Below are 57,671 nucleotides of genomic sequence, written 5' to 3' on the forward strand. Positions count from 1 at the left end.
TCAGAGGAACAAAAACATATACGAAGAGAAGAGATGACATTAGCGCATCATACCGTTGCAAAGAATAAGTATGCAGATTTTCAATTGGAATTTGCTGAAATTTACGCATCTAGAATACAGAAGGAAATCGAGAGTCTGGAAGTTACATCTTTAGCTAATTACAAGAATGAACGCTTAGATTATTTCTTAAATATTGACAATCCTGAGGTTCATAAGTTGTTCAGCCCGATTGAGGATTTACTTGAAGAAAAAGCTTTGGGTTGTCTTAAAGAGGAACTGCATAAGAAACTAACAAAGATTGGGCAAGAGTTAGTTGCCGCATCGAATATGGGAGGGCTAAACATGAAGGATAAAAAGAGGTACAAATCATCATTGGAAAGTATATCCAAGGATTTGTCTTCTAATTCAATAGATGATCCTTCTATAATTGAGTTGCTTGAAAGTAGCCTGAAGCTTTTAGATGTTGTACCTGAAAAGAAAATATTTCCGGACAAAGTCTCGACTAAAACTGCAAGACAGTCATTTGCTCCAAGAAAGCCACAAAATTCCACAATGGAAAATCTATACACTGAAAGTGCATCAATTTCAGAAATTAAAACAATGGTATCTGAAGCAATGGACGGAAGCCAACATGGAATCCGAATAACAATCGATTCTGTGACTAAAGCAAAAAAGATGTGTTCTCCAACTAATCTTAGTCTTGAAAACACTGATAAATTGTTTAAGGTTCTAGCTGGTACAAATGTCTTAGCTTCTGCAATAAAGCTCGGTATCGAAAAGAAAATGAGACTTGCTGATGTTCATAATTCACTTCGAAGAATCATAAAGAAATGTGAAGACTTCGATAGCCTCAGTATTATATATAATGAAGACCAAAAACGGATTATTTTCGATGTTGAGGGAATTCAGTTCCAATACGAGAAATTTGAGGCAAATGAAGAATTAATGATGTTCATCAATAGCCACAATAATCGAGTTACTCGATGGAATGGTAGTCGCACCTTCCTATTTTCTGTTGAGATAATTGATATTGCCACAAAATATATAATTGAGTAGTATGTCACGATTCGAATCTTCAAGATTTGTACGAAATCCTCAGGTGATGCACGTAGATATTCTTAAATCTGCGTGTGACACCTTGGGATGGTCGTATTCTGTTAGAGGAAATGAATTACTTGTAACAGATGCAAAACAAGGCACGAAACTGTATGGTGAATTTGCCCTTAAACTTAATCTCACAACAAATGAAGTAACATATAACACTTATTATATGCCCAATGCTGCACAAAAAGTAGAAGAATTGCAAAACCAATTCTATGCTTTGAATGCTGCATATGCAAAAAACTCATTGGTTCAAGAATTTAAGAAAAAAGGCTTTACCTATAAAGCAAATGATCGGTTCACTCCAACAACTGAAGAAGTTTATAGCTTTTTTATGGTAGGTCGTTCAAAAGACAAAAACGAGGACGAACCTGTTGCACAGATAAAGTTTGTTATTTTGAAAGATGGAACAATTGTTACAGACTCCGACTATCTACCGAACGATGTTAATGAAAGAGCTCATGAAGCTATGGATGTCCTTGAACAATTACTGGGTAACAAAAGGGTCATGACAAAGAAAACAAATATTCCCGCTAAATATTTAGCAAAGATGAAGCCTCGTAGAAAAAATACACAATCTATAGAACAGAAATAATATCAAAATGGAAGCCATATATTCGAAAATTAAAGATATGCTAAAGGCATATTATCCAGTCCTGTATCTGACTAGTTTTGAATATGATAGAACAAAACAGAAGATAGAAGGTATAATAAATATACTAAAGTCGGAAGGAAAGGATGTTCGTCTTTTCAACTGGAATTGTGTAAGTGGTTTACGAGACCTTAATAGCGACAAGTCCCTACCTGTCATTAATAAAGATGATGAAGAAATAGTTGAACCTGAAGAGGTGTTAAAATACATTCTAAATGATAAGGATACAAGTAAGGATGTATTTGTGTTGGAAGATTTCAACAATTATATAGAAGAGGAAAATGTTAAATACTATATTCGTTCTATCGCTGAAAGAGCTAGGCATACGAATACTCATGCCATTATTTTGTCTGCTGTATATAAGTTGCCTGTAGAATTGGAGAAATATGTAACTGTGTTGAATATTCCATTACCGAACAGATTAGATATGGAAAAGACACTTGGCGTTGTTGAAAGACAATGTAAGATTAATCTATCGGTGGAAATGCGTAATAGAATGGTAGATGCAGCTTTAGGTATGACCTCTATGGAAGCAGATTTGGCATTTTGTCTTGCTGCTGTTAAGGACGATTTAGGACAGAATGCACCATATACGGTTTCTTCAGAAAAAGAACAAATCATAAAGAAGTCTGGCATCCTTGATTATTTTCCTAAGAATGAAAGTCTTAAGGATGTTGGTGGCATGGAAGTTCTAAAGGATTGGTTGTTCAAAAGACAAAAAGCATATGAAAAGAAAGCACGTGATTTTGGATTACAAGAACCAAAAGGCTTATTGCTGTTGGGCGTTCCTGGTTGTGGAAAGAGTCTTACTGCAAAAAGTATTGCATCATTCTGGAATATGCCATTATTGAGGTTGGATATTGGCAAGGTTTATCAAGGGTTGGTTGGTAGCAGTGAGGACAACATACGAAAGGCAATTGCGACTGCAGAAGCTGTAGCGCCTTGTGTTCTATGGATTGATGAAATAGAAAAAGGACTTAGCGGTGTACAATCAAGCGGTTCAACTGATGGAGGTGTGACATCAAGAATTTTTTCCACAATATTGACGTGGATGCAAGAGAAAACATCTCCAGTATTTGTCGTAGCTACTGCAAATAACATCAATCTCTTACCGCCAGAATTGTTGCGAAAGGGACGTTTCGATGAGATATTCTTTGTAGATCTTCCAAGTCAACAAGAACGAGAAAATATTTTTTCCATACATTTAAAAAAGAAGGGACAAGATCCTTCTCAATATCCAATGGAAATGCTTGGCAAGAAAACGGAAGGTTTTAATGGCGCAGAAATAGAAGAATGCATAAAAGAGGCCATGTTTGCGGCCTACGTTGAAGCACAAGATGAACCGAAACTTCTAAGTAAGCATCTAATGGATGCCATAGCAAAGACTGTTCCTTTGTCAACAACTATGAAGGAGCAAATAGCTGTACTTAGAAATTGGGCTGCTACGAGAGCAAAAAATGCTTCAAGCGAATCGATTGCTGAAGAAAAGAAGGAAATGCCTATCCTTCTCACTCGTCCAGAGTTGGAACTTGAAAGGTCATTTGATTTAAATACTACAAAAGAGTAATGAATGAGTATCGAGATAGAATTAGGTGCTTATGATAACGTTGTTCCACCTCTTACCATTCCGAACAGAGAAGTGAAATGCGTTAATGCCGATGGTACTGCAAATGCGGGAGAGTAGGTCGGTGCCAACCCGGAAGCGAACAGGGGTGATAACATGTGATGCATAACATAATTCAAAAAGTCATTATGGATAATTTTAATGTTATTCTAGTAAATGGTGACTTGTAGTTGAATCAGTCCGAAAACAAAGGGGCTGATTTGAAAAAGTCATCTCCTTTTTGGGATTCGTTTTAGACTCAACTAGGAAAGCGCTTTGCTGACCTTGTGTGGCTACTTGCCTTAGTGGGGCTAATAATGTTTCTGTAATAAGGACCTCCTAAGCATGAGGGTAAAAGGCTCATTTTTAAAGGATGATAATATGATAGAAAACATTGACATAACAAAAGAGACTTCTGGTCAACTTCTGGCCAATGATCCCGAATATGTGAGACTTGTCTCACATATCTCAGACCTTTGGGATGGGGCAAAGAACAAGGCTGTATATGCAGTCAATGCTGAACTGATCGATGCGAATTGGCAGACTGGTCAGTATATTGTTGAGTTTGAACAAGGTGGCAATGCTAAGGCGAAGTATGGAGACAAACTATTAGTTAATCTGTCCAAAGACTTGACTCGATTGAAAGGGCGCGGATTCAGTCGCTCCAATCTCAACTACATGCGTAAGTTATACTTGGCTTTCCCAATTTGTGAAACATTGTCTCACAAATTAACATGGAGCCATTATTTTGAACTACTGAAATGTGATGATCCCTTAGAGATGAAGTTCTACATGAAAGAATGCATCAAAGAAGGATGGAAAGTCAGGGAGTTAAAACGACAAATCAATTCATCTCTTTTCCAAAGACTTGCACTCAGTACAGATAAAGAAGGAGTGCTTGCGCTTGCAAATGAAGGGCATCAGGTCATGTCTCCTGCTGATATCATCAGAGACCCATACGTTTTAGAATTTACAGGAATACCGCAGCAAAAGCGGTATAAGGAATCCGATTTGGAGAAAGCTCTGAAGACCAATATGGAACAGTTCTTATTGGAATTGGGCAGAGGCTTCGCATTCATGGGACGTCAGTATGTCATACCAATAGGGAGCAGACATTTCAAAGTGGATTTGGTATTCTATAATGCCATATTGAAATGTCATGTTTTGATTGACTTGAAGCGAGGAGAAATTAAGCATGGAGATATCGGTCAAATGAATCTCTATCTGAATTACTTCAAAAATGAAATTTGCCAACCAGACGATAATCCCCCAATTGGTATTGTATTGGGTGCAAAGAAAGATGAGCTATTGATGGAATACGCGCTCCAGGGCATCGACAACCAACTTTTTGCAGCGCGTTATCAGCTTTATCTGCCCAATCGCGAGGAACTTCAAACCCAATTGGATTTATTACTTGACAATTCAAAAGAAAATAGGTAAATATGTTATTCGGAAGTAAGATTAGAAAACTAAGAGATGAGAATGGCGTACTGCAACGCCAGTTGGCTGCACTATTGGAGATAGACACTCCGATGTTCAGCAAGATTGAACGCGGTGACAGGCGTGCTAAACGTGAGCAGGTTATCAAACTCGCTGAGTACTTCCATCAGGACGAGAACGAAATGCTGACCCTCTGGTTGGCTGACAAAGTGCTTGATGCGGTGGATGGCGAGCAAGAACTCAGTTCGCAAGCCATTGAAGTTGCCCAAGAACAAATCAAAGAACAGTAAAAGTATGGAAATTGACATTTTTCCTATACCACATCGGAAGGATGGGACGGCTCGTAACTTTGACAAGGTTTTCCTTGGTATTCTCATCATCACTTACATCATCGCTGCTTTTAAGACGGCTCAGTGTATCGTAGGCAATGATGCAGAAAAAGAGTTCGTATGCTTTCTGCTCACAATACCGATATTCATAGGCTATTACGCCATATTTGTGCTTGTCTGTCATGGCGTCAAGACGGGACTCTATGCTTACTTCAAGTCTCATCGCAAAGAATGGAACAGCATAGCAGACCGCGAGGAGATGGAGGAGCACATCGCTCAAAACCTTGGCCATATACAGAAGAAGGCACAAGAGAAGACAGCAACTATCACCAATACAAAGAATGCAGCACCAGCAGTGGTTAACGCTCGTAAGACTGACTGCGATGTCGAATCACAAAGTCCAGAAGAAGTGTCCGTTACTCCTGAGGCATTGGCAAAGTTACAGTTGAAGCGTGACATCCAGAAGGCGCATGATGAGTTGGAGGTATTCATCAATCAAGTGCAAATTGACCGCAAGCAGATGAATGAAGCAAAAGTCGCTCGCGAAGCAAGGAAACTTGAAGCCATCCTCAAATATACCCGCTATACGCTCATGCCTCATGGTTTCACGGATGAGGAACTGTATCAGATAGAGGAAGCTGTCAAACTTCTTGTTGAACTCAATGGTGTTACCCGAATGGAAGTCCTTTCCATCAGCAAGAAGAAGGGACTGAAGCAAGCCGACCTAAAGAACTTCTGCTGGAACGTTGCAAACCAATATGGAATTGATCCGAAGACAACGGCTCTGTTTGCACTCAATCTGTTTTATGCCTGGTTCAGCAACACCGAACCTTCAAGCATTCAAAAGACGCTGCGCAACACAGCAGGCACATATACAATTGAAATTGACGCGAACATCATAGACCATCTGCCAGTGCTGGAAGAAAAGGTGCTTGGCAAGAAACACAAATAACAGCAATCTGCAAATAACATTGACATTATGTTCAATTAGAGTAAAACTTGTACAGCTAATACTAGTCGGTATAGTAAAAACAGAACGAACATGAAACAAAATAGATACAATGAATTATATAAAGAGCTGAATCCTTCCCTTAAAATGAAGTTGAATGCTATACGTATGAACTTACATGAGGGAAAGGCTTCTTGTTTAGTAGGTGCAGGCTTTAGCAAGAATGCCGAAATGGATGATGCCACTCATATGAAAGATTGGTTCGAGCTTGCAGATGACTTCTATGAGACTCTATATGGAGAAAAGCCAGACGATAAGAATGTAAGATATAAGAATGTTCTTAGGTTGGCATCTCAAGTGGAGGCATCCAAAGGAAGAGGGGAGATAGAATCTTTGATTCAAAATTCTCTGCCTGATGAGCGTGTATATCCGGGACGCTTGCATATCGAACTAATGAAATTGCCATGGTCTGATGTTTTTACTACAAATTATGACACACTGTTAGAAAAGGCTTTCATAGAAGCTGATAGGTATTACTACAAGGTAACAAATAAGGAAACATTATTGTACACGCCTCATCCAAGGTTGATTAAGTTGCATGGCAGTTTTCCCGATATACGTCCATTTATTATAACCGAAGAAGACTATCGCACTTATCCACAACGATTTCCGGAATTCGTAAATACAGTGCGACAGTCTCTAATAGAAAATGTTCTTTGCCTTATTGGATTCTCTGGTGATGATCCAAATTTTCTCAGTTGGATAGGCTGGTTGCGTGATGTTATGGGAGAACAGGCCTCTCCTGTGTATCAGATCACGTATAATAACCAAATGCACGATTCTAATATTCATCTATCGCACGACCTTGGAATCGATGTCATCAACCTTGCAGACATAAAAAAAGTTAGTGGTTTCTCGGAAGCGTTGGATTTTTTCTTGATGTATATAGGCAAGGAATATAAAACGAATTGGTCGGGAGAGTTAAAAAATGCCCATACATCAATACACATCGGAGAAAACTACGACGTCGATGCTCTTATAAAGGATATGAGGATGATACGCGAATCGTATCCAGGATGGATTGTATTGCCAGCATCTCATATGCGTGAATTTTCCGACACGAAGGAATATATACCTTTCTGGACCAACATATATGCGAAGTGTGCTAATGATGTTATAAAGCAGGTGAATTTCTTGTTCGAAGTAAATTGGCGTATTGAAACTGCATTGGCATCTCCTGATATGGAATGGTATATACAAGCTTTAGAACAATTGCCTTCAGAAGATGCAAATGGCTTGGACAATGCTACATATCAGAAGCTATTAGGATTAAAGCTTTCTCTTCTCAACACATATCGTTTCAAAGGTGCAGATGATGATTATGTTCATCTGTTAGAAAACATTGAGACTCACATTTCTCAGCTCACGTACGAGCATAAACGGCAGTTGAATTATATAAAGTGTCTACATGCCATCTCGACATTGAATTATACCAACGTTCAACAAATTGTTGATGACTGGAACCTTCGCTCATTCGATTATCAAGGTCACCTGTGGAAAGCAGGGATGCTGATAGAGGTAGGTCAGTTGCGAGAGTCCCAAGTGATGCTTCGAGACTTATTGAAATCTGTGAAAAGAAATATTCTAACATCAAGGTACTCCGCGCAGTTGTCTTCTGTTCGCTCTGCCATAGAACTCTTCCTATGGAGGATGGATTATATGTATTCCATGGATAAATCTAACCCAGATTTAGACTTTGCTGGAATTGTGAGAACTTGTCGCGACATGATTGTTAAAGAAGAAAATCAACCATCTCGTCACCAAATAACCCATGGTTTCAATCTCTTAGAAACTGGTCAACAATGGAATTTTGGCGGAAGTGGATTTAAAGGAGATTATTATGGGGCGATTCGTTATTTCCGTCTATATGAAAAGTTAGGATTCCCATTTGGTATGCCCATGGGATTCTCTTCGGAAGTTGAGACTAAGACTTTCATGATAGAGCGATTATTGCGTTATTATCCTAAGTATGCATTACAATGGATTGTTAGATGTTGTGAGACAAAAACTATAAACGTATTAAACCGAGAAACATTGTTACATATTAGGAGGGAGGATGCTTGTGCGTTTTTTGACAAGTCGATTGCATCTTGCGAAACAGGTCTTGACCAGTACGCAGGAAGAATTCTACAAAAACGAGTTTTGACATGTCAGTTGCCTATACTAGTAAAACTTTCTGTATTGCTTACACAAGAAAGAGTGGAACGTGTATTTAATGCGCTTTGTGTTGTATATCGTCAACATTCACAAAAGTATGATGGAAAACAAGTCCAAACATTATACGATAATTTGTCAGGAGAATCGCTAAAACGTTGTCAGAAAAAAGCTTTGGAACAGCCAATTATGCAATCAGGCGTTAGAGAAGAAGATTTTAAAATGCCTTATTTGTTGAAAGATGAAATTGATTATTCTATAGAGGCTGGTGATATTGCTATGACAGGCTTATCATCTGATGTAATTAAAGAGCAACAAGCAGCTTACAAAAGACTTAGAATTTTGAAACGGACAAAGAAAGATGATTTGACTTCTTCTGCTTTGGATATGTGCATTAATGTATGGAGAACAATACCGCCTTTATCTGATGACAAATTAGAATCTTTTTATGAGTTTCCAGCAGAGGAAAATACGATGAGTTCCATAGCGGCTTCTGAGTTAAATTCGTTCTTGGATACAGACTTCACAAATGAGAACTCTTCTGCCTTCATAGATAGAATCTCGAATAAATTATTCCGTCTTCAGATTGGCTTTTCTCGTTTTACAGAGGAACAACACTCGCTATTCTTGAACAAAGTAATAAGAATTCTTACAGAAAATGAAGATGCCTTCAAAAAGGATGATTCTGACAGTTTCTTTGGTGGCTTTCGCTCTCATGTAGAGAGAATTTTCTCCTATCTGAACTATTATAGCCAAATAGAGGGTCTTCCGTCGAAAGAAAATGATGTGTGGCAGTCTTTTAAAAACGTAATTGAACGATACCGTAAACACGGTTATCCAGTATTAACAATTATGACTCACCTGGCTTATTGGGGCATATGGAATAAGACTACTATCAAAAGTTACGTGAATAAAGCCATATTCTCAGAATCTAGTTCATTAGTCCGTGATGCTGGCCAGGCTTTGGTCTATACGGCTAACAAGCAAGGTGCAAAAGTTAACCAAACCATAATTAAAGACATAATAAGTAAGGTGTCTTATGTCTTTGATGAGGATACTCATACATATCTCCATATTGTAAGGGATATCTTATTGAATAAGGGTGTAAGTAAAGAAGCGCGTGTCAAGTTAGAGGAGTGGATGAATAACCTGCCATATCGAATAGAACGTTGTTCGATATCAGAAGAAATCAAAGACGATATTCGATATTATGCAAATCAAATAGCAGGTATTATGACGATTATTTGGCCAGACTGGACAGGTTTGAATGCTTGGCAAACTTATATGGGAAAAGAGCACATAAAGAATGACGTCAGAAACGGATTTGAAATAGGAGTCCGTCTTGCTAATTCATAATGAAAATGGAATTTACGATACAAAAAATACTAGAATTCCACGATTTATTTCCAAAGGAAAAAGATCTGGATGTGCGAACAATACTGAAGAAATATAGCCGTGAGTATATTGTTCGTTGCTGTCATGTCCTATGCAATAATTACAGCAATTCTGCCTTTATTCCGGACAATAATAATACTTTTTTCTCAGAGGTAAGCAAGAAACATATTCCTGGTCTAAATGAAAAGATATCTAAATATCTTAATACGACAGGGCAGGATAGAGTCTGCTATTGTACAGTAAAAACAGCATTAGAGTTGATGCGAGTGGCCTTTTCTATTCCCGTACAAGAGTACAAGAATGAAGGACAAAAAGAAGATTTTGAATATGATTTGTTTCGTTCTGTGCTGATGCTTAATGAAAATTTGATGGCTTTTTCCCATGCTGGTCAATTGGATTTAGCAACACTTTTGTTCGCTAACTACTACGTGCAGAATGATATCATTAATCAAAATCAGAGTGATACTTTTGTTCGTCAGATTATACACTATAAGAAACTAGTGGATTTCTTAGAGAATCACCCTAAATGTGCTAATGCATATGAAGTATTCATGCAAAAGATGGGGATTAATTCAATGGATGAGTATTCCAAAACTTGGATGTCATTAGTGTCACTATCAATGGGATATTTGAAGAGTGGTGTAAAAGCATGTCCTATCTTTGACTATAATCAGTTGAAAGATGAAGATCATCTTATAAGTAAGTCAGTGCTGGATAATCTCTGTATAGACATAACGGCTACTATACCGTATGATGCAGAAGATGCGGAATCAAGAGATAATAATGTAGATTATAGAACTTTCCGTTCACACCCTCTGGTGAGAGTTGATAGTGGTAAATATCTGATTTATAGTCTTCACTTGTTACTAGAGAGACTATACAGCAGTCTATTCTTTGATATAAAGGATGGATTCAAGAATGCTTTTGCATTTTATAATAAAGAATTTGTTGAGCGACGATTGTTTCAACCTGCAGCTCTTGCAGCTCTTTCAAAGCATACGTCGTTCTTTTGGCCTACTAAACACGATGTAGAAGAATTGAATGCCCCTACAGAGATTGACGGGCAACCAGATTTCTATGTTAGAGAAGATTATAACATAATACTCTTTGAGTGTAAAGCAATCAGAATTAAAGGTGAGGTAAAAGATAAATCTGACATTACAGAACTGCTGGATTTGTTGAAACAAAAACTCTATCAGTCAACCAAGAACACTGATAAATCGCGTAAGGAGAAAAAGAAACCTGAAGATTTGGGAGTAAAGCAGCTTGGCAATCAAATGAAACTTATAGACGATGATGATTTTGAGCTTGATAAAAACATACCGGACGAAGTGGCGTATTACCCAGTGCTAGTATTGGAAGATACTCATCTTGTCATTCCTGGTATATCAGGTATCATCAACTCTTGGTATAAGGATTTAATTGATAAAGAGCTACCAAATCAAATGTGTCATCCGCTTGTTGTAATGTCCATAAACACACTAATATGGCATAGACAAGCCTTTGCTAGATTTGGTTTCCATACCATATTTGATAATTATTATAGTAAAGCGGCCAAATATGAGAAAGATGGCATCCATTGGTCTTTTAATCCTTTTTCAGATTTTGATACTTTTATGATGGAACACTATAAAATATCGAAATTAGAGAGACAGAAAATGTTTAATGAGTCATTAAACGCATTAGGACTAAAAAAGAAAATCACTAGTGTTAATTGATATAGACGAGAACAAACCATGGAATTTACCAAAGTTGGAAGAGAAAGAACTTAGCAAGAATCGCTAATAGCGTATTTGTGGATTTCTACTTTTGCTTGGCTTAACCACCTCTTTTACGTCCTCTTATCGTTTACGTATATTCGTAATCAACTGATACACAGTAGTGTTTAGATTTGAGGAAGGATTATTATCCGGGTTATCGAGACAAAGAGACAATGAAAGTTATCCGCCATGAGTCGCTTGGTATTTACGTCTATGCCAATCCGAGAAACAAGCGTGAACAGAACTTCAACGAGGTAATGACCGAAAAAGCCGAAGCCATCCGTTGCCGCAGGTTTGAATCTGTGGTGAATGAACGGTATGATTTCTTCGACAGGTACAAACTCAAAGCCGATTTCTTGGAGTATTATCGCAAACAACTCCGCAAGCATGACCAGAAATGGGAGTTCGTCTATCTCCATTTCAGAAACTTCGTACATGGCAAATGTACCTTTGAGGAAATTGACATCGACCTATGCAACAAATTTCGGGAATACTTGCTGAGTGCCAAGAAACTGAGGCGCAATGGACCCATTACACGGAACTCCGCATCGGGATATTGGTCTACTTTCAGGGGATTCCTGAAAATTCTCTACCGTAATGGAATGATAAAGACCAATGTCAATGATTTTTTGGATAAGATTGAAACGGAAGATGTGGTCAAAGAGTATCTGTCTGTAGAAGAACTATATAAACTGGCTGAAACACCGTGCAAGAAGCCCATTCTGAAAATAGCATCGTTGTTTTCGTGCATGACCAGTTTACGTATCAGTGATATTCTTGCCTTATGTTGGGAAGATATTGTAGACTACTCAGCCGGAGGAAAATGTGTACATATCATTACGCAAAAGAACAAAGCGGAAGACATCATTCCCATCAGTGAAGAAGCATTGGGATTGATTGGTTACAGTTCCGAGAAGAAAGGTTTGGTATTCAAGGGGCTTATGCGCAGTTGGACACAAGCACCCATGAAAGAGTGGATTCGTTCTGCCGGAATTACCAAGAATATCACATTCCACTCGTACCGGAGAACATTCGCCACGCTGCAAGCTGCGGCAGGAACGGACATCCGAACCATACAGAGCATAATGGCTCACAAGAGTATTACGACCACGCAAAGGTATATTAAGGTAGTGGATGCCAACAAACGGGAAGCCAGCAAGAAAATCACCCTGACAAGGAAAGATTGATAACGATTCTAGCCTCCTTTTGTACGGGTATAGTATGATTTTTAGCCCGAAATCATACTATACCCGTTATTTTTTATAAATATTGGGCGATTTGTCATCACCAATTATAAGTATCTGGAATACGGTACATAACTTTGCGGCATAATCATTCCAAACATTTACAGTATATGACAAATAGGACTCAAATTCGTACTCAAAGGGTAAGTTTTGTTCTTGCGCTGTCGGTAATCACCTACGCAACAATAAGTACTTATCTTTATACTTATCACGAGATCAACACAATGAAAGTAATGATACCCATAATACTTGGAATAGGGGTAACAGTTCCAACATGCGGTTTGCTGCAACGATTTTTCCATAGATGGCTGACGAAGAATCCAATCGATTTTTCTTTTGGTTGGCAATCTCCGCTTGTTTTTGACTCTGATTTCGAGATAAAAGACGATTGTGCAAATGAAGCTCAAACCATTGAACAGTCTAATAAATCAGTTATAGATAGTTATGATACACTGCTGGAGAACATCAAAAAGAAAGAAGCAGAAAGACAAGTAGAAGTCATGAATGCTATTCGTGAATATGTAACTATTAAAACCGTTCCCTATCTGTCTAAAGAAGCTATTGCAATCCTCATTTCCAATATAGAATATATGGCTTGTGGTAGATATGACTTATACAAACCTATTCGCTCCAATATAGATAATCCGTTGAAATCTCCAGGACTACGCCATTTGGCATGGAACATCGGTGAACGTTTGGGTATATCTCTACTTCAAAGAGCAACTTTTATAAAAGCTTCGTTTCCTCATGAACTCACAAATGCAACCATTGAATATCTAAAACTTAATTTGCGCGATAATGTTTCAAGCCAAATTCCTATTGACGTACCCGATAAAGGCGACTATCGCTTCCATTTAGAAACAGATAATAGTAACTCACAATAAAAAACGTATGCAGATGAAATAATTAATCCGGTCTGTATTGTTCTGCAAGGTTTCATTGAGTTGGTTCGCAGCATGTTAAACGATTAAAACACTTTTAATATGAAACAAGAAGAACTGACATTCAATGACCTGCCGGCAGTGGTAGGCGAACTGTGCAACCGGATTACAAGCATGGAAAATCTGCTGACGGAAAAACTTTCCAAGCAGCACGAGGTCAAAGAGAACACACACGTGCCTATGACCGTGCAGGAGGCTTGCGCCTATCTCAAAATGCCGTTATCTACTTTCTATTACAAAATCAAAAAGGACGATATTCCAGTTATCAAACAAGGAAAACATCTCTATATCTATCGAGACGAACTGGATAGATGGCTGGAATCCTCCCGAAAGAATCCGGCTCCGCAAAATTTCGAGGAAGAGAATGAGTCTATGTTAGCTTCCCATCGCCGTAAGCCGAACCCTAAAAACTGGTAACGATGGAGAAGGCAGATAATACGACTCCTTCAAGTGAGGAGTTGGCAATTTACATGGAGGAGTCAATAGTGAGCGTGACAAGTGCATACGAACAGTCGCCTGTGGTGCTAATGGTGGACGATGCAGTTATAGGCACATTAGGTAATTTCAGTGCTTCCATAGGTAAGGCTAAAAGCAAGAAAACGTTCAATGTCTCAGCCATTGTCGCATCGGCATTGAGGGGCAGCACCATTCTTCATTATCGGTCTACATTCCCAAAAGATAAACGGAAGGTGCTATACGTTGACACGGAACAAGGACGGTATCATTGTCAGAACGTATTAAAACGCATTTTACGTTTGGCGGACTTACCGGAAAACAAAGAGCCAGACAATCTGGTTATGCTGGCTTTGCGCAAATACTCTCCCGATATGCGATTAGCTATAGTTGAACAGGCTATCGGCACAATTCCTAATTTAGGATTGGTGGTCATAGATGGCATCCGTGATTTCCTGTATGATATCAATTCTCCCAGTGAATCTACCGATATAATCTCCAAATTCATGCAGTGGACGGATGACAGACAGATACACATCCATACTGTCCTGCATCAGAACAAGAATGATGAACATGCTCGTGGACACATCGGCACGGAACTCAATAATAAGGCGGAAACCATCATGCAAGTTGAAGTGGATAAAGAGGACAAGACCATAAGCGTAGTCGAAGCCATGCATATCCGCGACCGTGAGTTTGAACCGTTCGCTTTCCGCATAAATGAAGAGGGGCTACCCGAACTGGTAGAACCTTACCTGCCAAGAGAAAAGAGGATAGGACGTCCGACCAAAGAACCGTTTGATCCGTACAAAGAAATTCCGGAAAGTGTACATCGCGCAGCATTGGATGCCGCTTTTGCGAATGGTACTATCGGTAATTATGGTAATTATTTGGAACGGTTGAAAGAGGAGTACGGATTGCAAGGTGTAAAACTCGGTCACAACAAGGCGGTCAAGGCAGCCACCTTCCTCGGCAACAAGCGGATGGTGATAAAAGAGGGGAAAGAATATAAAATCAATCCCGAATGCCATTACTGAGTTCAACTTTACTTTATTGTCGGGGCGTATATATAGGAATAAAGCAAAGTAGGCAAGATAACATAATGTGAGATAGTCATACACTCCCCTCTTTTAGAGACATATCTTACTATCCGAATGCCTATTCCATATCCACATCCGACATGGCTTGCCGGGAAGTATCAACAGGTAACTGTTGCAAGATATGCCAAGGTATAACCTCACTGCGTTCCGGTTGTACATTGGCGCTCTTGCCTGCTCAGTAACTTCGCTGGTGCGGTACTCGCAAGCTCGCACCTATTTACCATTATAGAACAATTTATATGAAAGAAAATACTGAGAATTCATTTGGTTCCTCTAACGAAACAAGATGCGTCTTCATCGGAGCGAAAGTCACACCCCGTCAGAAAGAGCATATAAAATCATTGGCAGCACAATGCGGTATGACCGTAAGCGATTATATATTATCGTGTGCCTCTAACTTCAAGCCCAAAGCAAGGCTTACAAAAGAAGAAGTGGCACTGTTGCAGAATTTGGACGATTGTCGGTCAGACCTCGTAAAATATACCTCAGCACTGCACGGAATGTCCACAAAGCAGCGCATGACAATGTTCAATCAGATTCCGTTCATGGTCGGCTGGCTCAAGGAGCTTGGCAATGTGGCCGAAAGCGTTTGCCAGTTTCTGAGTGCCGTAAAAGAGCATAACAAAATTCCGTCTAACGCTAAATCCGAAGAAATATGATTGCAAAAGCCAAAGCCATATCGCACGGAATAAACGACCTCCGTTACATTACCGGCGAATCACAACACAAGAAACATCCGGAGAAAATCTATCGGGTATTGGACAATCTGTTGCCCTCTGAACCGGACGCTATGGGGATATGGAACTCCATGCAGTTGACCTTATCCCAACATCGGTCAATAAAGAATTCCGTAATTAGAATTGAGTTGAGTCCGTCGCCTGAACATACCCAATTCTATGACATCGAGGACTGGCAAAAACTCTGGCACGACTTCGTCGAGGAGTTCGACAAACAAGTGATTACCGGCAAGGACGGGAAAGTCCGTTCCTGTCCGACCAATTTGGCGGGTAGCAAATACTCGGTTTGGCTTCATACGGAATCTAAAGGCGAAGTTCCCCACCTTCATGCTGCGGTTTGCCGTTTGGATGAAGATGGCAATATCAATAATGACCACAACATTCATCTTCGTGCGCAACGTGCTGCAGAGCGAGTGGCAAAGAAACGAGGCTGGACGACTGCGGCACAAATCAGAAATCGAAACATTCCACAAGTGAACCGAGACTGCATGAATGTATTGAAAACAATGCCATCGTGGTCATGGGATGAGTACAAGAATGCTCTTATACGGAAAGGTTATACCGTCCATGAAAGAGAGGACAAGAAAGGTATTCTTCGTGGATATGCCATCATGAATGGAAGCACCAAATACAAGGCTTCCGAATTGGGAATCGGCAGGAACCTGATGGTCTCGAAACTTCCTGCAACATGGGAGAAACTGCATCATCAGCCAACTACCGTCATTAGAAATAATACTCCCCAAACCGCTCAACAGGCAGCAATACATAAGGTTGATCCTATTGACTATACCCAATATCGCCCAGACCATCAGAATATCATTCCTTATGTCTTTACTTATGAAAGCAAGGAACATCGATTCTATATTCCGGAAAAAGTACTTGACTGTTTCAATGACGAATTTGATTACAGGTTTATTGCCAACTGTCAGGAACTTACCAATATGGCTGTAGCTATATTTGTCGGACTGATAGATACCCCCAACGTAACAACCGGTGGAAGTGGTGGAGGCTCACAAAGCGAACTTCCGTGGAGAGACAAGGACGAAGACGATTTGCAATGGGCACGCAGGTGCGCTCGTGCTGCCAGCCGTTCGTTAGGAAAGAAACCGAAAATAGGATTAAAACGATAAGCCCATGAAACCGAACATGAAAAAGAAATTTGATTTTTCCGCGGAAATGAGTGAAGCGGAAGCCATAAAAGCCACTCCCAAGAATGAATATCTGGAGGAAGAAAAGCAGTTACTCGATATCAACGCAAAGGAACTTGCCAGCCTGAATGACAACGTATATAAGTTGAGAACAGAAGTTGAAAATCTATCCAACTCTATACGTGAGTGCAAACCTATTATTTCTGAAGAAATACAGAAGTTAGCAGTAGAATTCGGTGCGACCCTTCTATACAATTTTCTCAGCCAGATTGAGAGCAAATGCAAGGAAGCCGAGCGGAGAATGAAGAAAGCCGACAGTACCATCCCCATCCCAGATACGGCATTCTACATTTTGATTATCATTGTAGTCGCTCTATCTTCTTTTTTCGTGTGCATGATAGTGGCTAATGCAGAGATTTTGCATTCCGGATTGATTTGGAAGGCTGTTATTGGTTGTATTCTTATGGTTGTTTTGGGGATTGGTATTACTGTAATTATACAGAAGTTTTCGGACAGGGGTAAATAAACAAAAAGTCTCAATCGGATAGGATTACTATCGGTTGAGACTTTATTTTATTCGTTATCAAACAATCCCTTTTCTTTCCATAACTTTAGTTATAAATTCCTCTATTCTCTTGCATTTGATTTAGTGATTACGTTTATGACTTACACGAAATTTATCACCATCTTCTCTATATGATGAGATATATCCAATAGTTTTTAGCTTACCTAAAAGCATTTCATTCATGTGATTATTTTCTATAGTAGCCTTTTTTGATTTATCTGTAATACTTCGATAAGAATCGCCTAAAGACTCTATTAATTCTGTCACAATGTCAAAATCATCTCTATACTTTTCAATTAAGTTTATCAAAAAAGACAATCGCTCTGGCAAATTAGTAGAATCGGCCAAAATGTACTTCTCTGTATCATAATCAAATTTTTCAATATTGTTTTTCACCACAGGAAGAGTGATATTTGCCAATTCATTATCCCACACAATATGAGGAAGAAAATATTGAACTACACTTAGAGCTTTTTCACCGATTACTCTTGGATTTCTCATAAGATGCTTGTATAACCTCATATCTGTAGGTAACTCCTCTATTCCTATAATGCACTCATCCAAATACTTATCTACATAATAAGTAAGTACATCACTATGATTGTCTCTAATTGTAGTCGTATAATATGTACTATATGGAAGCATATCGGCACAAAGTAACGATTTAAAATGAGCATTATCTACACTGTTAATATCTGCATCCTTAAATGTAACTCCATTAAAGATTTTGACAAGTTTATCGTATACCAAAATTTCAAAATCTGATGTCAATAAAGCACTGTGTGCCAGTAGTTCTTTCTGAGTATCATCCAATTCAGATATATCTGTTAATTCATCAATATGTTTGGTAATGAATATTCGCAAACTGGAAATCATTACATTATTCTGACTCTCATAAAATGCATATATCTCAGGCCATGCTGGTATAACTATATCAACTTCAATAGCGAACTCCCACTGTATATTGTTAACATCGGAAAGAGAAACTTTATTCTGTTGCCCAGAAAGGTATTTGCGTTTTGTGTCCTCTGTTATATCTTCAGAATTAATAATTTCAAGAATAATTCCCACACTCTCTTGTTTTGCCGCATCTGTAATAAATACATTATTTAGTGCATTGTCAAAACATTCATCTATATAATCTGATATAGATTTAGCTGATTTACAGCTCCTCAGTATTGTAACATTTAAAGGATAATTATCCAATGTTTCCACCCTCTCATTTCGATAATGAACAAATGCGCATACAACATTTTCTGGTGTCAACATATATGCTTTGTTTTCTACAACATACTCAAGCAAACACCTAGACTCTGCATCTATATCTGTAAAAATCAGTTTTCCATTCGACACTATTTGTTTGATTGTATCAAAACCTATGAGATCTACTCTATGAGATATAAATGCGAAGTGTTTATTCAACCAATTACGACTTTCTTTGGTGGAATGGTTCAATTCGAGGAATCGTAACCAAGACTCGAATAATTCATCGGAATTCTGTTTCACGAAGATCTTCCATAATCCATCAACGATACTGCCCAAATGGTTGAAAAGCGAGCTTGAATCTTCAACTGATTTATAGAAGTCAATCAAAAAGTCCCACTTTTTATTATGCATAATAACTTGTGCTATCGAATGAAGTTTTGAGTTATTTGCTTCTTCAAGATGCTGACAAATACAATCGACCACCTGAATATTCAATATACTTACATCGTTGTAACATTTATCAGGAATGTTTTTTACGCACTGCCCTACTTTATCTATATGATAGTCATACGGCAAACTATGCCGAAGTTTTAATTCAAGGATAAAATCATGGTCGTGCTTATTAATTGACTTACCAAAAAAGAAAGATATATAATCAAAGTAATCTTCATTTATAAGTCCTTCTTTCAAGAAAACTTCAAGCATTTTAGAGACATTGAGTTCACTAAAAATTTTATGCGTCTGCATATCAACATCCAGCAACAGTTCTTGTATTGGAGTAGCATAATGATTATTACGAGATAATTCTAGTATCTTGATTTGTTCACGATATCTTTTTTCCCCTTCTCGCAAGGCTTCTAATCGCTCATGGTAGGTAAAGGTAGAATTAACTATTTTCTCTATTTGACTGAATTGAATATTGCAACTATCTTCAAATATATCATAATAATATCTAACACCATAATATGTGTTAGTTTGATGCCTCTTAAAACATTGATATCGAAATGAGGATTGCGATATAAAGGAATTAAATAACGTTTCATTTTCTGCGATATCTTCAAGAGGTATAAAATTGTTTTCGACAAAAAACAAAAAGGCATTATTTTCATTTTGTTTTGATAATTTTCTACGATACCCTTCAATATAAATCAGCCTTAATTCTTTTTCTTGTATGGCATGTGTCGCTTCTAAAGATTGAAGTTTTTTAGTTATTCCATTAATACGCTCGTCAATCTGTCTATTGCGCTCAACCAATAATTCACTTTTCTTATGCAAACAATCATACAAAACACCCTTTCCTTTATGCAGATCTGCAAAATCCTTTGGATGGTAGTTTTTATATACAATCATTGCAAGAAGTTTGTTTTGATCAAGTTTCTCATCAAGTTTTTCTCTATATTGGGCATATTCATTGACAATATTCTTCAGTAATCTCATATCGTCAATGAAAAAAGCCAAACTGTCTATTACCTCGACATTAAGATCTGAATAGCCTTTTATCTCTAGTTCCTCTTTCAGTTTGTCTGCCGAGTTTGAAGAATTGATTATTGGGATTACAGTTGTGATATAATCAAAGAATTTAGTACGTTCTTCATCAAAAAACATATCATCTTTAACCGCATAAATGAACGTAACTTTACGCCCCACAGAGTTTGACTGATTCAAGAGTTGATTTACCTCTCTTAACTTAAGAAAAATATCCGTATTATCAAATCTATCTAAATCTTCTATAATCACAACATTATAATCAGTAACCTCAAAGAAATAGACAATCTCATCCATGTGCTTATTGAAAACGGATGTATCTTCTTTGTTTTCTTTTAATTCAATCTCTCCATTCTTTAGATTTAACTTATTCAGTTTACTATTACTCAATGATTTGACAGTCTTTTGAACGAATATTATTGTTGCAACAAATATATATGATAGAGCAAAAATATCAGACCATTTATTTAATACCGGATTATTTAAGCGATTGCAAATCCAATCCACTTTCAAAAACGATGGTTCAAATACAATAATTAAGGCAATAGTATAAAGTATTATTGCAATAGATAAAGCATATTGAGCCCAGTGTGATTTATGATAAATCCTTTTTAATCTGGAATTATAAAGCGTCTCTTGTTTCTCTTTATAAATAAGCTGTTGAAGAATGCTGTATTCAATACGATTATTCATCGTATCAATATCTATTTCATTCTTTTTGTCATCTAATGGCGACTTTAGCGTTGCAAGAGATATTGAAAGATATTTGTATTTAGGATAGTCTTTCTTCAAAGAGCGAAGAATGGAACTCTTACCGGATCCATAGGGCCCAGTAAGAGCAATGTTCAATATGTCTTTCTCTTCTAGTTTTCGTGCAAGATTCAAAACACTCCTATACTGCTTCTTATCACTTTCACTATCACGATTAAGCAGAGCAGGAGTTAATGATACTTGTTTATCATCCTCCATCGAATTATTTGCACATATTTTCTTCCAAAATTTACAGTTCATTTATTTTCAGCTATTTATTAATCATATTTTTCTAGTTTGTTACAAATGCTATCTATATTAAAGCAACACCAAATTCACGGATTGTTTCTTCGCTATCTCTTCCTGAGACAGATTTGCCTGTCGCTTGCTCTATTCTGTCAAGCAATTGTTTTGCTCGATCTATGAAATAAGCATTGAAATCATCTAATACAAGATGAGCATAATTTACCTTATGTGACTCTATGGCTTCCTGTATCTCAACTTGTTTTAATCCCTTATTTGCCATAGTCCCAATATAGGTACTTGGTGCATGTCCTCCTATTGAACGATTGGAAGATGCATAAATTGGGGTCTTATTAATGACAGAATTCCATTTTATACGTGGAAGGTTATTTTTCTCGCAATAAGTTTGAGGGAATATATGATGAATATCAGCATCTTCATCAATGTAAGATGCTATATCCATACGATGACCTGTCATAAAATCAAGTGGTGAGTCTTGTAAGATAAGTGCCATAACACCTTTATACGCTGCACTATTCCTTGTCTGCATGGTCAACAAACGAGTTGGTTGTATATTGGAACGATATACAGTCTCTGGCATTTCACCACCTTCCATCCAACGGAATATGCCCATTATATCAGTTGCAAATCTAGCTTCATTGGCACCACCATATAGTTCACCCATTACGCCACACCAATACCAACGAGACAATAATTCCTGTTTGCTTCCAAGATGAACATTTTTTTATTTTCGTTGTCGTATGCAAAGATTGCAGCAAGTGGAATAAGTTGTGACGAATATGGAAGATCTCTGGAACGGAAAATCCCCTGATGTACTAAGAAATCAGCTGCATCACAGAAACCTTTAATCAAAGCGTCATGATACTTCAAATAATCTTTCAATTCAAACCTAAGAATGTCTTTTTTCTTACATGTTACAGCCACACGCTCATCATCACCTGAAACCACTCTTTTATAATATGATACCAACAGAGTCATTGCTGCCAAAAAATTAGCACCAGTGATTTCTTTCAATAGCTCGCCATTTACTTTTTGAGCAAAAATATGACGAATGGTCTCCCAATCTTTTCTCAATTCATGTCCTTCAGCAGCAAATGTAGCTGTGACGAGTTCGAAAACCGTAAGAGGTACACCACCAGTGTTTACATTCTCAAAAATCTGGCAGACAGCTTCTTTCGGGGTTTCTTTATCAAGCTGAATTATAGGTATGTTATACTCTAAAATTGGGCGAAGAATCTGCTGTGAGAAATCACGGAATAAATTTCTATACTCTCTATCACCTTTGTAATAGTCTTCCATATCATAATGCCAATCTTCCGTATCATTATGAGAAAACGTAATATTCAAGGGAAACATCAGGTTCTCAAATTCTTTCTCTCTTGTGGATAAGTCCAGCGTTACATCACGACCAATATTTGTTGTAAGCTGTTTCTTCTCTGATACAGATATGATTGCTTCCAATCTGTCCGCAGTAGAGTCTAGACATTTACGAATATCTAGATAATAATAGCGTTTGATAATTGTATCTCGATTGGTCTCTAATCGAGTATTAGTTGCTTTCTTACTTTTCAAGACCTGATATAAGGTTGTGAGTCGCTGTTGTCCATCGAGCACAAGCCACTCAGGTGTAACTTCTGATATAGAATCCACACCTTCAAATGTGCGATACTTAAAACGGATATGCTCACCACCATTAGCCAAAAACATCGCTGCACCCATTGGGAAGCCAGATGTGATACTTTCTATTAGTTTACATATCTTCGTGTCATCCCAAACCCAACTACGTTGAAAGTCGGGTAATTGAGCCTTACCTTCTTCAACCATTTTTAGAAGGTCATCAAGTTTCTTATCGTGTGATTCAACAGCCATAACAAATTTATTTTATCAACCAATTAATAATACATCTCAATATACTGATAAGCCTTATCAAAAACTTCTTGATCTTTAATCTGGTAGTTAACCCACAGAATAGAACGTAGTTTCTTTTTTATCTCTCGCTGAGCTGTAATGCTTTTAAAAGCATCTTTAAACTTACGTACAATAGCTACCACATTTTCATCTATATCAGCAACTACACGTTCTACAATGATAGGAGTATCCTCAGTTCTAATTGATTCAAACAACTCCGTAAGAGCAGCTTTAGCTTGTTCCCTCTTGTCAAGAGGTTGATTTGAGTTTTTTTCTTCCTCAAGCACTTCTTTAGCAAGGGTGAGCAATCCTCGGAGGAAATCAATACTAGTTATAAGATTTTCCTCCATATGACGGCGCAGTTCATCCAACTTCTCAGCAAATGCCTTGTAATTAGGGTCTCCATGATGCTCTCCTAACCTCAAACGAAGCATTTTTTCCACTTCCAATATCTTTTTAGGATTGTCTTTGGCTTGCTCCAACACCATATCAATTACATCTCCATCTACCACAAGATCCTCAAGTGGAGTCCCAATATCAATTGTATCAATGTTACGATGAATGATTTCAATGGTTTTAGCACCCAATAAAGTCCATATGAGTGAACCGCCGGTACTAACAGGACGTACACTTTGATATACCTGAGCCAGCCAAGTATAATCCGCCTGAAAAACAGCCAGCATTGCATCCGGGCTTACTGTTTCCCAAGCTTTAGCCAATCGTGAAAAATGTTTTGCAAAATTCGTTTTTGTAGACTCATCAAGTAAACATTGCTGAGCAGCCTGCAAACCTTCCCAACCACCGATTGTCCGGTCTACACCAGGGAAAAAGTCAATACATTCTTGCAAAAATTGAGGTATCAACACTTTTATCTCATCAATATTCTTTACAACCGTTTTTACCGTCTCTTCATCAAAAGCAAGACTTTTGGCTACATTATCAAATACACCAACGAAATCTACAATCAGACCACATTTCTTATCAACATTGTACTTTCTATTCGTGCGGCAAATAGCTTGTAACAACGTATGATCCTTCATTGGTTTATCAAGATACATACATTGCAAAATCGGAGCATCAAAACCTGTTAATAGTTTTGAAGTGACAATCACCATTTTAATCGGTGACAATGGATCACGGAATTGATCAAGAAGTTTTCTTTCTTGTTCTCTATCACGACGGTATGTCTTATACTCATCAGCTTTATCACCAGCCGTATGCATAACGATAGTGGTTGCATCTTCCGTACCCAAAAGAGCATCAATCGCTTTCTTATATTTTACACAGCAGTCTCGATTATATACCACAACTTGGGCTTTCATGCCACTGGGCTCTACATACTCTTTGAAGTGATTTACAATATAACGTGCGACATCGTTAATTCGCTTCTCTGCTGTAAAAAATGCTTCAACAGAAGTTCGTTTTACTAATTCGTTCTTTTCGTCCTCGGATATTTGATCGGTCAGTTCATCAAATTCTTCTTGTAATTGAGTTTCGTTAAGATGCATCTCTACCGGCACTGTTTGGAAATTCAATTCAAGCGTAGCTCCATCTTCAACAGAATTTTGGAAAGTGTATTTTGAAATATATCCACCTTTCTCTAAATCCTCATCAGCACCAAACGATTGAAAAGTATTCTTATCTCGTTTGTTGATAGGCGTTCCGGTAAGACCAAAGAAAAATGCATTAGGTAGTGCATTGCGCATTTTTTGTCCTAAATCCTTTTCCTGAGTTCGGTGTGCTTCATCTACCAATAAAATGATATTATCTCTTTCATTCAGTACACTATCAACATCTCCGAACTTGAAAATTGTCGTTATCAGAATCTTGCGCTGATCCTGCTTGAAAAATGCAACTAACTCATCTTTTGTCTTTGTAGATTCTATATTAGGAATATCAGCACGAGTAAAATCGCCCGTTATCTGATCTTCCAAATCAATACGGTCATCAACGATAACAACTGTGGGAGCATGTAATTCGTTTTGCAAACGTAATTTTTGGGCAGCAAATACCATCAACCATGATTTTCCCGAACCTTGGAAATGCCAAATAAGACCTTTCTTCGGACCTTGTTTCTCTCGATATGTATTTAAGACACGCTGAACAATAGCTTCACCTCCTAGATATTGTTGATAACGGCAAACTATTTTTATTTTTTTGCCTGATGATGTTCCTGTAAAAACACTATAGTAACGATATATGTCAAGTAATCGGTTTGGTTGAACTAACCCCATTACATTACTTTTAACCGACTCTATTGTGCCATGCTGACGACCTTCATCTTTAAACCAAGGCCCCCATTTGTCAACAGGAGCACAGATACCGGCATATTGAAGTTCTTTGCCTTCAGTAGCAAAGGTCAATATATTCGGAACAAACATTTCTGGAATGCTTTTTTCATAATGCAGCATATCGATGGCTCCGTCAGCCCATGTTATCTGAGGGCGAACAGGAGATTTTGCTTCACCAACACAAATCGGAATTCCATTTATCAGATAAACCAAATCCAAACGTTTACCTCCATCAACAGAGCTACGTGGAAATTCCCATTGATTGGTTACGACACAATAATCTTCGACCGCATCTTCGCTAAAGAATCTGATAGGTATATATTCACCATCCTTTCCAAAAGGCTCTGTGTTTTCATTAAATAGCAATGTACGAAAACGATCATTGGCAGTCACCAATTCATCATAATTACCTCCACAAGTAATAGCAGCACGGAGTTTATAAATAACTTGCTCCGCTTGTTGATGTGTTATCGGATTCAACCTAATAAGAGCTTCCAATAGCCATGATTCAACAAGGACAGAATCAGAACTACGAGGTATATCCTGTGACTTTACATACTGCCAACCACTTTGGGTTGCAGCTTCTATGAGCATTTGCTCCACTGTATTGTCTTCGTTAAACATATCTATGATTTTTATTGTTATCAATTTAATAATTAAGCGATTTTCCCTAATTCGTCACTTTGTATGTCATTCAAATATACTAAAGCTTTTTGAATGACAGATTTTGATTTGTCAGCTTGTTCTGCTATGGAAACAAACTTTAGTTGATCCCTCATTTGAGGGATAGCCATTTTTACTTTCTCCAAGTCCTTTCTTGTAAGACTTGGAAGAACCCCCTGTTTGTTAAGCTTCGTAAAATCGTATTGACAACACCAATAATAGAAGAACTTTGGATGAAGTTTAGCCTTGTCAACATCGATACTAAAGGCCGTATCAACTATCCAGTAACCTGATTCCATGAAGATTGGATTGTTGATATTTCCTTTTCTGCCAAGAATCGTAGTATTTCCATTACATAATTTCTTTTCACCATAACACATAATACCACCACTACCACAAATTGGATAAGCACCTTCTTCCTGATATTCTTCAGGATAAGCTTTTCCATTCGTAATAGTAACGACATCAGACCATGGTGTATCTTGACAGAGACCTCCAAACATCTCGATAAATTGCGATTTGAAGTCGCCAAATTTTGATTTATCGACCTGTTCTGCTATGAATACGAATTCAAGTTGTTTGTCCATTGGCGGTAAGATACAATCAAAGTTTCTTAACTCAGTGAGCGGCATTCGTGGCATTTTAGTACCTCCTGCTATATCATTTGCATAATTAACGAACTGATTACCCCGCAACAGATGACTCAAAAATACTTTATGCAATTTACTAGGCTCTGGACGTAATGGAACCAGTTCTGTCGTTGCCATTCCAGGCTCATCTGGTATCACAACCTTGTTTAAATAAGGCCTTAATTTTGAGAATAGTACATTCCCTTCATCAAAGGATTGAACAGATAAAGCATTCTCAACATCTTCATAGACCTTCTCTATTATCCTACCAGTATTTGATTCTATCATATCAAGATTCAATAGCCATATTTTGCCAGATAGTTGCTCTTTAGAAGGCATTTCCGGGGCGACATCTTTAATCTTAGCAGTCTTCCAACCTTTTGTATTCGTAACAGGATTACCAAACATCTCGATAAATTGCGACATACTAACCAATAAATTTGCGGTGAGACATTTTTACATTTGTCTGATTCACCATAGCATATTGCAATGTTGTATCAAGACTTTGATGTCCTAAGAGATGCTGGACCTGCTCTATGGGCATACCTTTATCTATAGCCATTGTTGCCAAAGTGCGTCGAAACTTATGAGGATGCACTTTAGGAATATTCAATTCACGTCCCAATCGACGCAATCGAATTTCCACGCCACTTATCTGTAGTCGATCATAAGGTGCTAATAACGAAACAAACAGCGCAGGATTGTCATCTATCCGTTCTGCCAAATAACGTTGTAAATGTATCTTTGTACGAGCATCGAAATAAACTCGACGTTGCTTATCTCCTTTACCGGTAACGATGCATTCCCGGTTTTCAAAGTCTATATCGTTCCGATTGAGTTTGACCAACTCCCCGACACGCATACCAGTAGAGGCCAACAAATCAATCAAGGCTAAATCGCGAATACCTTCGCAATGGTCACGCATTTGTTCTAACGCTTCATCGGAGTATGTTTCTTTGACTGTTTTTCCGACTTTTACTTTATGAATCCGACGTACCGGACTCTTCACAATATAATCCTCATCCTCAAGCCATGAAAAGAAACTTGACAAAATGCGACGTATATTGTCTACCGTAACCTTTGTAGCACCGCTTGTCTGCTGATAATCATTTAAGTAATTACGCAAGTCATCAGTAGTGATATGGCGAATATTTTTTTCTATTTTCCTGATAGCATTATTTAATGTACTTCGATAATAGTGTATCGACTTATCCGAACAACCTTCGACTCGTTTAGCCGACAAAAAACTATCTATTAATTCACTATTACCACTGCACTCTTCATTGTTCTTAGACGACACGTTGATATCACGAAAGGCATAATCTAGCACCTTTCGTAATTGACTCATTTGCTCGTTGTTTAAAACTCCCAGCATAGCCTGCTCTATGTCATTAATCAGATTCTCTATCATATTATTAATAAATTTGTTATCCAATTAAGCCGCAGCTATCAACGTATCTCTCTTATTCTATCCGTTTATTAAACTCTTTATGACTTTATCGATATTTTCAATACACTGCTTCAATTCAAATTTTGATTTGTCGGCTTGACGGTAGATCTGTTCAAATTTGTTTTGTTCGTTTCTTGAAGGTAGTACTATAAACTTAGCCATGAAATCCGACATACTTAAATTTTGAATGCCGGTAGTTTGACTTGCCATTGCTCTCATAGCAGCCTTATTGAGATTGTAGGAATTATATAAAGCGTAGAACAAGTACACTGGATTTACAGATTCCTTAGGACGCAGTACCTGCGTAAAGTTATTAGGCAGATAATCACCTATTTCATCAAAAAATACGACCCTACCAACCGGATTATCTTTAGTACCTCCAGACCTCTCCAAGATTGTATCACCTTGTTTGAGCTTTTTCCGTACAACTTTCTTAGGCTCAATATCTCTAGTTACAACATCTGTCAAATCAAGATATCCTTCATTAGTAAAGTTTGTTGTGCGAATCACTTTTATCGCATTCTCAGAAATCGGTTCGCTTCCCCATTCCCCAGGGAATGTATCTGATACCAAATCTTCTAATTTGCAATAAGATTCAACGTTCTCAAACATCTCGATAAATTGCGATTTCACCATTTCATCAGTTGCTACAAGAAGTTTCTTGTAACTTTCCTTCAAACGATAGGCAGACCATACTTTGTCTGCTATTTCTTTTTGTTCTTGAATAGAAGGAAGATAAAACTCATATTTTGCGAGTGTACTCCAATTCAAGAAATAGTTGACTCCTCCAGATTTATGCTCTTCACAATAATTCCAAAAATCATCACTTTGCATAACAAGAGCAAGGAACTCCTGAAGCAAGACCTTAGAATCTTTTGTCCCTAACACAAATGTTTTCTCAGAACAAATACCATCAAATTCAACCATCGAAGCCTTTCTTAAATGTGGATTTCTTGAGACTAATAATATATCGCCCTTTTTGAAGCCACAATAAAACATCGGACCAATAGTTGAACCCTTTATGAGACCACATCCTTGTACCAGCATTTCATTGGACTCAATATGTTCACCTCCTACATAGTATAATAAAGAAGTATTTAATCTGTCTTCACGAGTATTAACTCGCGTTGCAACATCCTCAAACTTTACCTTTGTCATTAAAGTAGATTTATAAGTTTAGTGTATTCACTATGAATATTACAAGAATATTCTTGCCACTGTTCTATTTGTTCAGAAAATTTCAAAATATTTTCTGTTTGAGTTTGTTTTACATACAATTTTGGTGAAATAGAATACTCATTTTGGCTTATTGTCTTGGTATCAACTATACATGAACGATTATCTACATTTGTATTGCCACGATACAATGAAACTATTTCCTCGACATGCTCTTCTGTGAGATAGCTTTCTCCATTCTTCCTTTCTACCAAATCTGTAGCACGAATAAAAAGTACTTGTTTTATTCGGTCGGATGGTTTCTTGCTACTGCATAGCATAATACATGCCTCCATTGGCGAGTTAAAGAATAGATTTTTACCTATGCTGATAACACTATCGACCAGGTCTTCCTCGATAAGTTTACGCCGCATGATCTCTTCTTCCATTCGGTTTAATACACCATGTGGAAGCAGAATTGCACATCTTCCTGTTTTTTCATCCATTGAAGCAAGGATATGTTGTATAAACGCATAATCTGCCCTTCCCTGTGGAGGAGTACCAAGGAAATTGCGTCCCCATTTATCGTTCATAAACTTCTCACGATTCCATTCCTTGATTGAATAAGGCGGATTTGCAAGAACTATATCAAACTTACGAAGATGACTTCCATCTAAAAATGCCGGATTCTCCAACGTATCTGCACATGCAATCGAAAAATCTTCAATTCCATTCAAATAAAGATTCATTCGTGCAATAGAAGAAGTCAAGCCATTCACCTCTTGTCCGAACACCTGTACACTCTGCCACTCTGCGCCTTTGTTGCGAAGATAGTCTAAACATTTAACCAACATACCTCCGGAACCACAAGTTGGGTCATAAATGCTTTCATTCGGTTGTGGCTGCAGTATCTCAGCCATAAGTTGAACGACTGTTCTATTCGTATAGAACTCCTGAGCAGTATTTCCGGCATCATCGGCAAACTTTCCAACAAGGTATTCGTATGCTTGCCCCATCTCATCGGCAGGACAAACCTTTAGGCTCAACGTATATTTAGAAAAATCCTCAATCAACGAAGTAATGATATTATCAGGCATCTTCGCCTTATTGGTCCAGCCATCCTTAGGTCCGAAAATACCTTCTAATCCTCCGATTTTTCTACCATCCATTTCCTTAGCAGGATTGGCTTGCTCAATGGCAATAAATGCTTCGACTAATTTATTACCAACATTTTCCGTCACCTCACGAACATCTCTCCAGTGCGCACCATCAGGAATACGGATGGGGAGATCTTCTACTTGCATACCTGCATACTCAACTCCTCCTTCACACACAAAACCTTCAAACTGCTCATCATAAACATCGGAAATGCGTTTGAAAAAAAGCAAAGGGAAAATATACTCTTTATATCCTGCCGCATCAATCTGACCACGCAAATGAGTGGCAGCCGCCCAAAGGAAACTTTTAAGTTCATCGAGCGTAATAGGGTCGTCCGGATGACGATATTGTTTTACTTTTTCTGCCATATTGATTATGCGTTAATGAGTAATGAAAATTCGTTCTCCAATCGCTTCACATCTTCGTATGCTTGTTTGAACTCAGCCAACACTTCCGCATAAGGACGAATTTCCTCCTTGTGGTAAACCACATAGCGATTGGGCGAAAGATTATACTCTTTATCTCTTATCTCCTGCAATGTAACGATTCGAGAATAGTCCTCTTCATCGGAGTAATTTTGATAAAGTGAATATAACCTATCTATATCATTCTCTTCTAAAATATTCTGCGCTCTCTTTTGAGTTAGAATTTGGGAACCGTCTATCATCAAAATCCGTCCGGAATGATGAGCCTGTTTCATTCTTCGTATTATCAAAAAGCACGGTGAAAGTCCAGTTCCATAAAACAATTTATCTCCTAATGTAACAACGGCTTCTATCAAATTACTTTCCACTAATTGCTTTCGTATTTCTGCTTCTTGATTTCCACGAAACAGAATACCTTGTGGCATTACAACAGCCATACGCCCCTTGCCAGAAGACATAGAACATATCATATGCTGAATCCACGCATAGTCACCACAACTATCACTCGGTGTGCCATAGATATTGCGCTTATATTTATCTGAACTCCATTCCGTTGCTCCCCAATTTTCAAGAGAAAATGGAGGGTTTGCTATAACACAATCGAATTTGGCGATATTACCACCTTGAAGAATTTTTGGGTCTCTCAATGTGTCGCCTTGCATTACATTAAAATCAGATGCACCATGCAGAAATAGATTCATTTTAGCAATGGCCGCATTCACGACATTCTTCTCTTGTCCGAATATACTTCCACAGCAAAGAGAATCATCGTGCATATATCGTATAGCTTCGATAAGCATTCCTCCACTACCACAAGCAGGATCATATACAGTTTCCCCCGGTTGCGGATCGAGAATATGCACTAATAATCTCACAACAGAACGAGGAGTATAAAACTCTCCAGCTTGAGCCTTACTATCATCGGCAAACTTCTTCAATAATATTTCATAAGCATCACCCATTAAGTCCGCAGGGTAATCCTTATTACCAAGTTTTCGTTTTGATAGATGTTCTATCAGGTCACGAATCTTGCTGTCATTGAGAATTGCTTTGTTAGTCCATTTCTGAGATGAAAACATAGATAGCACCCCATACAATGTATCTGGGTTTGCTATCTCTATCTGCCTCATAGCACCGACTATGGCAGCTCCAAGATTTTCTGTACGCTCTCGGACTTCTTGCCAATGACAACCATCAGGAATAACAAAACGATGTTGCTCTGGCAGAGATGCATACTCCTTATCACCACCACTTGATATTAAAGCTTCTTCTGTTTCTTCATCATAAACATCAGATATCCGCTTGTAATAAAGCAAAGGCGTGATATAATCCTTAAAATTATCTTGGCTTACAGGACCGCGTATTATATTACAGGCCTCAAACAAAAAATTATATAAGTCCTGTGCACCTGTAAGCTCTTTATTTATTGTTTTTTTTGCCATCTAATAACTCTGTCAAATAGTGAATTTGAGATTCCTTTATTTCATTAACTCAACAACATCTTCCGGCAACATCACATTCTCGGAATCACCTTTCGGAGCGTTCTTAAGGAACAGCACCGGAACGATGGTGTAGTTCTTAGCAAACGGCAGCAGATTAGCTTTGCGGAGAAGTTCTGCTGTCAGTTGGTTGCCGTTCTCTTGGGTTGTCCATTTGCATTCTCCGACCAACAGAGACTTTTTATCAAGCGATTCGGCCATTACATCGAACTCGACCTGTTCCGGCTTCTTATCCTCATTGAGAACAGAGCCCCACCAGCGTTTTGCTTGGCCATAAACTACTCCATTAACAAGATTTCCTGTGACGGCATCCCGACACAGTTTTTCCCATTGCATACTCACATACTCAGAGAAATGAGTAGTCAAAGCCTGTTCTATGGGTAAACGACGGCCAAGTTCTATGAACGAACGATTAGGAACAACAAACTTATAGTAGAATGCCATAAATGGATCGGCTATCTTATAAAGACTCTTTTTCGCATTTTTTTCATCAATTCCGAACGGAACATCTTTTTCCAAAAATCCAAGATCAACAAGTTTCTTCAATGGACGCGACAGATTGGTTGCAGGCTCATTGCATCGTGCAGCAATTTCGGAAAGACGGTTTGCACCAGTACCGATATAAGACATTATTGTCGAAGTCTTGACTATATCCTTAACATCATCCTGAAACAGTTTTATCGGCTCCTCATAAAGAGCCCCATTTACAGAAAGGATATTATGCCACATGGCATCATCAAGCGAAATTCTGTTTTCCCTCAGTTCCCAATAGCGCGGCACACCGCCCCATACAGCATACTCTTCAATAGCGTTCATCGCATTAAGGTTCAATGCCTCCTGAATATAGGGTAAACGTATAGGTGTAAGTCTCATTATCTCATCAGCACGACCATAAAGAGGCGCAGTAGAATCAAGAAACAACCCATACATCATATTTTGTGATGAACCACAAAGCACCAGATTATACTTCAACTGTTTCTCATCAACAAGTTTCTGCAATACAGACGGCAGTTCAGGAGATTGCTCCACAAGATACGGAAATTCGTCCAAACACAAAGTAAAACATTTGTCTGTTCGATAATTAACCGCACGAAACATCGACTCCCAATCGGGATACGACAACTTCTCAAAATCAGGAAACACCTGTGCTATCACTTTTGCAAGTAATGCCCTCTGATGTTGACCTTCCGAACGGTCTGCAAGGAAGTATACATCATTTTCTGACAATACCCTTTTAATAAGCGTTGATTTACCCAATCGTCTGCGACCATACATCACAACTAACGAGGATTTCTCTCTTGCAAGAGCATCCTTCAGTCGTGCTGCTTCATCTATTCTATCAACAAATTTCATAGCCCACATTATTATGCAGTACAAACATAATGTTTTTATGGCATAATACAAAATTTTAAGCTGTATTTTTTTATCCTGATAGAGTCATTATCGACTTATATGCAGAAAAAAGTGAGTTTTATCCCTTTTTCGAAGCTCTTTTCCTTGTCTTCAAACTCAATTCCTGTAATGTTTTCCCTAGTTTGTCTTCTTTGGCCAACCACAGAATATCATCGTCAAGCTGTAAAGCATACAACACGCGCAAATATATTCCGATTGCCACTGTCGGCACACCTTTCTCTATTCGGGACACGGTCAACGGAGAACAGGTGGCACGTTCCGCCACTTGAGCTACACTCAGATTCCTGCGCAAGCGAGCCAGTTTAATCTGTTCTCCCACAACGGACATCTTTTGTTCTAATTTTCGGGGCAACTTAGTCCCCATTGTATTCTTTGCCATGTTAACTCATCATATAATATACAAAGATACTACTTTTTATTTATTTAATGATACATTGCACATAAAAATCGCATCAAAGCCATATAATCAGTCATAGACATAATCATTTGGAATAGAATTTCAAAATTAAATACCATCATATTATTCATAAGCACAGTATACATCTACTAACAAATAAAATACTATTCGTTATACAGGCGTAAACAAACCCTCCTTGCTATGTCTGTTTAATATTAGTTTGACCATTCAAACGAAAAGTAACTTTACTTTATCCCTGTATTCATATATACACGCATTAAAGTAAAACTAAAAGAGGGAAGAAAAGAAATAGCTCTGCCAAAATCGAAGGTCACCCAATTATAAGCTAAAAAATCCGTGAACTCATTTACGATTTTGCATCCATAATCGGCGAAATAATCACAGATATGCCTTATCTTTGCGAAACGGAGATTTAAGAGCAAAATAGAGCCATTTTTCTCTTTTTCCCTTCGTTTGAAGACAAACTAAGGTTAAAAGTGTTAAATCTTCGATTTTCGGCAAAAAAACAAGTAAATTTTTGAGGCTTCTATCTTTTAAGCCATAAACTATTAACAATCAATTAGCATAATATGCTGCATCGGCAAGTAAAACAGCCCAAACAACTCTGAACATTTCGGAACTACTATAACAAGAGGGCACTTACACATTATCCGACCACAAAATCTTCCGATTTAAAATTACTATAGAAACGTCCTGAAACAGCAGTAAACTTCAATACACAGTAATCAGGGTCCGTCACTCCCTCCGGATAATACATGGTGTCTCCCTCCTGCCAGATCATCTCTTTACTGGCACTATCCGTCAAGACATCCATTGTACCGCGTAGCATGACACCTCTAAAGAATCTCGTATCACAAAAGTAGATACATGCATGGTTGTTCTCCCGGTATTGCGCCACACGCATGGACGAAGTATTTGTTGTCAGATAAATCGTTTTTATCCCCTCTCTTTTTCTGGGTTGCAGCATCGCTTTGATGGTAGGAAATCCTTCACTGTCTATCGAACCGATAAAAGCTGTTTTCAGCTTATCAATCATGTTGCCTACTGTTTTTTCCGCGTCTCTCATCATTTTACTTTTTATTATTGGTTTATTATCTGATGCGAAAGTAGAGAAATGTCAGGAAAGCAATGCAATAAAAAGAAAGGTAGAAATAGCACTTTTTACGGTTTGTGCGCTTTACGATATAATAATGGAGTTTCTCCCGTATGCTGCCGGAAGCTACGGATAAAATAAGAAACCGTTGAAAAACAGAGTTCAAATGCAATATCAGCTATAGGAAAGTCCGTATAAACAAGCAGCCTCTTAGCCTCTTCCATCACCTTGCTCTGAATATATTGTTTTGCGCTGATTCCCATGGTCGAGGTTATCATCTCATTCAGATAATTAGGAGTAATGCAGAGCTTATCCGCATAATATTGAACCGAATGTTGCTCTTTTGCATGTGTAGCAACCAAATTCATGAATTTACTTACATGATTATTGGAAACTTCCCTACTTCTGCCCTCCTCTATCGAAGTCATTTTAAGGTAAGCACGGTCCAGCAACATCAGGACTTCATAAAGTAATGCTCTCAAAACGTGTACATCGCCCTGTTGATACGAATCAATCTCCATCTTTATATCATGCAAGGTTTCAAGTATGCGTGTATAAAGCTCATCAGACAAATGTAGTAGTGATGAAAAACTTTCTATCTGAAAAAACGAAAGATGCTGTACAAACAAAGAATCTTTAAAGAGGGAAGACAAAAACTCTTCTTCGAAAATCAGAGCATACCCATTGATGATATGATGAGTATCCCAGTTCCGGATTTCCCCCGGTTTAGAGAAAAGAACGTCACGAGGAATTGCTTCATAGGTTTGGTTATCGACTGAAAAAGCTCCCTTACCTTCTGTTATAAAAGTAATATCATAATAATTTAGAGTGTGGACAGCACTTTTAGCCAGGAACTTCTTCACATACTTCAGTTCTACTACATCGACCAAAAGTTCACTCCCATACTTATGCTTATAAAAAGTATATCGAGGTATTGAGTTTTTCATTTTAGTCACTTAAAAACACCTAATTCGACATAGCAGGCATCATTGTGCCTCTCAAATATAATTTCCTTTGGGTATATCGTAAATACCAGATACAGATCAATAATGAAACGACCGTTGAAATGGGTGGAGCAAATCCCATGATAAACAGCGACGAGCTATCTATCTGGCTGAACCAGTATGACAATGGTATACGGAACAGGAAAGTGGCTATCAGACTGTGAATCATCGGGAATAACGAGTTTCCTTGTCCGCTGAAATAAGAATTAATGCAGAACACGAAACTAACCACGATGCAGTCGATGCTATACCCTCGCAAATAATCTGCCGCCATTGCCACCACAGCAGCATCTTTCGTAAAGAAAGCAGTAAGAGTCTCCGGCAGGAATTGCGAATACACGCAAACCGACACACCGAAAACAAGAGCAATCCCAATCCCCGAAGCCAGACATTTATTCATTCTCTTGATAAGTCCCGCTCCATAGTTCTGTGCAGTCATGGTTGCCACAGCCGATGATATAGCCATCGGAGGCAGCATAGCAAACACGATGATTTTCTCAACAACACCCAGGGAAGCAGATGCAATGACTCCCATCTGATTGACAATGACAGTGATAATCAGAAAAGAAACATTGATTAAAGCATCCTGCAAAGCAATAGGTGCTCCCAACACCAAGATCTTTTTAGACAGATTCCGGTTCAATCGAATATCTTTCCGTGAAAAGTCAAAATGGAATCCGTGCCGGTATAAGAACCAGAGCGCTATTCCAAAGCTGACTCCTTGTGCAGTTACAGTAGCGATAGCCGCTCCCGTAGCCCCCCAATGGAAATAACCGACCAATATAAAATCGAGCACTATATTTATCACACATGCCAGCCCAACAAAATAAAGTGGTGTTTTAGAATCACCCAATCCACGCAAAATACCACATACAACATTATATCCTACTATAAACAGAATACCCAGAGAGCATACCAAAATATAGTTTTTCGTATCTACCATCGCTTCGACAGGAGTATGCATCAGTTCTGCTATCCGACTATGAAAAAGCACCATGACCAAAGTTAGCACTACGCCGGTTATTGAAAACAACCATACGGAAGCCCCGATAGTAAAAGCTACTTTTCGATTGTCTTTAGCTCCGGTAGCAATAGCAATCAGCACTGTTGTCCCGGTAGTAATACCCAGAATAATACCTGTAATTGTCTGCATCACCTGACTACCAATAGCTACGGCTGCCACACTTGCCGAATCATCATATTGTCCGACAACGAAAAGGTCAGCTCCGCCATAAAGTGCCTGGAGCACATTGGCAATCAGAAAAGGTACTGCAAACTGCAACAATACCTTCGGTACGCTTCCTTGTGTCAAATCTAACTCTTTCATAGTTTCTTCGATACTTTTCCTCTTTATCTTATTTTGTTACAACATAAAAAAAGTGCCGGACAAGCGAATGATTTGCACCATTCATCTTATCCAGCACTATAATTATTATTATAGCACCCTCCGATGAGGATTTTTATGCCTGTCCCTATTTCAGGGCTGCAAATATGGGCTTTGTTTTCATAATTACCAAATTTTAACCGGTTTTTATTTTCTTATGAAGATGTAACTAGCTATATATCAACTATTATCAGACGAGGTTTGGTCTATAGGATCTCCGTTAGAAAAACGAAAGAAAGCTGCCAACCGATCCGGATTCAGCGTATAACGTGCGCGTTCTTTTAATAAGGGTTCCGCATTCATTACGGCACAAGAATGAGAAACCACGGACATCATCGGCCAGTCCTTTAACGAATTTCCTACAACTAAGGTGTGTTCAAAAGATAAAGTCAAAGCCTTACATAACTGAATCACCCCCTCTTTTTTACTTGCTTCAGGATGAATGACTGTTATCAACGGAGCTTTATGAAAGACCTGGCAGGGATTCTCTTTCAACCGGGTAAGAATAGCTTCTCTCTGTTCTTTATCACGTACCAATATACTATACTTGTAAACCACTCCTTCATAACTATGAATAGTAACTTTTGCAGATTCTCCATATACCTCCGGATATACTTTCACCGGCAAACACCTGATCTGGCCCGAATAAGATAATAAACCTCCATCTGCAAACACTCCTCCCCTGAATAAATCGAAAAGAGCCTTTCCCAGCTTTTTCTTCGCCTGCTCCATCGACAGAGAAGTGGCAAGATATAAGGAAACGGACTGTGCCATATATCGCAAAGCGTTAGCATAACTTTCTGGAACTTTTCCCTGTGAATCAGTCAGTGTTCCATCCACATCGAAGAAAACAGTCGTAATAAGTGGCTTGTCCGGTATTCGCCAGAATGCCCCTTCTCCCATTATTCGATGTAAAGGGTGATTGTTCAGGTTACTAAATGCAATATAACAGTCACAAACCTTCCTCTTGCAAGATAACGGCACAACAGCTCCATCACCTTGATAAAAATTACCTATCTTCACCCGGCTTCGGGGACAAGCATACATATCCCCTTTCCAATCGATAAAACAATTATCCCTTCCTCCTGCGCAAACTTCCCATTGTGCCGGAGCATTTTTCAAGTCATACTCAAAAAGATTATCCAGTTGACTGAAAAACTGAATATCTTCCTGACTTAATGGTGCCCTTAACCCTTGCATAGCATTAATGAATAAATAAATATCCGGCAAAAGAGCATTCCGTAAATCATTGAGTACGGCCTTTGCAGAGGGATTTCCTACCGCTCCGGCACATACCTGTATTCCCGCATGATGGAGTATATGAATCTGATGCGCAAATTTCTCTACCGAAGTCATCTCAGGATGAAAACTAGCCCAAAGCCTTATCTTACTTATCACAGTGGGAGCCACACGAATCTCATCAAGCCAGTGTTTAGCCGGAAAAGAAAGGTTAGTCTGACAGGAAATTCCGGACACCTGTGGCAATGCCGCCAAATGCACCATTCCTTTCCGATAATAACGATGGATCAATACTTCACCGTAAGGAATAATAAATAACTGCAACGGCTCCCCTTTCCATTGTTCAATAGCTGCTATAAAACGATTCCATGCCTGTTCATCCTGTGTCGTATCTGCCAGATGCGACTTCTTGCCGAAAGGACAATAAGAACAGGTATAGTTGCAGCTATTCAATTTGCCGCGATAATATATATGCCTGAAGGAAAGTAAAGAGCTTTCGTTTTCCATTTCTATTTCGTTCAATAAGAATAAGTTTCCATCAGTTCTCTTATTTCAGGAGTAATGAACAACTGACCAATATAATCGGAGTATGCCATTCCGTCGGAAGTCAGACAAATACGACCGTTATCCGTATTTTCTATCCATTGCCGTTCAGCTAACTGTCGGAACAACATCACATTATCCGGTGATTCTCCAAAACGACGCTCATATTCGGCCTTATCAAGCCCCATATAATACATCAGATTTTTAATGATGAAACGTTGTCGCCGTTCTTCCTGAGAAAGAATAAATCCATTACGAGCCACTGTAAAATCAGTAGTGCCCATATAATCATCTATCTCTCCGGCAATACAACGCTGACAAACAGTATAGCGGGTGGCATAATGCAAATTACCCAGGTAACTGCGTCCGCCGGAGCCACACGACAGCATCACTTCATCCCCACATGAGATTTCCGCATCAGTAGACGGATGATGAATAAAACGTCGCATCGAAGTTTGTAGAAAACCTCTGTCTTTCAACAAATCACAAGCGGCACAATACATCTGAAAACAGACATCGTCGGATTCCCGCTCCGTGATAGCCGTTCCCGGTCGTACATATAGCGGATAGATAAAGAGTTCGTTAGGCTGAAACAGAAGAGCCTGTTCCAATGAATAAAGAAAGCTGGCCACAGTTTGTCCTTTGATTCCGTAAATCAAATCAATATTAAAAAACGGGAATTGTCTCTTCCGAATAGCCTCCAGCGCCTGATTAATCATGTCTCGCCGGGGACGTCTTTTCAAAGCAGTTAATTCTTCGTCAAGGAAACTCTGTACGCCAATACTCACACGAGCCACTCCTGCTTGCTTCAATAAGTCCAAACGGGCAGGATCGGCATATTCCGGCGATGTTTCTACGGAAGTAAAGGTATGTGAAGGATACACTCCGAATAAGACAGCTGTATCCAGTAAGTATTCCAGTTGAGGAACAGTGAGGAGCAACGGTGTGCCTCCTCCAATGGCGAAACTATCAAATGCCAGTCCGGTAGTGAGTGGAGACAACTGTTGCGCCTGCTTGTGAAGAGTTTCCAAATAAGTTGCGATATAATCCGCACGATTTGTTTGCAGAGAAAACAGGTTGCAATATCCACATTTATGACTACAAAAAGGAATATGGAAATAAAGCGATGCTTTCTGTCCTTCCACCTGTTTCAGGTAAGGAACCAGCGAAACCGGGGACGGAAAAGAACGATAAGCAGTTTTATGTGGGTAACTATACATATAGTCTACATATCGTGGTAGCGGTTGATTCATTTTTTCGTTAAAATAAAGTGTTTGTAAGGGACTGTATAAACCGTTTCGTGAGATATGCAATGATATTCATATCCATCCTCTCCATAGCAAGTGCCATGATCGGAAAGAGCAATCACCAGCGTATTTCCCCGTTTCTGAAAGGCCTGAAATAAACGGGGTAACTGACTGTCGACATATTGCAGCGCGGCAGCGTGTGATTCCTTATCATCCTTCATTTTGCCTTCCACATAATGACAGTTCGGATAATGAATAGCAGAAAAATTGATATACATAAAAATCCGTTTGTCCTCCGGATAGTTTTCGAGTTTCTTCAATGCAAAATCAATTTGTTTTTCAGTACTATCGGGTGCCGTGCATCCAAAGGTCGGCAGCCAATAACTTTTAGTAAAGTAACCGGGAAACACACGCCCCAGTTCATTACGCTTGCTGAAGAAGTTCACCCCTCCTATACAAATCGTTTCATAACCTACATTGGCAAGGCTTTGCACAAAAGTTGCTTCCGTAAACGGATAACTTCCCGCAGGCGGAATACGTCCCGTACCAGCTTGCACAGGGAAAAACAACCACTTACGGCTGCGTAGCGAATGAGGTTCCGCCGGAGAAGGCAGAAATCCTGCAAAGATGGCAAAATGAGACGGGCAAGTAAAATTTCCCGGTGCATGTCTTTTTTCCCATTCTCCTCCGTGACTGTTCAGTACCGGTGTTCTTCCTGCCTCTTCTTCCTCCTTGCTAACATCATAACGCAAGGTATCAAAGCAAAGCATCAATATATCATGAGTACCCACCACCTGATTCATATCCAGATCCGGTTTTTGGGTCTGTTCGCCAGCCGACAATTCATCTATTTGCATGGTTATATCTCTTTTTTATGTTTTTTATCTGTTGAATATAAATAGAATTATGAGCAAACATATCCTGATACACATGATCTCCCTGTCCGTTGACTTCTATTATATAAGGAATATCTGTTCCTCTCTCTATCAGTACATCCACTCCGGCATATTGCAAATCCAAAGATTGAACCGCTTCCTGACACTGAAAATAGATTTGTTGCCGCACTACTTCCGGCAAAGACAATTCGTTCCACCAATGTGCCTTATTGTTCAGATGCAGATTGGTTATGCTTCCTTTACTGCATCTCACAACGATATAATCAATTTCAGATTCCCGGCACACTACCCGAAGATCATAATTCTCTCCCTGCAACTGCTCTTTAGGAATCCATTCTTCTAAAATAGCTTCTGTTTGCATCACAGCTTCCGCCAACGGGATCATCTCTTTTTCCGTACTCAAACGGTTGATACGTTTAGTGTTATGAATGACTCCATCCACTTGTTGCAAGGTAGTATAGACTACCCATTTATTCCGGTTGGGTTGATAGCGAATAGCCATAACGCCTCCCGCCCCCGAACCGTAACGGGGTTTTAAAAAGCATCCTCTCCCGCAACCGGTAAGAAGCTCTCTCAACTCATCAAAAGAACGGGGAGAAGGTAACATCGGAGTCACTTTCAACCCTCTGTCCATCAACACTTGTTTAGTTTCCTTTTTATCAAGAGCACGTAATAAAGCATGGGGAGTATTCAAAAAGCACACGTCATCAGATAACCTCATCTCGCCTAAACGTTGCAGTGTCTCCTTATATGCCTGATTCAACAGCGCATATTTCAGGAAATTCGTTTCATCGCTTACACAAGGTTCCAGTTTGATAACTGCCTGCCGTAGTTGCGGCAAGCAGTTAAAAAGTTCCCCGTAAGTCATAAAACGAACTTCCACCTGCAAGTGTTTGCCTGCTTCAATAAAGTATTCTATACGTTTGGACAGAAAGTTGCTGACAACGATTATCTGCATCTCCTATTCTGTAATCATCGGGTAATACCACAATTCACCATCATATTCATCTGCCTCTTCAGTTTCAGCAATATCTATTTTCATAGGGAGACTCTGCAACTGTTTCTTCATCTCCTTGCTCAAATAATTATAGCGCATATTGATAAACTTCAAATGAGCGATCTTATCCATATTATCCAGCAATAATTGGGCACCTTCATCTTTGAGAGTACCAGCCGAAACATCCATTGTTTCAAGTTGGGGAAGAATATCCGACTCCAGGAACATTTCTACAATCTTGTCCTGTTCTTCAGAGTTGACGATCCCCAGATAAGTCAGCTTCGGGAAACGTTCTTTGGAGAACAATGGACGGAATATCTCAATATCAGCTTCAAATCCATAATCTTCCACACCAACATATAGAATCAGTTTTTCCAGATTGGGGAAATCAGAACCAAGAATATCTTCTACCACTTCGGTAGGCAGGCCACCACTGATAATTTCGAGTGACCGCAACTCCGGCCGTGAAGTCTTTCCCAAACGCAGATTATTGGTTCCTTTGATTTTCAGATCTTTCAATTTAGGCATGGCATCGAGCAGCGGACTAATATCAGCTTGTTCAATCCATGAAATCTCCTGTTCTTCCTGCTCAATATCTCCCCAGAACAAGCCTTCTATTTGTGCGAACTTCTCCTTATTTTCAATCATTCCCTGTAATAAGGCAGAACAGTCGCCACCCTCATAATCCCAACAACCGATTGTTATTTGTTTATATTCAGAGAGATGTTTATCTTTCAATATCTTATCCAGAAGATTCACATTGTTTTCATACTCATCATAACTCAAAGTATATTTCTTGGCTTCCACTTTCATTTCACGTGCAGTTTCTTCAGCAGTTTCTACATACCCTTTTTTGGTCTTTTCCGCAATCAGTTTGCCGGCTGCTTTTTCAGCTTCTTCAGTCGTTGCGTAGTTTTTCACTTGTGTTTGTCCGTCGGTCCCCAACTTACCATAATTTACAGTAACATCTGTTCCGACTACCTCTATGCTCCAGAATTTCTGCGATTTAAAATCTTGAAAAACGAATACTCTCTTCATAATACAGTTTTTAATGGTTGATATTTGCACACTCAACACAGAACGCGCATGAACAATACCTGCAAAAATAACCATTTTATGTAATGTACAAAGAAATCTGTTTACTAAACTTTCAGAGTATTCAAAAATACAACCCAAGATATGCAACAAAGGCTGCCTTTTGGGGCAGCCTTCATTATTCTATTTCTGTAATATATCAGTTTAATCTTCAATAGTACATATACTTACACGGTTCCAATCCGGTTCAGTAAACATATCGCCTACACCCTGACCTTCAGCAGTGATACGAGATGCACTGATTTTATACTTGTTGACCAAGATCGTTTTTACAGCTTCTGCACGTGCTGCGGCAATTCTGGCATTCACTTCAACACTACCTTCCGGAGAAGCGTATCCCTTAATAACCACTTTAGAATCAGCATATTTCTTCAGGTAAGAAGCTACACGTTCCACATTAGGAAGTTGTGAAGCGTCAACTGACGATTTACCTTGTCTGAAAGTAATGATAGATTCGGGTACACGGGCAGTTTTCACTACAGTCTCCACCGGAACCACTTTTGTGCGGCATGCTTCAAGTTCTTCCTGCAATCCGTTGATACGTTGGTTTGCATTGCTGATCTCACCATCTTTGTTGTTTACATCTGCACGAAGTGCATTGATTGAAGAGTTCAGTCCGTCAATTTCGGTTTGATTATATACTCTCACTTTGGCAAAATGATGTGTTCCGTTACTTGTCTTAAAGTGATATGTCAATCCGGCTGTCAACTCAAACGCTGCGTTGTTGGCATTGAAACGGCTCTTTGACTCCGGGAAGCCACCTTGCATATCATATACGATGGCTGGTTTAAGCCCCACTGTCCATGCTTTACTTTCACCCAAATTAAAATTCAGGTTCAATCCGAAGCGGGTAGACCAAGAGTTTTCGTCTCCATCACCACTTGCGTAATAGTGCAACCAGCCCATTCCAGCTACCGCTTCCACCTCAAAGAGACGAGGAGTACCGTTATAACCAGCAAACAGATTCATCAAGTTCACCTTACCCAATAAACTGACATCCGAAGCATCAAAAGCTGTTTTACTTTGGGTCGTGTTAACATATCCCATACCCTGAAACCCTAATCCGAAAATAGGAGTTAACTGTTTCGATATTCCAATTCCGAACGCAGGACGCATCCCTTTAAAAAAAGCATTATGGGTGAGAGGGGTTACCGCACCCGCTTTTAGTTCTACAGACCAGTTGTCTGTTAATTTTGTACCTTCTACGACAGATTGGGCATTTGCTGTAAATCCACCCAATACAAAAGCTAATAGAATAATAGATTTTCTCATAATCATAAGTTTAAAATATTATGTTTTACCTGCTAAATCATTAGATATGCTTGGTTTAGCCATGTCTAATTTTTTAGTTCATAATTAAGTTCTTTATTTACTTCAAACAACATATTGTATCAAATATTAGTTCACAAGGCAAAAGCCTAATTAACATCTATTGTCTTTTTAGAAAGATAAAGACAGACACTCTTCCAATGAAAAAGAACAGTAATAGGGGTAAGTTAATCCGTAATTCATATACAAGTAAATCACAAATTCTGCCGTATCTTTGCAATGTCATAAAGAAATAAGTAAAAAGATTATTTATAAAAACTGTTTGGTATGTATTTAGAAAATATTTATTCGCCTGAAGATGTAAAAAAACTATCGATTGAAGAGCTTGATAAATTAAGCGGTGAAATCCGTGCCGCACTTCTGCAAAAGCTAAGTGAACATGGCGGACATTTCGGCCCCAACTTCGGAATGGTAGAAACGACAATTGCCCTACACTATGTATTCAACTCGCCCAAAGACAAAATTGTATTTGACGTATCGCACCAGAGTTATGTACACAAGATGTTGACCGGTCGTAAAGATGCTTTCCTCAATCCGACCAAATACGACAATGTATCAGGGTATACCGAACCGCAAGAAAGTGAGCACGATTTCTTTATCATCGGACATACCTCTACTTCCGTCAGCCTGGCCAGCGGACTGGCAAAAGGACGTGACCTTACAGGCGGTAATGAAAATATCATAGCTGTCATAGGCGACGGTTCTTTAAGTGGCGGTGAAGCATTCGAAGGGTTGGACTATGTGGCAGAGCTGGGTACCAACATGATTATCATCGTCAATGACAACCAAATGTCTATTGCCGAGAATCATGGCGGATTATACAAGAATCTAAAAGAATTACGTGACAGCAACGGTCAATGTGAGTGTAACTTCTTCAAAGCTATGGGACTGGATTATATGTATGTAAATGATGGCAACAATGTACAGGCATTAATCGAAGCTTTCTCTAAAATAAAAGATATCCAACATCCGATAGTAGTACACATCAATACTCTCAAAGGTAAAGGCTATGCACGTGCCGAGCAAGATAAAGAGACTTATCATTGGCGTACTCCATTCAATCCGGAGACCGGAGAAGCCAAAGTAAACGATGAAGAAGAAGATTATAGCGAAGTAACCGCCCAATACCTGCTGCAAAAGATGAAAGAAGACCCGCGTGTAGTAACAATTACTTCGGGCACTCCCGCTGTTCTGGGCTTTACTCCGGACCGTCGGCAAGAAGCAGGCAAACAATTCGTAGATGTAGGTATTGCTGAAGAACACGCGGTAGCACTTGCTTCGGGCATTGCAGCCAACGGTGGAAAGCCGGTTTATGGAGTTTACAGTACATTTATCCAACGTTCTTACGACCAACTTTCACAAGACCTCTGCATCAACAATAATCCAGCTGTCCTGCTCGTATTCTGGGGTACATTATCCGGAATGAATGATGTGACACATCTCTGTTTCTTCGATATTCCGGTCATCAGTAATATTCCCAATATGGTTTATCTGGCACCGACTTGCAAAGAAGAATATATTGCCATGTTAGAATGGAGCATCCGTCAAAATGAACACCCTGTTGCCATCCGTGTTCCGGCTACCGAGGTTATTAGTTGCGGAGAGCCGGTGGACTCCGATTACAGCATTCTTAATCGCTATAAAGTCACTCATCGCGGTTCGAAAGTCGCAATTGTAGCTTTAGGCTCATTCTATGGATTAGGACAGTCGGTCGCATCACTCCTAAAAGAAAAAGAAAATATTGACGCGACACTCATCAATCCGCGTTACATCACCGGAATAGACAGCGAGCTCATGAATGAGCTGAAAGCCGACCATGAATTAGTAATCACGTTAGAAGATGGTGTCTTGGATGGTGGATTCGGCGAAAAGATTAGCCGCTATTATGGCACTTCCGACATGAAAGTTCTCAATTACGGAGCCAAAAAAGAATTTGTAGACCGTTATGATCTACAGGAATTTCTTCGTGCCAATCACCTGACGGATGAACAGATTGTAGAAGATATCACTGCACTTATCAGATAAAGCATACTACCAATTCACTATATACTCTTATAGGTTGATGTAATTGTCATAACAGACAGTATACATCAACCTATTCTTATTTTTCAACTATTCAATCAAATAAAAAACAAAACAATTGTTTGGTTTTCATATTTTTCATTTATCTTTGGAACACAAAAACAGATTAATTGTGATTGCGACTAACAACTACACATTATTAAATCTTTATATTTTATGATTATGAAAAAATTTCTATTTATCCTGACTGTCATTGCCGGACTTTTCGTGAGCAATGCCGAAGCACGTATGAAAATCAGAATTCCGGTAGACAACAGTATCCCGAAAGTTGCCGCTCTTCCGGATAGTTCTTATTACAAAACAGATGAAGGCGCTCATTTGGATTTAGGGTACATCGAAGAAGACGGAAAACGTACTTTAGTACTCTTCTCAGAATCGAAGCCCGACACTTATTATGAAATTTCAGACGAATACGCAGAAGTCATTAAAAAAGACTTGAATGTGGAAGAACTGAGCAGCCTTATCCCCACTCCTACATTTTGGGACAAATGGGGTGGCAGTATTCTTTTCTATGGATTTGCCGCTTTAGTAGTCATCGGCATAATAAGCTATCTGAAAGATTTCATTTTCGGCCTTTTAGGACTAGGAAAGAAAAATAAAGAAGAGAATGAAGAAGAATAAACCGGAACCATTAACTATATAAAAGAATAAGGGGTGTGTCATAATGAATTATGGTACACCCCTCATCTATAGCGAATCTATTTCTTTTTACTATCAATCTCTTTCAACAATTCGTCAACTGCTGCCTTCAATTGTATATCCTCACCCTTTACAACAGTTTCCGGACTATTAGCCACCTTAATATCAGGCTCCAACTGAGAATTTTCCAGATAGCTACCGTCAGCCAAACGATAACCGACAATAGGAATACCGAATACTAACGAAGGATCCTGCAAAGTCTCCCAAGAAACACTGGTCATCGTTCCCGGTACAGGCATACCAACGAGCTTGCCGATATTCCGGTATTTATATACCCAAGGAGTACCGTGCGCATTCGAGTAATTCGCTTCACATTGCAACATAATGGAAGGTTTATTCCAACGACGGCTCGGCATATCACAAGCTTCACGCCCACGTACTACCTGCGTAAAATATTTCTGCCCGCTGAACAAAATTTCAATATCTTCATGCAGTCGGCCTCCACCGTTGAAACGAGTATCGATGACAATCCCCTCACAGTTGTTATATTTACCCAGAATATCAGAATAGACAGTACGGAAACTTCCGTCACCCATAGACTGTATATGCACATATCCCAATCTTCCGTTCGACCATTTTTCCACTTCCGCAGCACGTTGTTTTACCCAACGGTTATACAACAGTCCGTTTAAACGTCCACCGGAAATAGGCATAACCACCTCTTCCCAACGCTCTTTACTCTGCGGATCGTATAGTGAAATCAATGTTTTCTTGCCTGCTTTGTTGTTCAGCAAAACAGTAATATCATTTTCCTGAGAAATTTCCTGTCCATTGATTTTCTCAATAATGCATCCTTCCTTTACTTTGGTACGGGAATGATCAAACGGACCTTTCTCTATCACTTCAGCAATTCTCATGCCTTTTCCCCGATATTCCCAATCGAACAAAAGCCCCAAATTAGAAGTAACATCTCCCTTACCGTTGGCAAAATAACGGCCTCCGGTATGGGATACATTCAACTCGCCCAGCCACTCACTCAGCAATTCGGCAAAATCATAGTTATTGTCGATATGAGGAAGGAACTTACGGTAAGCCGCACTCATCTCATCCCAATTCACTCCGTGCATATTCAAGTTATAGAAGCGTTTCTGCTGTTGCTTATATACATGGTCAAACATAGCTTCCCGTTCGGCAGCCAAATCCATCTTCATCTCCGCTTGATAACTAATCGGTTTCAACGCATCCGACTTTGCATCCATCTTCTGCATATTCCTACTGCCCAACAAGAATATATTTCCATCTTTATCCATAGATAAGGAAACCCAACCGGTATTGAGCTTATGCAGACGCTTTGTCTCCTTTTCACGAAGATTCATTTTCCAAAGGTCATAACCACCTTCAAAAGCAGAAAAATAGTAGAGGTTCTGTCCGTCTTTCGAGACAATGGCGCTACCTAAATCCGAAGAATTGGGTGTCAAGCGGACAATGCGGTCCTCAATACCTTTCAACTCTACTACAATCTCTTTTTTACTTTCCTTATCTTTGTCGGACTTACCGTTGTCTCCATCTTTATCTCCATCTTTCTTTTTATCTTTACCGGCGTCCTTTTTCTTTTCATTCTTTTTCTTCTCGTCTTTCTCTTTCGCCTTCTTCTGTTCCTTTTCAAACTCTTTGAGTAATTCGAAATCCTCCTTGCTCAACCGATAACGATCGTATGCATCCTGGTTCAGGAATACCAACATAACATCCTGTTGTGAACCCCACGAAGCGTGGGCACGCATCCCGTAGCGTTCCGTTTGGAAAAGAACAGCGTTCCCGTCAAGTACCCAACGCGGAGAACCGCTCATATAACCGCTATTTGTCAGATTAGTGATTGCTCCTCCTTGCGCACTGACAATACCGATATCAGAATACGGATCATGACGGTTTCCTATAAATTCCAACGTAAACCATTTGCCGTCCGGCGACCATTCATAATCAAACCCGCCCCCTGTATTGTACCATGTAGATCCATCCGTCACCTGACGTACTTTCTTCGTCTCCAGATTGAGTACCATCAGACGGTTGCGGTCTTCGATAAAGGCAATCTCCTTCCCATCCGGAGAATATTGCGGATATCTGCGTTCCACTGTTTTAGAGGGGAGTAACACCTCTTCCTCAATAAGAGTTGCATTGGGAAAATTAGGATCTTCTTTACGTGTAATCTTTGCCATATACAGTTGCCAGTTGCCTGTCCGTTCGCTGGCATACACCAACGTCCTATTGTCCGGAGCAAACGAAAGGCCCGATTCTCCGGCAGGTGTATTGGTTATCTGCTTAGTTGTCGGATAATCAGTTGACGTAACGAAAACATCGCCACGAACGATGAACGCTACCTGCTTGCCATCCGGAGAAACACAGGCGGAAGTAGCTCCCTGTGAGAATCTGAATGATGCGATATCCTTGTCATCATCACGGACAAGTTCCACTTTCACCTTTTGCGGACGGGAGTTCGGCAGTTGCGTATAAAGTTCCCCATCGTATGCATAGCACAAGGTTCCCTTATCACTGACAGAGAGAAAACGCACCGGGTGAGTACGGAAAGTCGTTACAGGCTTCACTTGCTGCGGAGCATTCAATGGGAAAGAATATACATTGAATGAACCTCCATTACGTTCGCTCAGAAAATACACAGACTTCCCGTCGGGAGCGTAAACCGGATTACGGTCTTCCCCGTCGCGGTTCGTCAGATTAGTATGTTCTCCTGTTTGAGTATCGTACAGCCAGATATCTCTTGCGATGGATGACGTATGGTGTTTTCTCCATTCGTCTTCAAACCCTTTACGGTCCTGATAAAGGAAATTACTCCCGGCCTTGTCAAAACAAACCCATTCGGCAGGAGTACCCAAGACTTGTTCGGTATTCCCCCCCTCGACAGGCACTCTATACAGTTCCGTCATAGCACTTGTAGGAAACAATGCACTGGTTGCCGGATCTTGAATGGAAGCGGAAAAAAGCACATACTTCCCATCCGGTGTAAAGGTGGAGGGAATTTCCGAAGCAGAATGATAAGTCAGTCTCCGGGCAGCACCTCCATCGGCAGACATAATAAAAAGGTCAAAATTCCCATTGCGGTCGCTGGCAAAAGCAATCTGCTCTCCATCGGGCGACCAGACCGGATTGGCTTCATAAGAGGCTTGTGTTGTTAATTGGACGGCAGTTCCTCCTTGTGCGGATACTTTGTAGATATCGCCTTTATAGCAAAAGACTATTTCGCTTCCATCGGGCGAAATACGCGCGTCGCGCATCCATAAAGGAGTTACAGCAGCATAGCCGACGGATACTGCGGCCAGCGCAAACGATAAACAAGTGATAAGTTTCTTCATATTTAATTAGTCTATATTTATGTCTAAAACAGTCCTTCTAAATAACTCTTCCTGTGTGATTATAAAATATCCTGTCACCAAAATCCTTACAGAAAAAAGCGTACTTGTCTACTCCCGTACAATGGCACACTCCTATCTGACGAGGCATATACCGTTGGAGATAATCTGAAATCACATGATATTTTTGCTCTTCCGCATTATGGATATGAAAACCGCCCAAAAGCAGCTCACAAGGGAGACCGGAAAATGCGTTCCGTATCGTTCGCAATATATTAGTGATTCCTCGATGGGAACAGGCACTCAGCACAGAGAAACTTTCATCGCTGACCAGCGCCACCGCCAGTTCATCCTCAAAAGTATCGGGAATCTTGTTGCCGTCATCTTGTTGAACAAAGAACCGTTCAAAATGAGTATCTTCCTTATCTTCGATTTTTATCGAGGGAAACAAGACAACTCCCGGAAGCAATTCCGTCCGTTGGTCAATAAAGCGAAAACGGGATAAGTCAAACGTTTCGGTATGCTTAATTCCATTTTCACGATCATCCTTAAATTTAGGTAAGAAAATGCTACGCTTGCACACAACTGTTGCAATGGTATTCAATTCCAGAAAATGGCGCAAACCTCCCGTATGGTCACTATGCCCATGAGAGAGTATCAGATAGTCTACTTCCCGCAAGTCGATGTGAAGCAGACGGGCATTGCTAATGAATAAATCCGATGCACCTGTATCAAAGAGTAATTTATGTTCTGCCGTTTCAATATAAAGAGAAAGCCCATGCTCTGCCTGTAGCTTGCGCCCATAAACGCAATTCTCCACCAGAGTGGTTATTTTATAATTCATAATAATGTACTTTTAGATAGATATTGCACATGACAAAAAGTTCTGCCACAAAATTATAACAATTCCGTAGCAGAACAAACAATCCAGACTATTATCTACTAAAATAATTGGTTTTCGTCAAATACGTTTTCCCATTTCGTAGGCTTCCTTCATATGTGGAGTATCTTTAATCTCCCCTACTTTCCAAGCACCTACCCCATAGACAACCCCTTTTTCCTGCGGTGCTTCCAGACAATCGAGGAACCCACGAAAACCATCAATAGTGCGTTCCATCATCGCTTTACTGTTTTCAGCTGCCGCAATGATAAAATAAAATTCCTTGTTGCTTATTTCCGTATACCGTGCGCAGCAGCGATCGATCATCATCTTCATTTGTCCGCACATAGTATAAAAATAAACCGGTGTTGCCATTACGATGACATCGGCGGCAATCATCTTCTCCACAATCTCAGCCGCATCGTCTTTCTGCGGACAAGGTTTTCCGTACATACTGCAAACACTGCACCCCGTACAAGGATGTACCGTCTTATCTTTCAGAAAAATCTTTTCCACTTCATTACCCTCTTCAAGAGCACCTTTCATAAACTCATCACAAAGTACGTCCGAATTTCCACCTCTGCGTGGACTGGACGAAAGTATCAGAACTTTTTTAGCCATAACTTTACTATTTTATATTTTCCGAATCCTTTTATCAATGATTCACTTTGCAAAAATATGGAAATAAAAGTATATCGAATGTAGACAAATTACAGAGAAAGATACCCGAATTACAGATATACATCAGCAGAGTAACCGCAAAACAACGAAGTCTCATACTTCCCAACATTTCCATCCCTTATTAGCACAAATGTACACCACATATGTCCGTACATTATAATTAGGAAACTTTTTCTTAGTGTCTTCACCGTATCTTTTCACCTGTTCCACGTGCTCGGGAAGAGGCTCGGAAAGCGCAAGCATCTTTTCAGCTTCTTTCATACGATAATATTTAAATTCGACCACACGATCATCCGTATAGTAATCTGTACCGGGAATACCGGTCATTTCAAAGTCTGATCGGCCTACAGAATTATTCTGTTCGATGGCAAAGGTATAACAACTACTTAAATAACGCGATACCAGTTCGTAGAAAGAACACCGGATAAAGTTTTCATTGATCTTATCAAAAACTTGTGCTGGAAATTGTCCCAAATATTGTTCGAAATAATTCTGAACGAGTGGTTCTAAGCTTCGATTGGAATCATAGTGCCGATACACAGGAACATAACGTTGTGCATTGCCTTCTATTTTGTTCAGTTGATTATAGTAGTCCATGTATACACTACGCATCGTCATATTAGGCAATGTGGTTACAAATTTATCCTTCAACGTCGTCATTCCCAAATAAAACAAACTAATGGGGTAAAACTCTTTATCAAAAAACTTTTTCTTATTAAACTTACTAGCAAGATCAGCCACATTATAAGGCAATTCATCGTCAATTACCAATGCATCCAACATCGTTTTCGCATTATCCAGCGAAAGAGTCAACCGACGAATCCAATGAATGTCAGTACGTAGATTTTCATCTACCAATTCGTCCGGAATACTACCGGCATTGGCTGCAAATTTCTTGAAGAAGTAAGTAAGGATAGTGGCATTGAATAACCGATCTCCATTCGGACGGAAACGATAACCATCATAGTTACTCACTATTAGTTGCCATATTTCGTCAAAGCGATCCTGTCCTGTAGAATACTTATCAAGCACATAACGTAGATATGTTTCAGTTTCTTCGTATGTAAACCCAAGCATATTCAGGAAATTAGGCTCAAGAGTCAATATCTCTGCAATATTATATCCACTAGTCAAATCATCCATAGTGACAGGCAGCACACCTGTACAAAAACAAGTACGGATACTACCTTCACCAATACCTTTTTAATTACTTTAAAAAAAGTACGCAGAAAGCTGTCATTAGTAGTAACTTCTTCATAGAGTGGATCATTATAGGCAGTAAGTAATTGATTGGTGAAATTATCATATTCATCAATCAAAATATAGACTTTAGGCAATTCGTGAGAGCGGGCGTAAGTAAGCACTTCTTCCAGCATTTTAGATGCATCGCCACGATTGCTAAATTCAAAATCACCAAACAAATCACGATTATGTGCTACCATTACTTCTACCGGACCGCAATTCAAGTCATTAAAATTCTGTGCCAGCCCTTGAATATGGTCTGACATTACCATTGCGGAGAAGTCATAACGGATTATCATATAACGGTTATGTTCTTTTGTCGGATGGGTTCCAATCCACGTGTCACCAAACAATTCTTCAAACCGATGCGCTTTCGTACGGTCATAATAGCAAGCTAGAGTAGAGACTAACAAACTCTTCCCAAAGCGACGGGGACGCAGAAATACAGGAGCCTTATAATCTTCAAGCTTAGCTATATATTGGGTCTTATCTACGTAATAAAAACCACGTTCACGCATTTCTATGAAATCTGCTACTGCATAAGGAATTGTTATACTTGCCATAATCCTACTGTTTTTTCTATAGACAAACAAAGGTACAAAATTGTTAGCAATAACAAGAAGAAATCTTTGAATTGATTGTTATTACTCTTGTTGCCAAACATAAAACACGGTTCTTCCAGCTCCACGTTTACGAAGAATCCCTTTCTCAATGAAAGTATTCAAATCATCTATTGCTTTCAGCCGGGAAAGTCCGGTCAGGCTACTATATTCCAATCGGGTAATACCACCATTTTTCTTTAGAAATTCCTGTAAAAGCTGTTGGCGTTGCTCCATAGAAAATTCCACTTTTTGAGAAGAGTGTTTGGATTTATCCACACGTTCCAACTCTATTTCACGCTTAATCTTCCTTTTGAACTCTTTGGAAGTGCGCAAATGCACATTATCAAAACAGATTGATTCGGCACGAATCTCACGTTTAGTCATTACTTTATGCGTACATTTCAAAGAGATGCTAAAATAACCAAGCTCGCCAAGTTCGATGGTATATCCTTCTGATAGAGCCTCAGCCAGTTCGTCTATCACCACTCCTACCACCGCATCTATAACATTATAATTAAAAGTCTGGGAAGAACGGGACACACGTTCCAGAAACTCTTTTTTCGAGTAGGTTCCGCTTGGAACGATACGGGCGTGTAGTGGCTTTTGTTCACCGGTATTAGCAGGATCCGGCGTTTCATACAAATCATATTGGGCACTCATAAGCATATTTTTTATTAGTTCATACATTTATTACTTCTACTGCATAGATTTAATCTCTATTCATTAAACTTTAATCATCAGTCTATATAAAATTAATCGTCTGACAACTGTATCTTTTTCGTATGACAACTGTAAGACGAAAAGATAACAATTGTCAGACGAAAGTACAACAACTGTCAGACGATTAATTCATCGCATACAAAGATATAACTTTATGAGATACAACCATTAAGTTTTAAGCAAAAACATGGTTAGTAATAGAGATATTACTTATCTTTGCTTGAATTAACAGTTGAGGCTTATGGGAAATAAGCCTTTCATATCTGGTGCTGCAACATCGGGTGATTTAAAAGCAACAACAATGAGAAAATCTTCTTCCTCTCTAAATAGACTCCGAGAAAAATGCAAAGATTACTTAGTCTCTGTACTCATATTCATTTTACTTCTATGTCTGCTGATACTCTTCAGATGCAAATCTCGTAACGGACGTATAAGAGAACATCGAGAGAAAATAAAAACAGCGAAAGTTATGTCGGAAATCCGGGCTATTGAATCGAATAAACACCCTGTATATACCTTTCAGGGAAAAGATAAGACGCTCGAACTTCCTATGGAAATTACTGATAAAGGAAAACTTGTATCTGTCATAGTGAACGGTAGTAAAACCTGTTTTCAACTATCAGATGAAGATAGTGAATTCACTGTCTCTCCGCAAGGTGTATTAGCATGGCATGAAGCGGGAGTACTGACAACCGAAGAAATAGGCGGAGAAGAAACCATAAGGCAACTAAAGGAGAATACAGTAAACGACAGTCTCACTGTGCATCTGTTTAATATTCGAATCGGCAATTGTGTACTGCCGGAAGTTAATGTCAGAATCACTCAGACACAAGAATTTCCTTATCTCATGGGGATAAAGGCTTGGAATATGTTATTATTGTCTTTGGCGTCAGACAAAGAGTAGTAAATTTTGAAGAACAAACAATTAGGAAATACACAAAAATGTTATCTTTGCCCGTGATTTATTCACAAGAACGTGATAAAGTAAATTCTAACTATTTAATAAAAAAGACTATGATCAGATTAAATGTTTTTGTTCGTGTAAACGAATCCAACCGCGAAGAAGCAATAAAAGCGGCAAAAGAACTGACTGCCTGTTCTTTAAAAGAAGAAGGATGCATTGCTTATGATACTTTCGAAAGCAGCACGCGTCCTGACGTTTTCATGATTTGCGAAACTTGGCAGAATGCCGAAGTATTGGCAGCACACGAAAAATCTCCCCATTTCGCTCAATATGTAGGTATCATTCAGAAATTGGCTGAAATGAAATTGGAAAAATTTGAATTCTAAATGAATTACGAGGCTGTTCTCGAACAGCCTCGTTAAATTCACTATTTCACTATCTTTCCGAGTAGAATTAGTCGAGTTTCTTATGGATAAATGTTCCTTCAATCCAATAAGTTGCGTGATTCGATTCAAATTTCAACAAGACATAGCCGGGATCAGTGGGACCACCGGGAAAATGATCGATAAACCAGTCCTGCCAAAGTTCCTGCTTCATCTTTTCGTCAGTCACAACTTCCACTTTCCCCGTTAACGCTACGCTGTCTCCTTTATCCTGAAAGCATAATCCTGCTTTCGGATTCGATAAGAAATCAATTGTTTTTAATGAATCTGCTCCGGTAGACATCCAGATAGTGGAAATTCCTTCTGCCAGGATTTTGCTCATCGGCACAGGACGGGGATAACCTTCTTTATTCACAGAAGCAAGGGTAACTACTTCACATCTCTGCAACAATTCTGTTGCTTTCTCTTTCATTGTTTTTGTGGTCATAAATTGATTGTTTTTTATTAACCTTGCAAAGGTAACGGCATATCTTCCCATTCTATTGTAAAAAAGCGACTTTTACCTAATCTATCTTTGTGGTTCGATATAAGTAAGTGTGGTTTCTTCCGGAACGGTTAGGGAAAGAAAAGACGCAGGAGTATTGCCGGACATCGACTTAATCTCTTTTGAAAAATGCGCTAAATCATAGTATCCTGCATCAACTGCCGTAGTCAACAGATTGGCTGATGTTGTGGTTCTCAACAATTCCACAGCATTCTTAAATTTAACAATACGGCTGTATTCTTTAGGAGTAAATCCGGTATAATGCTTGAACTTTCTCTCAAAATGGCGCTGACACAAACAGACATCATCCATCAAGCTGCGAACTGAACGTTTTCCTTTGGAATGATTAATCATGTTCACTGCCATAGCGACATGAGAATCGGCAGGCTGATAATGACGCGCCAAATATGCCAGCAAATATTCTTCCACTACTCGTATTCGATCTGTGACATGCTTCTGC

45 protein-coding genes, 1 rRNA gene and 1 pseudogene (2 of these 47 only partly in view) are annotated in these 57,671 nt (G+C 39.2%); 20 read left to right on the forward strand and 27 right to left on the reverse strand.

Annotated elements, in window-relative coordinates:
- The 16 genes from BACFIN_RS17965 to BACFIN_RS17890 all read left to right on the forward strand — a co-directional run.
- A protein-coding gene (locus BACFIN_RS17965; protein ID WP_005848454.1) for a hypothetical protein crosses the window boundary here: on the forward strand, window positions 1-1,056 show its end. It extends 1,395 nt beyond the left edge of the window; only the last 1,056 of its 2,451 coding nucleotides appear in the window; its start codon lies beyond the left edge, outside the window; its stop codon occupies window positions 1,054-1,056.
- Window positions 1,057-1,102: 46 nt separating this feature from the next.
- Window positions 1,103-1,696: a hypothetical protein gene (locus BACFIN_RS17960; protein ID WP_007748181.1), complete on the forward strand. Its 594-nt coding sequence runs from the start codon at window positions 1,103-1,105 to the stop codon at window positions 1,694-1,696.
- Window positions 1,697-1,703: 7 nt separating this feature from the next.
- Window positions 1,704-3,320 carry an AAA family ATPase gene (locus BACFIN_RS17955; protein ID WP_005848450.1) on the forward strand — a complete coding sequence of 539 codons (1,617 nt, stop codon included), beginning with the start codon at window positions 1,704-1,706 and terminating at the stop codon, window positions 3,318-3,320.
- 21 nt (window positions 3,321-3,341) lie between these two features.
- A 5S ribosomal RNA gene (gene rrf / locus BACFIN_RS17950) occupies window positions 3,342-3,450 on the forward strand.
- A gap of 287 nt (window positions 3,451-3,737) precedes the next feature.
- On the forward strand, window positions 3,738-4,796 hold the full coding sequence (locus BACFIN_RS17945; protein ID WP_032839098.1) for a PDDEXK nuclease domain-containing protein: 1,059 nt from the start codon (window positions 3,738-3,740) through the stop codon (window positions 4,794-4,796).
- Window positions 4,797-4,798: 2 nt separating this feature from the next.
- Window positions 4,799-5,086 carry a helix-turn-helix domain-containing protein gene (locus BACFIN_RS17940; protein WP_005848446.1) on the forward strand — a complete coding sequence of 96 codons (288 nt, stop codon included), beginning with the start codon at window positions 4,799-4,801 and terminating at the stop codon, window positions 5,084-5,086.
- Window positions 5,087-5,090: 4 nt separating this feature from the next.
- Window positions 5,091-6,077: a hypothetical protein gene (locus BACFIN_RS17935; protein ID WP_005848444.1), complete on the forward strand. Its 987-nt coding sequence runs from the start codon at window positions 5,091-5,093 to the stop codon at window positions 6,075-6,077.
- 90 nt (window positions 6,078-6,167) lie between these two features.
- Window positions 6,168-9,644: an SIR2 family NAD-dependent protein deacylase gene (locus tag BACFIN_RS17930; RefSeq protein ID WP_005848442.1), complete on the forward strand. Its 3,477-nt coding sequence runs from the start codon at window positions 6,168-6,170 to the stop codon at window positions 9,642-9,644.
- Between the two features lie 5 nt (window positions 9,645-9,649).
- A complete protein-coding gene (locus tag BACFIN_RS17925; RefSeq protein WP_032839100.1) occupies window positions 9,650-11,401 on the forward strand; it encodes a hypothetical protein in 1,752 nt (583 codons plus the stop codon).
- A gap of 215 nt (window positions 11,402-11,616) precedes the next feature.
- Entirely contained in the window at window positions 11,617-12,630 is a 1,014-nt protein-coding gene (locus BACFIN_RS17920) for a tyrosine-type recombinase/integrase (RefSeq protein ID WP_007748199.1), read from the forward strand.
- A gap of 167 nt (window positions 12,631-12,797) precedes the next feature.
- A complete protein-coding gene (locus BACFIN_RS17915; RefSeq protein ID WP_007748202.1) occupies window positions 12,798-13,571 on the forward strand; it encodes a hypothetical protein in 774 nt (257 codons plus the stop codon).
- Between the two features lie 99 nt (window positions 13,572-13,670).
- Window positions 13,671-14,045, forward strand: a complete 375-nt coding sequence (locus BACFIN_RS17910) for a helix-turn-helix domain-containing protein (protein ID WP_007748204.1) — start codon at window positions 13,671-13,673, stop codon at window positions 14,043-14,045.
- A gap of 2 nt (window positions 14,046-14,047) precedes the next feature.
- Window positions 14,048-15,118 carry an AAA family ATPase gene (locus BACFIN_RS17905; RefSeq protein ID WP_007748210.1) on the forward strand — a complete coding sequence of 357 codons (1,071 nt, stop codon included), beginning with the start codon at window positions 14,048-14,050 and terminating at the stop codon, window positions 15,116-15,118.
- A 302-nt stretch (window positions 15,119-15,420) separates the two neighbouring features.
- Window positions 15,421-15,840, forward strand: coding sequence for a plasmid mobilization protein (locus tag BACFIN_RS17900; RefSeq protein ID WP_007748212.1), 420 nt, complete (start codon window positions 15,421-15,423; stop codon window positions 15,838-15,840).
- Window positions 15,837-17,048, forward strand: a complete 1,212-nt coding sequence (locus BACFIN_RS17895; protein ID WP_007748214.1) for a hypothetical protein — start codon at window positions 15,837-15,839, stop codon at window positions 17,046-17,048. The genes BACFIN_RS17900 and BACFIN_RS17895 overlap by 4 nt, the downstream gene beginning before the upstream one ends.
- A 4-nt stretch (window positions 17,049-17,052) precedes the next feature.
- Window positions 17,053-17,592 carry a hypothetical protein gene (locus BACFIN_RS17890; protein ID WP_007748216.1) on the forward strand — a complete coding sequence of 180 codons (540 nt, stop codon included), beginning with the start codon at window positions 17,053-17,055 and terminating at the stop codon, window positions 17,590-17,592.
- Window positions 17,593-17,712: 120 nt separating this feature from the next.
- On the opposite strand, the gene BACFIN_RS17885 is transcribed toward BACFIN_RS17890, so the two are convergent.
- From BACFIN_RS17885 to BACFIN_RS17805, 20 genes are all read right to left on the reverse strand, one after another.
- The gene (locus BACFIN_RS17885; RefSeq protein WP_007748218.1) at window positions 17,713-21,333 is read right to left on the reverse strand and encodes a YobI family P-loop NTPase; all 3,621 of its coding nucleotides are present in this window, start codon (window positions 21,331-21,333) and stop codon (window positions 17,713-17,715) included.
- Between the two features lie 52 nt (window positions 21,334-21,385).
- The gene (locus BACFIN_RS23140; RefSeq protein ID WP_007748222.1) at window positions 21,386-22,000 is read right to left on the reverse strand and encodes a hypothetical protein; all 615 of its coding nucleotides are present in this window, start codon (window positions 21,998-22,000) and stop codon (window positions 21,386-21,388) included.
- Complete coding sequence (locus BACFIN_RS20430; protein ID WP_007748230.1) at window positions 22,000-23,205, reverse strand: GmrSD restriction endonuclease domain-containing protein; 1,206 nt, start codon at window positions 23,203-23,205, stop codon at window positions 22,000-22,002. The genes BACFIN_RS23140 and BACFIN_RS20430 overlap by 1 nt, the downstream gene beginning before the upstream one ends.
- A gap of 23 nt (window positions 23,206-23,228) precedes the next feature.
- Window positions 23,229-26,159, reverse strand: a complete 2,931-nt coding sequence (locus BACFIN_RS17880; RefSeq protein WP_007748231.1) for a type I restriction endonuclease subunit R — start codon at window positions 26,157-26,159, stop codon at window positions 23,229-23,231.
- Window positions 26,160-26,191: 32 nt separating this feature from the next.
- Window positions 26,192-27,253 carry a restriction endonuclease subunit S gene (locus tag BACFIN_RS21385; RefSeq protein ID WP_007748233.1) on the reverse strand — a complete coding sequence of 354 codons (1,062 nt, stop codon included), beginning with the start codon at window positions 27,251-27,253 and terminating at the stop codon, window positions 26,192-26,194.
- A 1-nt stretch (window position 27,254) separates the two neighbouring features.
- Window positions 27,255-28,238 carry a site-specific tyrosine recombinase/integron integrase gene (gene xerA / locus BACFIN_RS17875; RefSeq protein WP_007748235.1) on the reverse strand — a complete coding sequence of 328 codons (984 nt, stop codon included), beginning with the start codon at window positions 28,236-28,238 and terminating at the stop codon, window positions 27,255-27,257.
- Between the two features lie 57 nt (window positions 28,239-28,295).
- Window positions 28,296-29,435 (reverse strand): restriction endonuclease subunit S, encoded by a 1,140-nt coding sequence (locus tag BACFIN_RS17870; protein ID WP_007748237.1) that lies wholly within the window; start codon window positions 29,433-29,435, stop codon window positions 28,296-28,298.
- The gene (locus BACFIN_RS17865; protein WP_007748239.1) at window positions 29,435-30,958 is read right to left on the reverse strand and encodes a type I restriction-modification system subunit M; all 1,524 of its coding nucleotides are present in this window, start codon (window positions 30,956-30,958) and stop codon (window positions 29,435-29,437) included. Before BACFIN_RS17865 ends, BACFIN_RS17870 begins: the two co-directional genes overlap by 1 nt.
- A 5-nt stretch (window positions 30,959-30,963) precedes the next feature.
- Entirely contained in the window at window positions 30,964-32,457 is a 1,494-nt protein-coding gene (locus tag BACFIN_RS17860) for a type I restriction-modification system subunit M (RefSeq protein ID WP_007748241.1), read from the reverse strand.
- Between the two features lie 36 nt (window positions 32,458-32,493).
- Entirely contained in the window at window positions 32,494-33,867 is a 1,374-nt protein-coding gene (locus tag BACFIN_RS17855) for an ATP-binding protein (protein ID WP_032839110.1), read from the reverse strand.
- A 118-nt stretch (window positions 33,868-33,985) separates the two neighbouring features.
- Window positions 33,986-34,306 carry a helix-turn-helix domain-containing protein gene (locus BACFIN_RS17850; protein ID WP_007748247.1) on the reverse strand — a complete coding sequence of 107 codons (321 nt, stop codon included), beginning with the start codon at window positions 34,304-34,306 and terminating at the stop codon, window positions 33,986-33,988.
- 685 nt (window positions 34,307-34,991) lie between these two features.
- On the reverse strand, window positions 34,992-35,414 hold the full coding sequence (locus BACFIN_RS17845; protein ID WP_007748255.1) for a pyridoxamine 5'-phosphate oxidase family protein: 423 nt from the start codon (window positions 35,412-35,414) through the stop codon (window positions 34,992-34,994).
- Window positions 35,415-35,506: 92 nt separating this feature from the next.
- Entirely contained in the window at window positions 35,507-36,385 is an 879-nt protein-coding gene (locus BACFIN_RS17840; protein ID WP_007748258.1) for a helix-turn-helix domain-containing protein, read from the reverse strand.
- A 19-nt stretch (window positions 36,386-36,404) separates the two neighbouring features.
- Window positions 36,405-37,769 carry an MATE family efflux transporter gene (locus BACFIN_RS17835; protein WP_007748261.1) on the reverse strand — a complete coding sequence of 455 codons (1,365 nt, stop codon included), beginning with the start codon at window positions 37,767-37,769 and terminating at the stop codon, window positions 36,405-36,407.
- Window positions 37,770-38,006: 237 nt separating this feature from the next.
- The gene (locus tag BACFIN_RS17830; protein WP_032839112.1) at window positions 38,007-39,572 is read right to left on the reverse strand and encodes an STM4011 family radical SAM protein; all 1,566 of its coding nucleotides are present in this window, start codon (window positions 39,570-39,572) and stop codon (window positions 38,007-38,009) included.
- Window positions 39,573-39,583: 11 nt separating this feature from the next.
- Window positions 39,584-40,861, reverse strand: a complete 1,278-nt coding sequence (locus BACFIN_RS17825) for an STM4012 family radical SAM protein (RefSeq protein ID WP_007748268.1) — start codon at window positions 40,859-40,861, stop codon at window positions 39,584-39,586.
- Window positions 40,858-41,712, reverse strand: coding sequence for an STM4013/SEN3800 family hydrolase (locus BACFIN_RS17820; protein ID WP_007748269.1), 855 nt, complete (start codon window positions 41,710-41,712; stop codon window positions 40,858-40,860). Before BACFIN_RS17820 ends, BACFIN_RS17825 begins: the two co-directional genes overlap by 4 nt.
- Window positions 41,699-42,709: an STM4014 family protein gene (locus tag BACFIN_RS17815; protein ID WP_007748270.1), complete on the reverse strand. Its 1,011-nt coding sequence runs from the start codon at window positions 42,707-42,709 to the stop codon at window positions 41,699-41,701. Before BACFIN_RS17815 ends, BACFIN_RS17820 begins: the two co-directional genes overlap by 14 nt.
- A gap of 3 nt (window positions 42,710-42,712) precedes the next feature.
- On the reverse strand, window positions 42,713-43,786 hold the full coding sequence (locus tag BACFIN_RS17810) for an STM4015 family protein (RefSeq protein WP_004326675.1): 1,074 nt from the start codon (window positions 43,784-43,786) through the stop codon (window positions 42,713-42,715).
- Window positions 43,787-43,987: 201 nt separating this feature from the next.
- Window positions 43,988-45,121, reverse strand: coding sequence for an OmpA family protein (locus BACFIN_RS17805; protein WP_007748273.1), 1,134 nt, complete (start codon window positions 45,119-45,121; stop codon window positions 43,988-43,990).
- A 318-nt stretch (window positions 45,122-45,439) separates the two neighbouring features.
- On the opposite strand from BACFIN_RS17805, the gene BACFIN_RS17800 reads away from it, so the two are divergent.
- Window positions 45,440-47,197: a 1-deoxy-D-xylulose-5-phosphate synthase gene (locus BACFIN_RS17800; protein WP_007748274.1), complete on the forward strand. Its 1,758-nt coding sequence runs from the start codon at window positions 45,440-45,442 to the stop codon at window positions 47,195-47,197.
- Between the two features lie 213 nt (window positions 47,198-47,410).
- Complete coding sequence (locus BACFIN_RS17795) at window positions 47,411-47,875, forward strand: hypothetical protein (protein WP_007748275.1); 465 nt, start codon at window positions 47,411-47,413, stop codon at window positions 47,873-47,875.
- Between the two features lie 77 nt (window positions 47,876-47,952).
- Here BACFIN_RS17795 and BACFIN_RS17790 read toward each other — a convergent pair whose 3' ends face one another.
- The 5 genes and pseudogenes from BACFIN_RS17790 to BACFIN_RS17775 form a co-directional block, all read right to left on the reverse strand.
- Window positions 47,953-51,258, reverse strand: coding sequence for a S41 family peptidase (locus tag BACFIN_RS17790; protein WP_007748277.1), 3,306 nt, complete (start codon window positions 51,256-51,258; stop codon window positions 47,953-47,955).
- A 37-nt stretch (window positions 51,259-51,295) separates the two neighbouring features.
- Entirely contained in the window at window positions 51,296-52,099 is an 804-nt protein-coding gene (locus tag BACFIN_RS17785) for an MBL fold metallo-hydrolase (RefSeq protein ID WP_007748279.1), read from the reverse strand.
- Between the two features lie 117 nt (window positions 52,100-52,216).
- Window positions 52,217-52,756 carry a flavodoxin family protein gene (locus BACFIN_RS17780; protein ID WP_007748281.1) on the reverse strand — a complete coding sequence of 180 codons (540 nt, stop codon included), beginning with the start codon at window positions 52,754-52,756 and terminating at the stop codon, window positions 52,217-52,219.
- Between the two features lie 153 nt (window positions 52,757-52,909).
- A pseudogene (locus tag BACFIN_RS20435) lies at window positions 52,910-54,621 on the reverse strand (ATP-binding protein).
- A gap of 81 nt (window positions 54,622-54,702) precedes the next feature.
- Window positions 54,703-55,320, reverse strand: a complete 618-nt coding sequence (locus BACFIN_RS17775) for an HU family DNA-binding protein (RefSeq protein WP_032839114.1) — start codon at window positions 55,318-55,320, stop codon at window positions 54,703-54,705.
- 529 nt (window positions 55,321-55,849) lie between these two features.
- On the opposite strand from BACFIN_RS17775, the gene BACFIN_RS0219315 reads away from it, so the two are divergent.
- The gene (locus BACFIN_RS0219315) at window positions 55,850-56,284 is read left to right on the forward strand and encodes a hypothetical protein (RefSeq protein ID WP_022276569.1); all 435 of its coding nucleotides are present in this window, start codon (window positions 55,850-55,852) and stop codon (window positions 56,282-56,284) included.
- A gap of 110 nt (window positions 56,285-56,394) precedes the next feature.
- Window positions 56,395-56,670 (forward strand): putative quinol monooxygenase, encoded by a 276-nt coding sequence (locus BACFIN_RS0219320; RefSeq protein WP_004297114.1) that lies wholly within the window; start codon window positions 56,395-56,397, stop codon window positions 56,668-56,670.
- Window positions 56,671-56,737: 67 nt separating this feature from the next.
- On the opposite strand, the gene BACFIN_RS17770 is transcribed toward BACFIN_RS0219320, so the two are convergent.
- Both BACFIN_RS17770 and BACFIN_RS17765 read right to left on the reverse strand, forming a co-directional pair.
- Window positions 56,738-57,154 carry a pyridoxamine 5'-phosphate oxidase family protein gene (locus tag BACFIN_RS17770; protein ID WP_004321324.1) on the reverse strand — a complete coding sequence of 139 codons (417 nt, stop codon included), beginning with the start codon at window positions 57,152-57,154 and terminating at the stop codon, window positions 56,738-56,740.
- Window positions 57,155-57,235: 81 nt separating this feature from the next.
- On the reverse strand, window positions 57,236-57,671 hold the 3' portion of the coding sequence (locus tag BACFIN_RS17765) for an AraC family transcriptional regulator (protein ID WP_007748300.1). Its footprint extends 389 nt past the window's final position; only the last 436 of its 825 coding nucleotides appear in the window; its start codon lies beyond the right edge, outside the window; the stop codon is at window positions 57,236-57,238.

Origin of the sequence: Bacteroides finegoldii DSM 17565, assembly GCF_000156195.1 — a bacterium.
Lineage (GTDB): Bacteria > Bacteroidota > Bacteroidia > Bacteroidales > Bacteroidaceae > Bacteroides > Bacteroides finegoldii.

Excerpts from the sequence above, each read along its gene's own strand:
- BACFIN_RS17960 (WP_007748181.1), top strand. The coding sequence starts at position 1,103 with ATGCACGTAGATATTCTTAAATCTGCGTGTGACACCTTGGGATGGTCG.
- BACFIN_RS17955 (WP_005848450.1), top strand. The coding sequence starts at position 1,704 with ATGGAAGCCATATATTCGAAAATTAAAGATATGCTAAAGGCATATTAT.
- BACFIN_RS17945 (WP_032839098.1), top strand. The coding sequence starts at position 3,738 with ATGATAGAAAACATTGACATAACAAAAGAGACTTCTGGTCAACTTCTG.
- BACFIN_RS17940 (WP_005848446.1), top strand. The coding sequence starts at position 4,799 with ATGTTATTCGGAAGTAAGATTAGAAAACTAAGAGATGAGAATGGCGTA.
- BACFIN_RS17935 (WP_005848444.1), top strand. The coding sequence starts at position 5,091 with ATGGAAATTGACATTTTTCCTATACCACATCGGAAGGATGGGACGGCT.
- BACFIN_RS17930 (WP_005848442.1), top strand. The coding sequence starts at position 6,168 with ATGAAACAAAATAGATACAATGAATTATATAAAGAGCTGAATCCTTCC.
- BACFIN_RS17925 (WP_032839100.1), top strand. The coding sequence starts at position 9,650 with ATGGAATTTACGATACAAAAAATACTAGAATTCCACGATTTATTTCCA.
- BACFIN_RS17920 (WP_007748199.1), top strand. The coding sequence starts at position 11,617 with ATGAAAGTTATCCGCCATGAGTCGCTTGGTATTTACGTCTATGCCAAT.
- BACFIN_RS17915 (WP_007748202.1), top strand. The coding sequence starts at position 12,798 with ATGACAAATAGGACTCAAATTCGTACTCAAAGGGTAAGTTTTGTTCTT.
- BACFIN_RS17910 (WP_007748204.1), top strand. The coding sequence starts at position 13,671 with ATGAAACAAGAAGAACTGACATTCAATGACCTGCCGGCAGTGGTAGGC.
- BACFIN_RS17905 (WP_007748210.1), top strand. The coding sequence starts at position 14,048 with ATGGAGAAGGCAGATAATACGACTCCTTCAAGTGAGGAGTTGGCAATT.
- BACFIN_RS17900 (WP_007748212.1), top strand. The coding sequence starts at position 15,421 with ATGAAAGAAAATACTGAGAATTCATTTGGTTCCTCTAACGAAACAAGA.
- BACFIN_RS17895 (WP_007748214.1), top strand. The coding sequence starts at position 15,837 with ATGATTGCAAAAGCCAAAGCCATATCGCACGGAATAAACGACCTCCGT.
- BACFIN_RS17890 (WP_007748216.1), top strand. The coding sequence starts at position 17,053 with ATGAAACCGAACATGAAAAAGAAATTTGATTTTTCCGCGGAAATGAGT.
- BACFIN_RS17885 (WP_007748218.1), bottom strand. The coding sequence starts at position 21,333 with ATGAACTGTAAATTTTGGAAGAAAATATGTGCAAATAATTCGATGGAG.
- BACFIN_RS23140 (WP_007748222.1), bottom strand. The coding sequence starts at position 22,000 with ATGGGTGAACTATATGGTGGTGCCAATGAAGCTAGATTTGCAACTGAT.
- BACFIN_RS20430 (WP_007748230.1), bottom strand. The coding sequence starts at position 23,205 with ATGGCTGTTGAATCACACGATAAGAAACTTGATGACCTTCTAAAAATG.
- BACFIN_RS17880 (WP_007748231.1), bottom strand. The coding sequence starts at position 26,159 with ATGTTTAACGAAGACAATACAGTGGAGCAAATGCTCATAGAAGCTGCA.
- BACFIN_RS21385 (WP_007748233.1), bottom strand. The coding sequence starts at position 27,253 with ATGTCGCAATTTATCGAGATGTTTGGTAATCCTGTTACGAATACAAAA.
- xerA (WP_007748235.1), bottom strand. The coding sequence starts at position 28,238 with ATGATAGAGAATCTGATTAATGACATAGAGCAGGCTATGCTGGGAGTT.
- BACFIN_RS17870 (WP_007748237.1), bottom strand. The coding sequence starts at position 29,435 with ATGACAAAGGTAAAGTTTGAGGATGTTGCAACGCGAGTTAATACTCGT.
- BACFIN_RS17865 (WP_007748239.1), bottom strand. The coding sequence starts at position 30,958 with ATGGCAGAAAAAGTAAAACAATATCGTCATCCGGACGACCCTATTACG.
- BACFIN_RS17860 (WP_007748241.1), bottom strand. The coding sequence starts at position 32,457 with ATGGCAAAAAAAACAATAAATAAAGAGCTTACAGGTGCACAGGACTTA.
- BACFIN_RS17855 (WP_032839110.1), bottom strand. The coding sequence starts at position 33,867 with ATGAAATTTGTTGATAGAATAGATGAAGCAGCACGACTGAAGGATGCT.
- BACFIN_RS17850 (WP_007748247.1), bottom strand. The coding sequence starts at position 34,306 with ATGGCAAAGAATACAATGGGGACTAAGTTGCCCCGAAAATTAGAACAA.
- BACFIN_RS17845 (WP_007748255.1), bottom strand. The coding sequence starts at position 35,414 with ATGATGAGAGACGCGGAAAAAACAGTAGGCAACATGATTGATAAGCTG.
- BACFIN_RS17840 (WP_007748258.1), bottom strand. The coding sequence starts at position 36,385 with ATGAAAAACTCAATACCTCGATATACTTTTTATAAGCATAAGTATGGG.
- BACFIN_RS17835 (WP_007748261.1), bottom strand. The coding sequence starts at position 37,769 with ATGAAAGAGTTAGATTTGACACAAGGAAGCGTACCGAAGGTATTGTTG.
- BACFIN_RS17830 (WP_032839112.1), bottom strand. The coding sequence starts at position 39,572 with ATGGAAAACGAAAGCTCTTTACTTTCCTTCAGGCATATATATTATCGC.
- BACFIN_RS17825 (WP_007748268.1), bottom strand. The coding sequence starts at position 40,861 with ATGAATCAACCGCTACCACGATATGTAGACTATATGTATAGTTACCCA.
- BACFIN_RS17820 (WP_007748269.1), bottom strand. The coding sequence starts at position 41,712 with ATGCAAATAGATGAATTGTCGGCTGGCGAACAGACCCAAAAACCGGAT.
- BACFIN_RS17815 (WP_007748270.1), bottom strand. The coding sequence starts at position 42,709 with ATGCAGATAATCGTTGTCAGCAACTTTCTGTCCAAACGTATAGAATAC.
- BACFIN_RS17810 (WP_004326675.1), bottom strand. The coding sequence starts at position 43,786 with ATGAAGAGAGTATTCGTTTTTCAAGATTTTAAATCGCAGAAATTCTGG.
- BACFIN_RS17805 (WP_007748273.1), bottom strand. The coding sequence starts at position 45,121 with ATGATTATGAGAAAATCTATTATTCTATTAGCTTTTGTATTGGGTGGA.
- BACFIN_RS17800 (WP_007748274.1), top strand. The coding sequence starts at position 45,440 with ATGTATTTAGAAAATATTTATTCGCCTGAAGATGTAAAAAAACTATCG.
- BACFIN_RS17795 (WP_007748275.1), top strand. The coding sequence starts at position 47,411 with ATGATTATGAAAAAATTTCTATTTATCCTGACTGTCATTGCCGGACTT.
- BACFIN_RS17790 (WP_007748277.1), bottom strand. The coding sequence starts at position 51,258 with ATGAAGAAACTTATCACTTGTTTATCGTTTGCGCTGGCCGCAGTATCC.
- BACFIN_RS17785 (WP_007748279.1), bottom strand. The coding sequence starts at position 52,099 with ATGAATTATAAAATAACCACTCTGGTGGAGAATTGCGTTTATGGGCGC.
- BACFIN_RS17780 (WP_007748281.1), bottom strand. The coding sequence starts at position 52,756 with ATGGCTAAAAAAGTTCTGATACTTTCGTCCAGTCCACGCAGAGGTGGA.
- BACFIN_RS17775 (WP_032839114.1), bottom strand. The coding sequence starts at position 55,320 with ATGAGTGCCCAATATGATTTGTATGAAACGCCGGATCCTGCTAATACC.
- BACFIN_RS0219315 (WP_022276569.1), top strand. The coding sequence starts at position 55,850 with ATGTCGGAAATCCGGGCTATTGAATCGAATAAACACCCTGTATATACC.
- BACFIN_RS0219320 (WP_004297114.1), top strand. The coding sequence starts at position 56,395 with ATGATCAGATTAAATGTTTTTGTTCGTGTAAACGAATCCAACCGCGAA.
- BACFIN_RS17770 (WP_004321324.1), bottom strand. The coding sequence starts at position 57,154 with ATGACCACAAAAACAATGAAAGAGAAAGCAACAGAATTGTTGCAGAGA.